This is a genomic window from Anaeroplasma sp. (assembly GCF_034179385.1).
Lineage (GTDB): Bacteria > Bacillota_I > Bacilli_A > Acholeplasmatales > Anaeroplasmataceae > Anaeroplasma.
The window spans coordinates 1-57,671 of record NZ_JAXFPY010000077.1; the positions used below are offsets into that span (position 1 = coordinate 1).

Genomic DNA, 57,671 nt, shown 5'->3' on the forward strand with positions numbered 1-57,671 from the left:
ATGGAATTATTTCACTGTAGTGAGGCTGAGCTTAAGCAAATTAAAAAGGGTACACTAAAGCCTAATGCCGAGGGTGTATATGCCATTTGTAAAAGATTTGGTGTATCTATGGATTATGTCATGACAGGTAAGCCTACTATGATTGCAGATAGAAGATTAGAATTCCTATACGAAAAGAAAAAGGCTAAGGACAATCAAGAGATTGCCCTAATCGAATATGAAGAATATCTACTTGAAAATGATATCAGGCCATCAAAGGCAATGATATCTGCCTTTGATAAGGGCAAAAAAATATTAAATACGTATCAGGTATTAGCTATTAATAATTATAAATATATTGAGGTATTATCCAAATCCAGCTATACACCACTAGGTGGATATAAGGAATCTCCATTTAAGGAAGCAAATGAGAATTTAATTACCACATGGGATAATTTAAAGAAGGCTGCAGGAAAGCTTTATGTATCGGATGTTTTAACAGATGATGGCTTTGCAGAATATGCTCTACTAGAGGATGCGCCTGTGAACGCAAGAAAGATCTTGCTTGAGATTTCGAATGGTACTAGAAAATGGAATCCAGAACTAATCTTAAAATTAATTCAAAAGGGTGCTTGTGTACAAAAGGCATATAAGATTGATAATCAAGGTAAATTAGTTTTCCAGGATGATTTTGTGGCAACAAAATTGTTAGAAAAGCTATGTAAGGAAGAAATAAAGAAGTAAAAGAAGGGGCTGTTAGATTTTTAGTTTCTTAACAGCCCCTTTTAATATCTTTATGGCGTTCCCTATCGTTTCGAACGAATGACACTCGCTTAGGATGCAAGAAAAAATGATAAAATAGCTTTTATAGTGCCAAATGTCTTCCACAAATTATATAGCTTTTTGTATAACGTCCATATCTTTTATTTCATTTTGGTGGAAAATTAGTGGAAAATTTGTTTGAAAATGGGTGTAGTAAGTGGAACTCCAACTTTATGGAAAAAATATATCAATTAAATTGTTTTCGCAAATGTGATAAAATGAGTTTGAAAAAAGTTCGCAAATGTGATAAAATAAGTTTGAAAAAAGTTCGCAAATGTGGAGGAGTTGTTATGGATGAGCAATTAGATATTGAATTTAAAAGAAAAGCATATGATAAAATACTAGAATGGAAAGAAAAAAGAGCACCTGATTATGCTTTATTTTTGAAGGGAGCAAGACGTGTTGGTAAATCAACACTCGCAGAAAAGATAGGAAAAGAAAAATACAAATCATATATATTAATAAGATTTGATAAGGCTCCAGATGAAATAAAAAATCTTTTTGTCAATTCGTTGGAAGATTTAGATAATCTATTTAATACCTTACAAGTTTTTTATAAGAAAAAATTATACGAGAGAGAATCGTTAATAATTTTAGATGAAATCCAATTATTTCCTTTAGCTAGACAAGCCTTAAAAACTCTTTTAGAAGATAAGAGATATGATTACATTGAAACCGGGTCTCTTGCAACAATAAAGAAAAAATCTAAGAAAATACTAATTCCCTCAGAGGAATATGCATTAAACATATATCCTATGGATTTTGAAGAATTTTTATGGGCAAAAGGTGATTCGTTTTCTTATGAATTAATAAAAGACCATTATAATAAATTAAAACCTATAGGAACTGCTCATAGATCATTAATGAGAGCATATAGAGAATATATGCTAGTGGGTGGTATGCCTCAGGCTGTCTATAAGTATATAAAAACTTCTGATTATGGTGAGGTTGATTTCGTTAAACAAGGAATATTAAATCTATATGAATCAGATATAGATGAACAAGAAGAAGAAAACCCAGAATATGTCAAAAATGTTTTTTGGCATATTCCATCTGAATTATCAAAGCATGATAAGAGATATAATTTGTCGCATGTTGATACGAATGCCAGACTAAGAGAATATAAAGGTCCTATCAACTGGTTAATTGAGTCAATGACAGTTAATGTTGCTGAAAATGTTAGTGATCCAAGTGCTGCATTCAATCTTTCAACTATTGATCCAGCATTTAAATGTTATATGGGTGATACTGGCCTATTAATATCATTAGCATATAAGAATCAAGATTATTTAAACAATGAATTGTACAAGGCAATATTATTAGATAGATTACATGTTAACGAGGGAATGATAATAGAAAATATTACTGCCCAAGAATTAAGAAAAAATGGGGACAACATATATTATTATAAAAAAACAGATAAAGAAAAGAAACAAACTATTATGGAAATAGATTTTTTAATTAGGCGCGATAATAAATTAATACCTATTGAAGTAAAATCATCTAAGGCGTATTCTTTGTCTTCGCTAAAGCAATTTAAAAAATGTTTTAGTAGCAAAGTTGGGTTACAATATGTTTTATATGATGGAGATATAAAAAGAGAAGAAGAAATTATCTATTTGCCATACTATATGGCTTCAGTTCTTTGATCTTATAATATTAAAAAAACGGCTATAGAAGGATGTAAAATATATGCTGTAGCCTCTTGTTCAAGGCATTCAAATGAAGAAAATGAAATTACTTTGATTTAAAACTTTAAAAGAATATTTTGAAGTTTTAAATTATATGAAATCAAAAGGCCATAAATACTAAAAAGGGGCTGTTAAGAAACTAACAATTTCTTAATAACCCTTTTTCTATATATTTTGTGAAATAACAACTATGTTGTTAAGAAACTTAGTGAAAAATGGCTCTAAATTTGTATATTTTTATTAGTAAAAAAGCTTAACAATCACATTGTTAAGAAACTCCGCTTGGTTTTATTGAGAGGAAGACTTTAAAATAGTTAGTAAAAGCCAAGATTAAACACATTTTTCTATTGTAACAATGATTTTATGCAAAAGAAAAGCTCCTAGAAACTTTTTGGTTTCTTAACAGCCCATTTTAATATCTTTATGGCGTTCCCTATCGATTCGAACGCAAGACACTAGCTTAGGATTCAAATGAATCCTGAAAAATATCGTTTTGTTTGTCTATGGCGTTACATATTATCCGGTTTGTCGCGATATTTTGTACAAAACGTCAATTTCGTCCGGTTTTTACAATTCTTCGATATCATTTTGGTGGATACACCTTTATACACTAAAAATCATTTGGTGGTGGATAAAAAATGGATTCAGTTTTAGTCCACTCGACATTGTATGACACCATATATAAATTATGTAAGTGGTATACTATTGTACTTTTTAGTGATCGCAAATATATTAAATGCTGTGTTTATAATCATTGCTTTATCACCCATGGTATTGTGTAATATATTCGTAATATGGTGGGTGATAAAAATGAATGATATAAATAAGATTTTAAATGAATGCTTAAGTTACGATGATGAACTTGAATGGGTAGAATATGAAGAAAATATGTTTGTTATTGATGATGTGGGTCAATATATTTCTGCCCTTTCAAATAGTGCTGCTATATTAGGTAAGCCTAATGCCTATATGATTTGGGGAATTGACAACAGATCGCATAATATTACAGGTACTGTTATTAATTATAATGCTGATAATAATGGAGAACCTATTCAACATTATTTAGCTAGGAAAATATCACCCAGTATTCCTTTTTATTTTGATGAAGCTATAGTAGGTGGAAAAAGAATTGTAGTTCTTACTATACCAGCAGCTAAGATAGTCCCAACTGATTTTGATGGTATTAGATATATAAGAATAGGTTCTAGCAAAGAAGATCTAAAAAAATATCCGCAAAGAGAAGCTTTCCTATTTTTTGTTCTAACATTTGGCCTTCCAACAATTACCAATAAGGAATCTGAATATCAAGATCTAACATTTAATCAGTTATTTAACTATTACTCATCTAAAGGAATAACTTTAAATAGGAATAATTTTAAAGCTAATCTTCATCTATTAACTAAGGATGGTAAATATAATATCATGGCTCAATTGCTATCTGATAATTCATATGTGCCAATTAGAGTTCCTATATTTGATGGTAAAACAAAAGCAAGTAAAATGTATTCTGTAAAAGAATTTGGTTATAAATGCTTATTGTATTCTTTATATGAAGTATTAAATTATGGAGAAATATTGAATGTTCCACAGACCAAAGAAGATAATAGAATAATGGAACGTGAAGAAGTCATGCTATTTGATTATGATGTCTATAGAGAAGCAGTAATAAATGCATTCCTACATAATAGATGGGTTGATTTAAATGAACCTATGATTACTATTTATAATGATAGAATAGAAATATTATTTAGAGGGGAATTAGCCCCACTTCAGACAATTAATGGTTTTTATAAAGGACATTCAATTCCTGTAAATGAAAAATTATCAGAAATATTTTTGCAATTACACATAAGTGAAAAAACAGGTTAGGGATACCTAAAATAATTGAAGTGTATGGAAAAGACGCTATTGATATATCCGATGATACTATATTAGTCACAATCCCATTTAATAGAATCAATAAAGTGGGTGATAAAGTGGGTGATAAAATGGGTGATAAAGTGGGTGATATGAATCTTAACATCTCTCAAATAAAAGTGTTAGCTGAGATAAGAAATAACCCAAATATCACTAAACCAGAATTGATGGTAAAATGTGATTTAGGAAAAACTTCAATAGATAATATTATAGCTTTCCTAAGAAAAAATAGTATTATTGAGAGAGTTGGTTCTAACAAAACCGGTTATTGGAAGGTAATAAAGTAAGATATGAGTAATATAAAAGATATAACATTTAAGATAGAAAGTGTCCATAAAAGATTCCCAGGTGATTACAAAGTGAAAGAATCTCCCATTTAATGCGAGAATTAGTAACTTCCAATAATACAAAAACAGAGACAAACCCACATTTAATACGAGTTTGTCTCTGCTTTATTATTTCAAATTCAATTTTAGTTCTTTAGGAAGCTTTTCACTCCATGGTAAAATATCATCAATTTTAATTTTATCGATGCTATTTAAAATATATTTTAGGTATATTCTATGCGTAATCCATTTGCTTTGGCTGTTTGGATTATTGAAAATAATACGCCTGATGCTTGTGCTCCATTTTATGGATACTTATCTATTTGCCATATTATATGGCTTCAGTTCTTTGATCTTATCTTATAATATTAAAAAAACAGTTCTAGAAAGATGTAAAATATATGCTTTAGCCTCTTGTTCAAGACATTCAAACGATGAAAATGAAATTGCTGACTAATAAGTTAAGATATGTAAACCAACTTGGAAAAAGTGGTCTAAAAAGTGGCCCATTTTATAAATATTACTTTTTTCCATGAAATTATTCGTAAGCATATAGTCTTCATAATATTGCAAAAGTGAAATATAGAGGCTAGTTTCAAAAAAGCCTCTATTCATATAGATTTTTATTTTTATCCTTTGTAACGAAAATATAGAAGATTACAGCAAGCCCCATCGATAAGCCCCAACCAATAGGCCAAGAAAGCCATATTCCATTTGAACCTAAATGGAATACATAAGGGAAGAGGAAGGCAAGGCCTACTCTTAAAAACAAATCTAAGAAGGTATCTGTCATGAATAGTCCCATTTTGGCATATCCTCGAATTACACCATCCGCAATTAGTTTTGTTGCAACTAAAATATAAAATGGTGCGATAATTCTTAAGAAATTATTCGCAACCTCTATGGCCTCACTGGATGTCCCCTCCTTTAAAAAGATTTGTACAATATATTTTCCAAAGAAAAAATAGATAATGGAAAATGGAATAATTAAAATTAGAGTAAGCTTTAGCCCAGATATAAACCCAGGCCTGATACGCTCTATTTTGCCTCCACCTAGGTTTTGTGCAGTGTAATTTGAAATGCCATTACTTAGGGTAGTAAGCCCAGTAACGACCAAATTTTGTAGCTTAATTACGGCACTATACCCAGCCATAGTTGATTCCCCAAAGGAATTAATTACGGATTGAATTAGAATATTCCCTATAGAGACAAAGGATTGCTGCAAAATCGATGGAATAGCTATTATAAGCATGGTTTTAAGTAGCCTAAAATCGAATGGCTTTACCGTATCTATTTCATTTTCAAATGGCTTTAATTTTTTTATTCTATATAAAACAATAACAAAGGATAGAATGCTAGATATTCCCTGGCAAATGAAGGTTGCCCAGGCAACACCTGCAATACCCATTTGAAATACCACAACAAATACTATATCCATAAATACATTCGCTATAGAAGAAATAGCTAAGAATATGAATGGCGTTTTGGAATCGCCAAAGGCACTAAATATTCCTGTACATAAATTATATATAAATACAAATAATAAGCCGTAGGTATAAATATCTAAATATAGCTTAGAATCAGCTAGTAGGTTTTCTGGAGTTTTAATTAATCTTAATATCGTCTCTCCTAGGGTTAATCCTAAAACCATTAGGATTAGGCAGGTAATGGTCGTTGTAATTAAGGCAGTGTAAATAGAGGCTTTAGCTTTGTTGATTGCCTTTTGCCCAAAGAATCTAGAAACAATGACGGAGCACCCCATATTACAGCCAAAGGCAAACGCTAAATAAACTAAAGTAATCTCATAGGAATTGCCAATCGCGGCTATGGCAGATTCTCCATTTTCGATAAAATTTCCGGCAACCAAGGAATCTGCAATATTATATAATTGTTGAAAAATTACGGATGCGAAAAGTGGAAGACAAAACGTGAAAATCACTTTGCTTGGCTTACCGCATGTTAAATCCTTTGTCATAGTATCACCATAACGAGTATAGCACATTTTAGGCTGTAAGCCTGTAACAAAACGTTTTCCTGTTATAGAATATATTATTAAAATAATTTCACTTCTCTAGAATTCATTAATGAATTCTATTATAATGAATATAATAAAAAATAAAACTTTTTTTCTTTTAGACATGAATAATGTCAAAATAAGCTATATTATTCTCTTGCGAAAGGGATATATTTCGATATATAGATAGTGATTTCGAATAAGGAGGTTATTCTATGCAATATACAAAAAAATTCATTGAAGATAGTACTGTTGAATTCGATACATCCGTTGACCTACCACTGGATTGGGATCTTCTCGAGGTAGATAATGAGGATAAAATAGAAGAGGTTCATGCAGAATCTGCAGGCGATGGTCTTTTATATTCCTTAAAGAATTTAGGTAAGGTAGATATTGAATACATATCTAAAATTACAGGAATTTCCTTAGAGGATTGCATTAAAAGATTAAGAGGGGCTATATTTCAAGACCCTACCTTATTTAAGGGTGTATATTATAAGGGCTTCTTAACGAGTGAGGAATACCTATCGGGTAATCTTTTAACAAAATTAAGAAGTGCTCAAGAAGCCAATAAAATTTATAATGGTGCATTTCAGGATAATATTGATGCTATTTTAAAAATATTACCTAAGGGTGTAGATATCGATCAAATCTATTATAAACTATCCTCCCCTTGGATTCCTCATGATATCATTAGAAGCTTTATTTGTTCTATTTTAGGTAAAACAGATTCCGCAAAGGAAATGATTTTACATGATACCATTACAGGTATTTGGGAGATTCCTGATTATTTAGCGAGCTATCGCTATAATTTAAGCTATGGAACCTCTAGAGTTACTGTTACTCAAATTTTAGAGCGACTATTAAATAGTAAAAAGCTAACGGTATATGATATTAAAAGAAATTATGATAATAATGGTAAATTAAAAACTGTAAACATCCTAAATAAGGAAGAAACTCTTCTTTTACAGGAAAAGGCTCGTGCAATGGAAGAAAAATTCCATCAGTGGATTGATGAAAGGTATGAATATAAGGATAAGCTAGTAGAGGCCTATAATACATTATTTGGCTACAATGTATCTAGAATCTTTAATGGCAATTTTATTGATTTTAAGGGTATTAACCCTAAGGTTACTCTATTTGATTACCAAAAGAATGCCGTCGCAAGAATTCTTTTAACCAAAAATACCTATCTTGCACATAATGTAGGTGCGGGTAAAACCTACGAAATGATTGCGGGTGGTGAGGAATTACTTAGAACCTCTAAATCGAAAAAGAATTTATTTGTTGTTCCGAATACCATTACAGGTGAATGGGCAGAGGCCTATTCCTATTTATATCCTACTGCGAAATTCTTAAGCCTAAAGTCAACAGATTTTTCAACACAGAATAGAAGAAAAACATTAGAGCTTATAAGAGATTCCGAATATAAATCTATTATTATTCCTCATTCTTCCTTTGATTCTATACCCCTATCCTTTAAGGAAAAGAAATTGAATTTGGAAAAGCAAATTCAAGAGGTTTTAAATCTAGAAGCAAAGGATCCTAAATATCAAACAAAAACCTTAGACCGTTATTTAAAATCTTTAGAGGAAAAGCTTAGCGATTTAATTAAGGAAGGAGAGAATAGTGATGAGGATATTTCCTTCGATAAATTAGGTATTACAAGATTATTTGTCGATGAGGCACATAATTATAAGAATATCCCATTAGTATCTCATATGGGTGAAATTGCAGGCTTAAATACCCAAGGGTCTAAGAAATGTATGCATATGCTTGAGGTTATCGATTATTTAAACAAAAATGATGGTGGCGTAATTTTAGCATCCGGTACTCCAATAACGAATTCCGTTACGGATTGCTATGCGATACAGCGCTATTTGCAAAATTCTGAATTAAAGCTATTAGATATTGATACCTTTGATAACTGGAGTAGCCAATTTGCAGAGGCTCACGAGGAGCTTGAGATCGATTTAGATACCCAAGGCTATAGAGTAAATACTCGATTCTCAAGATTTCATAATTTACCTGAATTGACACAGATATTATCTGAGGTTTGTGATTTCTATTACACTAAGAATAGCGATGAGCTACCTAAATTTGATGCATATACAGATACATTAATTAAGAAAACGCAAGGCTTTAAGGATTATTTAGCTAATATTTCTATAAGAGTTGAGGATATAAGAAACCATAGAATATCTAGGAAGGATGATAATCTACTTAAGGTTACAACCGACGGTAGAAAGGCAGCCTTAGATATGCGTTTAATTGATGAGGTTGCCTATAAGAATGAAACTAAAGGTAAAATATATGCATGCTGTCAAAACATATTAAAGGATTATTTAACTACAAATTCCTTTAAAGGTACTCAATTAGTTTTCTCAGACATTGGTACTCCTAAGGATGGCTTTAATGTATATGATGAGGTAAAAAGATTGCTTGTTCAATTTGGTATTAAGGATAGCGAAATTGAATATATACATAATGCTACAACAGAGGCAAAAAGAACGAAGCTATTTAAAAGGGTAAGAGATGGAGAGATAAGAGTATTAATCGGTTCAACGGAAAAGCTTGGTACTGGTGTAAATGTACAGGATAGGCTATATTCGATTCATCATCTATCGATTCCTTGGAGACCATCGGATATGCAGCAAAGAGAAGGAAGAATTATAAGACAAAAGAATCAAAATAAAGAGGTCTTTATTCATAGATATATCTTAGAAGGCTCCTTTGATGCATATTCTTGGCAGCTACTTGAAACTAAGCAAAGATTTATTAATGATTTATTATCGAATGCATTAACAGATAGATCTAAGGATGATATTGCAGATACTGTATTAAGCTATGGTGAGGTTAAGGCATTAGCTATAGGCTCTCCTAGACTTAAAGATTATGCGGATAAAACAAATCAATTAAATAAGCTTAAGCTATTACAAAAGAGAACAGAGGCAAGATTTACTCTACTTGAAAGAGAATTAATGCAATTACCTACAAAAATTGAAGAACAAGAAAGTTGTGTTTCTAATTTACAAGAGGATGTTATCCTCTATGAGGAAAACAAACAGGAGTATACTACTGAAAAAAGAACAGAAATTCGCAAAATTTTATGGACTGGTTTAATGGAGCATTTAAATATGGAAGAAGAGGAATATATCATGGATTACCAAGGCTTTAAGGTATATTATCCAGACAATATGCTTGCCAATTATCTATTCCTAAGATTAAAGGGTAAGGGTACCTATATGGTAACTATGGGTAATTCAGAAATGGGTATATTACCAAGAATCGATAATTATTTAAATTCTATGAAGGAAAGATTAGATACATCAGATAGTAATTTATTAGATTTAAAGAATAGAAAGATTGCGATTGAGGAAGAGGTATTAAAGAAACCAGATTATTCCTCTGCAATAGAGTCCTTAGCAAGAGAAATAAAAACTATAGAAAAGGAGTTAAACATCAATGGATAAAACAACAATTGGAAATGTTCCTGTATTAACCCCAGGGGATGTAAGAAAAATATTATATAAAATGTATGCATCAGCAATAGAAAAGAATGTACCCCTAAAGGCATTACCTTCCGTAATGCTTTGGGGTCAGCCAGGTATTGGTAAATCCCAAGCCATTCATGATTTAGCTTGTGATTTAGAATTAGGATTAAAGAAAAGATGTAATGTAATTGATGTAAGATTAATTCTATTTAACCCAATCGATTTAAGAGGTATTCCAACCGCAAACGAGGATAAAACCCTAGCGGTTTGGTTAAAGCCTAAAATATTCCAAATGGATGAAAGTGAGGATACAATCAACATTTTATTCCTAGATGAGATTAGTGCGGCCCCACAATCCGTACAAGCTGCAGCATACCAAATTACCCTAGACCGTATGGTTGGTGAGCATAAACTCCCAGAAAACTGTATTGTTCTTGCGGCAGGAAATAGAGTAACCGATAAATCGGTTGCCTACCAAATGCCAAAGGCACTTGCCAATCGTTTATTACATTTAGAGGTAGCTGTAGATCCAGATTCATGGCATAACTGGGCAATCTCTAAAGGAATTCATGAATATATCTTGGGATTTTTACGCTTTAAGCCCGATTGCTTAAATACCTTTAATCCACAGGATAATGGTATTGTTTTTGCAACACCAAGATCTTGGGAATTAGCATCGAATATCTTAAATACGGTATCCGATGATTTTAAGGATGTATTCGATTTACTTGCAGGTATTTTAGGTAAAGGTCTTGCAACTGAGCTTAGAACCTATACAAAGGTCTATTCGAAATTGCCGAATATTGAAAAAATATTCAAAGGTGAAGAAACTAAGGTACCCAAGGAACCAGACGTATTATACGCACTAGAATCTTCTATGGTAGCCTATGCATATCATCATAGAGATGATTTAGATTTAATCAGAAATAGTATAGTATATGCAAATATGCTACCACCGGATTATTCAATTGTATTACTTAAGGATTATTTATATTTAGAAAAGGATTATAAGCAAAAGCTATTAAAAATCCCTGAATTTATGAAGTGGCTAAGAGAGAAGGGAAGATTCCTAGATGCAATCTAGTATGAAAGAATATCAAAGAAGATTATTACTTGCTAGAATAAGAATCCTTACCAATTATGGATTTTATGGTATTATGCTAGAAAACATGGCCTTTGGCTTAGATCCTGGCTGTGATACAGCCTATACCGATGGAGAAAAAATTTGCTTTAGCCCAAAATTTATGGAATCTTTATCCGATAATGAGCTTGATTTCGTTTTAATGCATGAGGTTATGCATGTAGCCCTAAAGCATTGCAACAGAGGCTTAAAATATAATCAGGAGCTATTTAATATTGCTTGTGATATTGTAGTAAATTCCAATATTCTAAAGTCTAAGGGAATGAATTTAGATGCTATCAAGGTAAACGGGAATATCTCTATGCATCAAATTGAAGGTAAAGAAGGATATCTATTTACTGCAGAAGAGGTTTATGAAAAGCTTTTGAAAAACGGAAACATAATTCCCTCCTTAGGGTTTGATGATCATTCAAAATGGGAAATGGATAAGGAAAGAGAAGATGATGTCAATGCGAAAATCATTGCCATTAAGGATATGGAGGATAGAGCACACCAAAATGGTAAGCCCGGGGTTGGCTCTATTCCAGTTGGTGTAGAAAGATTAGTCAAGGAACTAAAGGAATCTAGAGTAAACTGGAGAGAGCTTTTAAATGAATTTATTGAATTTGAAATCAATGATTATACTCTTCTACCACCAGATAGAAGATATGACGCAGAATTCTTTATGCCAAGCTTTAGTGAAATGGATGAAAATTTAGAGGATGTATTATTCATGGTAGATACCTCAGGCTCTATGTCGATAGAGGATATTACCTTAGTTTATAGCGAAATCAATGGTGCGATTCAAGCATTTGACGGCAGGCTTAAGGGCCTTATAGGATTTTTTGACGCAAAGGTTTATGAGCCCATTTCATTTGATAGCTCCATAGATTTAACTAAAATAATACCAAAGGGTGGTGGAGGCACTTCCTTCCATAATGTATTTCGATATGTAATGCAAATGGAAAATAAACCAAAATATTTAATTATATTAACGGATGGCTATGCCTCATTCCCTAAGGAAGAGGAAAAGGGGAATATACCTCTTCTTTGGCTTTTAACAAATGATGAGGTAAAACCACCTTATGGGAAAGTAGCAATCATGAAAAAGTAGGAGTTTTATATGATAAGTGGAAGATATATATGGCATCTATCAGCAAGTGAAATTATGAAGCAAAATCGAAATATTTCAGGTCTAAAGGATCCAAGCAAAGAATCTATTTCTCATAGATCCATATTTTCTGATTCTATGGAATCTAGAAGGCTATTATATGAAATTAATCAAGATAAGGATAAAGAAAATACAAATCTAGACTCCATAACGGAGCTTGTCCAGGTATCATTTTCTAATAGTTCTAAGAAAAATTATAGAGATATCCTTTACGAAATGGGCTTTTATATTCGTAAAATCCATTATGTCAGATATAAAAGAACCGCCTCCTCTGCAAGAGAAGGTAACTGCTATTTCATTCAAGAAAAATACAAGGAAAAAATGGAGGCTTGGGCATTAGCTGGATTAAGCTATGATAATAAAAAGGTTATGGAAAACCCCGTTTCCTTTGAATCCTATCAAGCATTAACCCTATCGAATATTTGTGCATCCGTAAAAATTCCAAAGAAAGCTATTTTAATTATTCCTGATGCAAAATCCAACTTTAAGGAGGATTGCTATGCCGTTTTTGGTGAAGGTGATTTAACTGTAGAAGAAAAAGTAGTTGAAATTGAAAATATCATTTGGGATGGAGAAGGATTATTAGATGAGTCCTGCTTCAAAGAGTTCGATGAGCCTCATTCTATGATGCTTCTTAGAAATAAATTCTTTAAATGCTGTGCCTTTAACACAAAGCTTCAAAAGTGGCTAAAAAAATATGCAACTTTAGGTGGATTAAAAAAGAAAAAGGGCTTCTTTACTCTAGCCCAAAGAATAGAAGACATTAAGCTTGTTTGTACCTATTCCTCACTAAAATATTTAAAATTTGCAGAAGAGGATAATCTAGAAGCACAATTTAACAAATGGATTTCTGATCCAACCTTCGAAGAGGAATTCGGTATTTGTAAATTTGATAAGAAATCAAAATATTTTGATGGAGATATGGTAAAAAGCTCCTATACTCTATTAAATACTCTAGCACTTACGAAGGAAGATATTGCATCCTTATTTGAGCCTACAATAAAGTATAGAGAATACTTTAAAAATGATGTTCATGTATTCTCATATGATTTAAACCAAAATCATAAGAAGAATCCTATAGATGATGCAAAAATTCAAAATTATAAATATCAAATTGTAAAGGATTTATTAAACCGTAAGGAAGACCTTTACTATACTCCATTAATTAAGGATTTTAGAAGATATCAAACGGATAATTTATTAAAGGAATACAAAAAGGGAAGAATTCTAATTGAAGGTAGATATGCAACCGTATTATCTAACCCTTATGAATTTTTAATTGCTCTTGCAGATACAGATAAATTAATAAAAGATAAGATAACTCCATTTAATTATAATAATCCTGAATCCCTATTATTAGATAAAGAAATCTATTCTAAAGGCTTTAGTGATGAGGAGGCATTAACTATAATAAGATATCCTCATATTACTATGGGTAATTTATGGGTTACAAAGAATAAGAAGCTTGACATCATAGATGACTATTTCAATTTATCTAAGGAAATTGTAGTTGTAAATTCTATTAACCATAATATATTACAAAGATTAAATGGAATGGATTTTGATTCTGATTCCGTCATGATGACCAATAATCCTATTCTTTATAAAAGAGCAAAGGAAAATGAAAATCGCTTTAAGGTACCAGTAAATTTAGTTGAGCCTATAAAGGAATCGGATATCCAAAACTTTAGGGTTGATCTATCAAAACCCGACAGCAAGATTAGTAATAATAAGGTAGGAACAGTAGTAAATTATGCAACCTGCTTGAATTGTCTATATTGGGATACATTTCATAAGAATAAAAATGATCCTAAATTAGAGGATATCTATAAGGATATTTGCATTTTAGCCGTATTATCCAATATGGAAATTGATTCAGCCAAAAGGCCATATCCATTAGAGACCTCTTTGATTATTTCTAAATTAAATGAGAAATATTGCTACGAATATAAGGATAAGAATGGAGAAATAAAGAAATCCAATTGGCCAAAAATGCCATTATGCTTTGAAAAAAGCGAAAAGAAGAATTCTCTTAAGATGAAAAATGGTATGGAGGTTGGCCTAGACTATATGGTGAAATATCTTTTGGATCATCCTCTAACGAATAGTGAGGAAAAGGAAGTAACCTTCGAGAGTCTCATTTCCTTTCCATATCCAAAAAAATATAATGGACATGATAAAAAGGCTATAGATAAATTAGATGAATTGGTGGAAGAAATTGATTCAAAATTCAAAGAAGAGAAGAAGGGCTTAAAAATGAGGGAGGATGTATTCATGAATATGAATGCTGGCTTCCAAAGAATTTTAGACGAACATGAGAAAGAAGTCATAAAGTGTATCAATAATAAGAATAGAGCGAGAATGGCTATAAGAAAGCTAGATGATTATTCTAAGAATAATATATCCTATGCTTGGATTCTTTTATATTATTTTATGTGTAGGGAAGGCTCTAAATTTAAAGATCTATTAGGTAGGGATTATAAAAAACCAGGCCTAAGGATGAAAACGGATAAGGATAAGGAATATATAACATTATTTGGCCATAAAATGGCCCTATTCGATCAAGATTTAGAAGCAAGCGATGCTATAGATTCTATTGATGATGATGAATTCTATCTGGATGATAATCCATATGAAGATTATCTAGATGAATATGAGGATTTGTACTAAACAAATCCTTTTTCTTTTGGTTGCAAAAGGGGTAACTGAATATATATAGATAATGTAAAACTACTACAAAGGAGAATATATGGAAGAATTAATAAAAGAATTCAATAATAAAAAAAGCTTAATCGTTGGTGATGTATTCTTAATTCATCAAATCTTTGAATCTATTGAAAAAAATAAATTTGAACCTCTTAAAGAAAATAAAAATGGTATTTTTATTAACATCAGTAAAGGACTTGATGATGAGGAGGAATTAGAAGAAGATGACGAGGATGATAATGAGCATATGAGGAATACATTCTATGTTTTTTATAATAAGCTCGATGAAATTAAAGGAGTAGTAAATCATATCGTTGCATCCTTTGGTGAAAAGAAGGATATTCATATCTTTATTAATAATATGAATGATTTTAGAGACATTAAGGATGAGCTACTTGAATATATTAATTCCTTAAACCCTACTATGGTATTAATATCCTCAGGAAGAGATATGAAATTAGATGGTATAAATAGTAAATATTATATAAAGGATGAATTTGATAATTTTACTATTCAAGAAGAAAATGGTAAATTTAAGGAATCCTATACCTTCCAATCGAAAAGACTTGAGCATATACCATACCAAGAGCCTGTAACATTTTCTGATATTGCAGGCTACGATTTAGTGAAAAAGGAATTATTATTAGTGAAATCCTGGTGGGATGATAAGGAAGCCCTAGAGGCTAAGGGCATCTCACTGCCTCATTCCTTCTTGCTTCACGGCCCAATGGGTACAGGTAAATCCTTATTCGCAAAGGCATTCACCTCCTTTTTCCCTGATGCAACCATCATCAAGATTGATGGTACACACTCTAGTGAACAGGATGAAATCACAGAGAAGTTTAATTTTGCAAGGCGTCAAAAGGGTATGGCTATTATCTTAATTGATGAGATTGATTTAATCTCTAGAGGTGAAACAAGAAATCTATTAACGGAGCTCGATGGACTTGGTGGAGATAATAAGAATATCTTTGTCATTGCAACTTGTAATAATATGGAGGATTTATATCCACCTCTATTAAGAAGAGGAAGATTAGATTATTTAATTGGAATTGGAAACCCAAATGAGAAGGAGCGCAAGAGCCTACTTAAGTATTATTTTGCTAAATCGGGTATTAATGTAAATCAGGATTATGATTATTTAGCATTTATTACTAAGGGTGAAAATGCAGTCAATATTAAGGCTATCGCAAATGAGGTTCGCTTAAGATATGGAGAAAATCCTACAGTTGAGGAAATTGAAGATATCATCGATAGAATTAACAAAAGAGAAATGGAATATTATGGGGATAGCGAAGAGCCAAGTGAATCTGACCGCTATTTAACTGCCGTACACGAGGTAGGGCACGCAGTAGTGGTAATGGAAAGAAGCAAATACTTTAGCTTCTATAAGGCCTCTATCGAAACGAATTCAATTATAGGTGGTAGAGTGAAGGTTCTACCTACAAAGGAAGACATAGGAGATTTAAATCGAGCTTTAGCCGATTTAGATGTATCTATTGGTGGCTATTTGGCCGAAAAAATCTTATTTAAGAGACTCGATAGAGGTGCACAAAGTGATTTAGAAAAGGCCCGTCATACCTCTGCAGCCTTAGTGAATACCTTAGGGTATAAGGGATTAAATCCACTTTTATGTCATTATGCGAATTCTATTCCAACATCTCCATTTAAGAAGTATCATAATGAGAAATTAAGTGAAAGGATTTTGGATAAGGCAGTAAGAAGAGTTACTAAGATTATTAAGAAAAGAAAGAAGGAAATCCTAATCCTTGCAGATATGCTTGCAAAAAAGGGCGTACTTACGAAGAAGGATATGATGGATGTAATGGGAGCGTGATATTATCGAATGGAATAGGGATATGAATCAAGAAGAATTTAACCCTGCCTTAGTCGAAGAGGAAAAGCTAATAGATTTAGAGGAGGCTAAGGTAGGGGCCTCTGATTCTATAAAAATGTATTTAATAGAAATAGGTAGAATTCCTTTATTAGATTCTGATGCAGAAATCGAGCTTTCTAAGGCTATAGCTATAGGGAATAGTGCTAAGGAAGAAAAGGAGGAAATCGATAAAACAAGCAAGGATAATATTTCCTTAGAATATTATAAGGAATTAGAAGAAAAAATAAGTAAAAGGGATATGGCTATCGATAAGATCGTATCTAGTAATTTAAGATTAGTTGTATCTATTGCAAAGCATTATTATTTAGATAATATAGATTTTATGGATTTAGTCCAAGAGGGCTCCATGGGCCTAATGCATGCAGCCATGAAATATGATTACACCAAGGGGTATCGCTTTTCTACTTACGCAACCTGGTGGATAAGACAATCTATTTCAAGAGCGATAGCAGATCAAGCAAGAACAATCAGGCTTCCTGTTCATATAGGTGAAGATATAAGAAGGCTTAGAAAAGCTAGAAACCAATATTTTAAGGATAACGGTATGGAAGCAACTATAGAGGAACTTTCAAATCAAACAGGCTTTAGTAAAGAAAAAATATTAAAATTGGATTCTTACAAAAATGATACAGTATCTATGGATACTATCGTTGGTGATGAGGAGGATTCAACCTTAGGAGATTTTATACCGGATAACAATATAAAATCTCCACTGGAATATTCTATAGAAAATGCACTAAAAAAGGATATGAATGATATATTAGATCAAATATTAACAGAAAGAGAAAAGCTTGTGATTATTCATAGATTTGGTCTTAATGGAAATACTCAAAAAACATTAGAAGAGATTGCCTCCTTAGGCAGTGTTAAGGTGACTAGAGAAAGAGTAAGGCAAATTGAAGCTAAGGCACTTGTAAAGCTAAAAAGGAATAAAGATCTTGTAAAAATGCTTCTTGCATACAATAGGTAAATTCAAAAATGGGAATTCGTGTGAGGAATTCCTTTTTTTCTTTTTTTCTTTTTCTAAGGTCCATTTTGTTCTATAATATGTAAGGGAATGATACCTCATGAATAGAAAATAAATTCTATAATGAATTTAATCCTACATTCCTAATGTTTATGATTATTGGAATGTATCGTTTTGGCTCTATTAGGAATCATCCTTTCTGGATTAATTAAAAGAACACATTTACTAGAGGCTAGTAAGATGTTTCTACTTACTAGTATTTTCTTTATACGAGGGGGTTAGATTATGAAGGATCTAAAGGAAAGAGAAAAGAAAATTACCCAAACGGGTATTATTGGCATTTTAGCAAATATAGGCCTTGCAACAGGCAAGGCTATTGTTGGCTTAATTGCTGGAGCAGTGTCTGTAGTATTAGATGCTATTAATAATTTAAGTGATGCAATCTCTAGCGTTATTACAATTATTGGAATTAAATTATCTAAGAAAAAGCCAACGGAAAAGCATCCTTATGGCTTTGGAAGAATTGAATATTTTTCCACTATAATTATTGCAGCCATTATTTTGGCAACAGGTGTAGCCTCATGTTATGAGGCAGTAGAAAAGATTATTCACCCCATAGACATTGAGTTTTCTTGGGTAACTGCAGTTGTTGTAGGCTCTGCAATCGTTGTAAAAATTGCCTTAGGACTATTTACAAGAAGAAGAGGTAAGAAATATAATTCTGAATCCTTAGTTGCATCTGGTACAGACGCTCTAATGGATTCATTCATTTCTATCGCCACATTAATTTCTATTGGAGTGTCTTTGATTTGGCAAGTGAATATTGATGGATGGATTGGTGCACTCATATCCTTATTCATCATTAAGGCAGGTATTGAAATGCTTCTTGAGGCAGTATCGCACGTCATGGGGGCAAGACCTGATGCAGCCATTACTAAGGCGATCAAAAGGGATGTAAACTCCATTAAGGGTGTAAGAGGTGCATACGATTTAGTGTTACATAATTATGGGCCAGATCAAGCAATGGGCTCGATTCATGTAGAAATTGATTCATCGATGAATGCTGAAGAAATCCATATTTTATCTATGCAAATACAAAGCCTAATTATCGAAAGATATCATGTTTTATTAACTGTAGGTATATATGCAATCGACGATAATGAGACGGATAAATATGAGCAAATTCAAGGTGTTGTTAAATCCTTTGAAGGGGCATTAGGATGCCATGGATTTTTTATCGATCATGAAAAGAAATTTATTTCCTTTGACGTTTTAGTTGATTTTACCGTAACGGATAAAGGAAAATTTATAACAAATATAGAAAATAAAACAAAAGAAATATTTGAAGGCTATAATGTCAGTATTCATTTAGATTTGAATTATAGTGATTAATTCGATTACCATAAGGACTATGGTATTTAAAAAAGGGAAGTGATTTTATGCTTAAGCTATTAAGATATATGAAGAAATATTGGTATATTGCAATATTAGCGCCATTATTTATGATTATCGAGGTAGGAATGGATATGGTCTTAACCATGTACATGCAGAAAATGGTAGACTATGGTATTTCTATAGGCTCTATGGAAAATGTAATCAAATATGGCTTAATCATGATTGGTGTATTAATTCTTGGTGTAGCCGGTGGTATGCTTTCGAATGTATTTACGAATGTAAGCTGCTATAAATTTGGGAATGATTTAAGAAAGGCAGTATTTTCTAAGATTATGGAATTATCCTTAAATCAATCGGATAAATTTAAAACAGGTTCTCTAGTCACAAGAATTACAAATGATATTACTCAAATACAAAATATGATTGCTACGTGCTTAAGAGGATTAATAAGAGCAGGATCCTTCTTTGTTCTAGGTATTATATTTACTCTTTCAATCTCATTAAGATTTGGTATAGTACTTGCTATAGTATTACCTATAGAGATTATATTAATGCTCATCTTCATGCGCTTTGTTTTCCCTGTATTTAAGCAAATTCAGGAAAGATTAGACAAGGTAAATGGTGTCGTACTTGAAAATGTAACTGGCTCTAGAGTGGTTAAGGCATTTTCTAAGGAAGAATATGAATATAATCGTTTCTATAACGTAAATAATGATTATACAGATAAATTATTATTTGTATCTAAGGTCACTGCATTTATATCTCCATTATTAAATCTGATCGTTTATGTTGGACAAATTATTATTTATTATTTGGGTGGTACAGCAATTATTGATGCTTTTAAAAAGGATATCGTACCTGAACTCATGGTTGGTCAAATCACCCAGGCGGTAACCTATATTTCTATGATTTGTTCGTCCCTAATCTTCTTAGGTATGACATTTACGGTTATCGCAAGAGCCTATGCATCTGCATCTCGTATTAATGAGGTATTAGATGCAAAGGTTGAGATTCTTGATGGAAAATTAACGATATCTGACGTTAAAGATAGTGATAGAGGAACTATAGTATTTGATCATGTTTCCTTTGGATATCCTTTGGCTGAAACGAACGTATTAAATGATTTAAGTTTTAAAATTAATAAGGGTGAAACAATCGCTATTGTAGGATCTACAGGATGCGGTAAATCCTCCTTAGTGAATTTGATTGTAAGGTTTTATGATACAACCGAGGGTGCCATTATGGTTTCTGGCCATAATGTTAAGGAATATAAAAAGGAAGAATTACATAAAATGGTTGCCATATGCTTGCAAAAGGCAGAACTATTTGCAGGAACAATAGAAGAAAATATTCTCTTTGGTAATATGAATGCAACGAAAGAACAAGTAAAATGGGCTGCACGAATTGCCCAAGCCGAGGAATTCATTTTATCAAAGGACTTAGGATATGATGAGCCTGTTGCGGAAAAGGGTACATCCTTATCCGGTGGACAAAAGCAAAGATTATCTATAGCAAGAGCTATACTTAGAAATCCAGATATATTAATCTTTGATGATTCAACGAGTGCACTCGATTTAGTTACAGAGGCAAAGCTTTATAACGAAATGAAAAATGAGCTAAGGAGTGTAACAAAGATTGTCGTTGCCCAAAGAATTGCTACCGCAAGAAATGCAGATAAGATATTAGTTTTAGATAACGGAGAAATAGAATCTTTTGGTACACATGAGGAGCTTATGGAAAAATCTATAGTTTATAAGGATATCTATTCATCACAATTAAAGAGGGAGGTTGAATAATATGTCAGAAGCAAATAACTCCCGAGAAAATATAAAGAATTCAACGAAAAAGCCTGAGGTTGGAAAAGGCCCTGGCGCAAGATATGCAAGAATGAAGGAAAAGCCAAAGAATACTAAGGCAACGATAAAAAGATTAGTGAAATATTTAATGAATTCAAAGGCTTTAGTTATCTTATTGCTTATTGTTGTTATTGGATATACAGCTTTAAACCTTTATTCGAGTATCTTGATTAAGGATGTTGCGAATTCCTTAGGTGAATATAATAGCGAAACAGGACTATGGAATATAGAACCGAATATGGATTCCTTCTATTTATCCATCACCTTACTCTTAATTACCTATGTCGCATATTGCGTTTTATTGTATTTTTCTTCCCTATTTGGTGCATTTATTGCAACAAAAACGATAAGAAAAATGAGAAATGATCTCTTTGGTAAAATTGTATATTTGCCAATATCCTATCTAGATAGTCATTTCCATGGAGATTTATTATCTAGAATGACAAATGATATCGATAATGTATATAATGCGATATCATCCTCTATTACATCCTTAGTGAGCGGTGTATTAACCATCTTAGGATGCTTAGGCATTATGCTATGGCATTCCCCATTATTAACACTTGTATCCATTGCTGTACTCATATTAACCTTATTATTTGCAAAATTCATGTCGAAATATACAAGACCACTCTTTGTGAAGCAGCAATCCGTATTAGGTAAATTAAATACAGAAACAGAAGAAATGGTTACTGGATTTAAAACCGTAAAAACCAATAACCATGAATCCTATGCTATAGAGGAATTTGGAAAGCTAAGTGATGAATTTACACATACAGCAATTAAAGCACAAATTTTAGGCTCCTCTATGGGACCGATCATGAATTTTATTGGGAATATTGGTTATTTCTTAATTTGTATCTTTGGTTCTATATTCTTACTTAATGGAATTGGTGGAACCATTATGGGTGAGGCACTAACGATTGGTATTGTCATTATGTTTTTAACAACAAGTAAGCAATTCACAAGACCAATCAATGACATTGCCATGCTATATTCCTCCATCATTACTGCAGTAGCAGGTGCGGAAAGAGTATTTAGTGTAATGGATGAGGAAATTGAAACCTTCAAGGGTAATACTGAATTTAAGGTAGATGATGTATGTGGCGAAATTGATTTTAAGCATATTTATTTCGGGTATGATCCAGAAGAAATCGTTTTAAAGGATTTCAATATGCATGTTGAGGCTGGCCACAAGGTAGCCCTTGTAGGTGCAACAGGTTCAGGTAAAACGACGATTGTAAATTTATTACTTAGATATTATGACCCAAATAGTGGAGATATTATCATCGATGGTAAGAATTCTCTAGATATATCGAAAAAGGATTTAAGAGATGCAATCTCTATCGTATTACAGGAGCCTGTATTATTTAGTGATACTATTGAAAATAATATCAGGTATGCGAAAGAGGATGCAACAGATGAAGAGATTGATCAAGCCCTAGCCTTCGCGAATTGTGATTCCTTTATCTCAAAGCTTCCAGAGGGGAAGAAGACCATTCTTACTGAGGGTGCAACCAACATAAGCCAAGGACAGCGTCAGCTATTAACCATCGCAAGAGCGGTACTTGCCAATCCAAAAATTTTAATTTTAGATGAGGCAACCTCATCTGTAGATACAAGAACAGAAAAGAAGATTCAGGACGCTATGGTTAAGCTTATGAAAAATAGAACCTCTATTATCATTGCTCACAGATTATCTACCATTCAGGATGCAAATCGTATTGTGGTATTAGATCATGGCCATGTGGTTGAAGAGGGTACACATAACGAATTATTAAGTCATGATGGCGTTTATAAAAAGCTATATGATACGCAGTTTAAGGGTTTAAATACATAATTGGATTACAGATATGGACAAACACCATATCTGTTTTTCATGTAAATACATTTGTTTTTGTGTAAAGGATTTCATATTGAAAAGACTATAAAAAAAAGATATACTTAAAGCAAGTTAAAAAAGAGGTGTTTTGAAATGAAATTAGGTTTATTTGGATATGGTACTATAGGTAGAGGTGTATATACCCTAGTCGAAGGATTAGAAAAATCCTATGATGTTACCATTAAAAAGGTATTTGATTTACCAATAAAGAAAGAACAGCTTAAGGAAAAGCTAGTTACAAATATAGAAGATATTATCCATGATGATGAAATTCAATGTGTTATTGAGGTACTAGGAGGACATGATGTTCCATATGAAGTCATTACACGCAGTTTAAAAAAGGGTAAAAGTGTAATTACTGCAAATAAGGAGGTTGTATCCAACCACCTTGAGGAATTCATTAATTTAGCACATGAGAATCATTGCTATTTTTGTTTTGAGGCATCTGCAGGTGGAGGAATTCCAGTTCTTAGACCCTTAATCGATAATTTAAAGGTTAATGAGGTTAATGATATTTTTGCAATATTAAATGGAACAACAAATTATATTTTAACTCGTATGGATGAGGATAACCTATCCTTTGATGATGCACTATTCCTAGCAAAGAAAAATGGCTTTGCAGAGGCTAATCCTACTGCGGATTTAGAGGGCTTAGATATTGTAAGAAAGATTAATATTATTTCTTCTTTGGCATTTAAGGGTAATATTAAAAATGAGGATATTTATCATTATGGTATTACAGGAGTAAATAAGGACATCCTAGATAGTATCAAAAAGGAAGGCTATGCATTAAAATTTGTTGCATCCTCATCGAAAAATGAGGAGAATGAGGCATTCATTCGAGTAGAACCTACTATGGTTTCACTAAACCACCCATTTGCGGCTGTTAAAAATGAATTTAATGCCGTATTATTCACAGGCTCTACGAATGGTGATTTAATGTTTTATGGTAAGGGCGCAGGATCTATTCCTACCGCCACAGCAATCGTAGCTGATTTAGTATCTATTTTAGAGAATAGAGCTTATATCGACTATAAAAATCAAAATGATTTAAAGGTAAATCAAAGCAAGAGAAATCCATTCAAATATTTCATTTTTGCCAGTGACGGATCTTATGTAATTAAAGAAGAAGTAAGCGATGAAGAATTATTATCTGCAAGCTTCTATGCAAGAGTAATTTCATAGGCAAAATTATACTTTTTTCAAAAAACGATACTATTTTTTAGATATCGTTTTTTTCTCTTTATTTAGCTATAAAATGTATGTTATAATTTAAATATGCAAAAACGCTTGCACAAATCGGAAAAACCGATACATAAAAAGGAGGACATATGAAAAAATTATTTTCTATTTTTTTCTTGTCTGTCTTAGCATTTTTGGCTTTCCTAGGAATTGGACTTAGTGGAGAAAGCTTCATGAGTGTCTATGCCGAAGGAGAAGAACCTCAGGGTGTAGTCTTCCACTACACTAGAGCGGATGAGGATTATTCCGTATATAACGCTTTATGGGTTTGGCCAAAAGGTGGAGATGGAAAGGAATACGCCTTAAGTGAAACCGATAGCTACGGTAGATTCGTAAAAATCGATATGGATCTTAAGGGTGTTTCTTCAGTTGGATTTATTGTTAAGAAGCAGGGCTCTTGGGATTACAAGGACGCTGGCGGAAATGACCGTTATGCAGATTTTGCTGTTCTTAACTTAGATGCTGAAGGATATTATCATGTATATTTAGTTGGAGGAGATGTTAACATTTATACTTCAGGTGATTTAGCTATTTCAGATGGTATTTCTAATTTCTCTGTTGATTTCGTTGACGGTGTATATTACTTATCATTCTTATTGACTACTAAGTGTACAACTTGGAAAATTACAAGAAATGGTGATGCTGTTGTTGATTCAACAAGTGCACTAACTGATGAAAATTTAGTTTCATCTGTAGATAATATTTTAAAGAAGGCAACCTATAAGCTAGGTACAGCAATGCCAAGCTTTGAGGATCTTATTACTCTTACTGTTGACTTCCCTGATGAGAAGACATTAACACAGAATGCAAATATGGCATCTTTATATAATACAGATGCATTCGTTGAAAACTATACATATGATGGTGAGTTAGGTGCAATTTATTCAGAAACATCTACTACATTCCGTGTATGGACTCCATTATCTACTTCTATGAAGCTTAGAGTATATGATAATGGTACTCCTGTTGCTGTCGATCAAGAAAAGGGTAATGATGCATATACAGAATACGATATGAATCGTGGAGAAAAGGGTACTTGGGAGGCTACAGTACCTGGCGATTTAGACGGTAAGTACTATACTTATGTAGTTACAAACTATAAGTATACAGATAGAGAAATTGTTGACCCATATGCAAAGTCTACTGGCGTTAACGGTAGAAGAGGTATGGTTGTTAACTTCGATAAAGTCAACCAAGAGGTTGGCTGGGATTCATTTAAGGTTAATGAATATGAACCAACAAACCTTACTGTATATGAAACGCACATTGCTGATTTAACATCTTCATCTACATGGGGTGGAAATCCTGCCTATGCAAAGACATATAAGGGATTCTATCAAGAGGGAACAACTTACACTGCTGATGGTAAGACCGTTAAGACAGGCTTCGATCACATTAAGGAGCTTGGTGTTAATGCGGTTCAACTTATTCCTATTTTTGATTCTGATAATGATGAAGTGAATCGTACATTTAACTGGGGTTACAACCCATTAAACTACAATGCATTAGATGGTTCTTATTCTACAAATCCATATGATGGATATGAGAAGATTCGCGAATTCAAGACTTTAGTTAAGAGTTATACATCTGCAGGTATCAATATTATCATGGACGTTGTATATAACCACATGATGTCTGCAGAAGGCTCTAATTTTGATGTATTAATGCCTTACTATTATTTCAGATATAATTCTACAGGTATGCTATCTAACGGTTCTGGCTGTGGTAATGAAACTGCATCGAATATGCCAATGTTCCGTAAATTCATGATTGATTCTACTGAATTCTGGGCTAAGGAATACAAGCTTGGTGGATTCCGTTTCGACTTAATGGGCTTACATGATATCGAAACAATGAATAAGCTAAGCGAGAACCTTCATGAGAATGTAAGTGAATATGTAGTTGTATATGGCGAGCCTTGGGCTGGTGGTACACCTGCTTATGATCAAAACTTACTTGCATACCAGTCCAATATCTTAAAGTATACAGAATATGGATGCTTCAATGATAAAATTAGAGATGCCTTAATTAAGGGTGGTTTATCTAGTGATAGCGCAAAGGGCTGGGTAACTGGTGGTGTTTCTTATTCTCAGTGTACTGTAATTAAGGATCAAAAAACCTTTGAAAGAGCAGTAGATAGATTAGAAATCTATATGAAGAAGAATGGTGAATACATTAGAGTTACTAAGGAAGATGGTTATGTAGCTGGTAAGATTTATTTCCAGAAACAATCCTCTGTATTAAACGCAAGTGAGCTTAAGGAGCTTGCAAGTGGTATTGCAGGCTTCATCAAGGAGTCACCACAATGCAATAAGCCATGGCAGACATTAACCTATGTAACTTGCCATGATAATTACACTTTAGTTGACCGTATTGCTGCTGCTGGTATTACAGATAAGGAATTATCTAAGAAGATGGCAATGCTTGCAAATTCTGTAGTATTTACATCTCAGGGTATCTCCTTCATGCTAGCTGGTGAAGAATTCTTAAGAACTAAGGGTGGAGATAAGAACTCTTATCAATCATCCTATAAGGTAAATGAATTAGATTACGCTTTAAAGATTACAAACTATGATATGTTCGAAAACTATCAGAAGCTAATTGCTTTAAAGCAAAAGGAAGGCTTATTTGGTCAAACAACTGTTGAAGCTTGTAAAGATATCAAGGATAAGCTATTCATTTCTGAAGATACATCTATGATTACTTATAAGATTAGATGTACGGAAAATGGCAAGCTTATGGAATACTATGTAATCCATGTAAATGGCTTAGGTGATGCTAAGGATCATGTTGCTGATTTAAGCGGTTATTCCTTATATCTTGATACTTTAAATACTGGCGTTGAATTATCGGATAACTATCAGTTACAGAATTATCAAACTATTGTTGCATACCGCGAAGCTGATTTATCACAGGCAGATATTTCAACGGAAGGGGCTAAGGCTGGTGCAGTAGTTACAGATACATTCAATAAGGCTAATGAAAAGAATTCATCTGCAACATTCTTTGTTGGTCAGGTTAAGATTGAATTCAGCGACAAAGCAGTAGCAGAGATTGCTGGTAAGGATGTTAAGCTTTATGTAAATAAGACTACTCCAAAGGTTGATGGTGCATCCTACGTTATAGATTTAGAGCTTGATGGTGCTACATTCTCTACAGGTGAGGCAAAGGTATCCTTCAGATACGATGTACCAGAAGGACAGAATGTTAAGGTATACTACATTAATGAAAATGGTGCAAAGGTAGATGTAAATGCTACATATGAAAATGGCAAGATTACATTCACTACAAACCACTTCAGTACTTATGCGTTATTCCTTGAGGCAGCCCCTCAGGGCGGTTTACCTGCAGGCGCAATCGTTGCAATCGTTATTGGTTCTATTACATTATTAGCTGTTGCAGGCTTCTGTGTATACTATTTCTTACTACGTAAGAGAGGCGCATAAAATTTAATGAACTCGATTAGGCTCTATCGCAAGATAGAGCTTTTTCATTTTTCGTCCTTAACCTTGCAATCAAATAATTTATGGATACCAAATCGTACTGTTTTCTTTCAATTTAAAAACTTTTATTGTATAATAAAACCTGATATGGAGTGATATTATGAATCTTAAGAATTTTATTACCTTTGAGGGTGGAGAATGTAGTGGAAAGACTACAGTAATTCATTCTATAAAGGCTTTATTTGATGAATTAGGAATTGAGTATATTTCAACAAGAGAGCCCGGCGGAATTAAAATTGCAGAGCAAATTAGAAATATTATTTTAGATATTAACAATAAGGAAATGACATCGGAAACAGAAACCTTACTTTATGCTGCCGCAAGAATGCAGCATTTATCTGAAAGAGTAATACCAGCCCTAAATGAAGGAAAGATTGTTTTATGTGATAGATTTTTAGATTCTAGTCTTGCTTATCAGGGCTATGCTAGAGGTATTGGAATGGATAATGTATTAAAGGCCAATAGCTTTGCTTTAGAGAAATTACCGGATTTAACTATCTTTATTGATGTAACACCAGATGTTGCACTTAAAAGATTATCGGGAAGAGATAAGCAGGACCGATTAGATTTAGAGGAGATGGATTTCCATAAAAGAGTATATGATGGCTATCATAAGGTAATGGAAATGTATCCAGATAGAGTTGTAAGAATTGATGGAAATCAGTCCTTAGAGGAAGTTACAAAGGATTGTATAAATAAAGTTTTAGAATATCTAAAATTAAAGGTGTAATATGAACGTTAAAAGAGCAGTAGAAAATCAAATGGGTATCTTTAATATGTTAAAAATGGCCAAAAGCCAAAACCGTATGTCCCATGCGTATTTATTTTATGGTGAGGAAGGTACGGGCAAAAAGGAAATGGCATATGCCTTAGCCTGTCTTTTGTACTGCCCTAATGGAGGAGATTTAACCTGCCCTGTATGTAAAACTATATTAGATAATAATCATATGAATGTGGATTATATTGGTATAGAACAAAACAAAAGTAAAATCTCAAAGGAGCAAATTACAAATTTGCAGGATGAATTTGCTAAAACAAGCCTAGTTGAGGGCACAAGAATCTATATTATTGATGGTATAGATACCGCAACAAGCTCAGCCCAAAATAGCTTACTTAAGTTTATTGAGGAGCCTATCAATCAAACACCTACCGTAGGTATCTTTTTAGCGAAGGAATTACCGAATGTAGTGAATACGATTCAATCGAGATGTATCTTAGAGCATTTCCCATCCATTCCAAAGGAAAAGGAAATTAAAATATTAGAAGATGAGGGGCTATCTAGTATAGATGCAAGACTTGCATCCATACTTACCAATGATATTGATGAGGCCTTAGGTTTTGTACTTAATATCGATAAGGATTTAAATGAAGAACTAATGAAGGATAATTCCTATAGTTCTTTAAATGAACCCAATCATGATAAGAGAGAGGCAAATTTAAAACTAGAGGTTGAAAAGCTTCTAAAACAATCTAAGGATTATCATGCAGTAAAGGAAATCTTCTTAGAAATGCTTAAGCTTAAAAATGAAAAAATGGCAGTTATGTTTTTCACAAAATATGTCAATGTATTCCAAGATGTAGCAAGAATGAATATATTGCTAAACTTTACGATTACATTTTTAGAGGATGTCCTATTCCATTATGAGAATCCTATTTTATCTCCTCTTAAGGAAGAGATTATAGAATATTCTAAGAAGCACGGAAAAAAGGTAGAGGACACTTTAGAGGAATGCTTGCTTCTATCTAAAAATTTAAGCTACAATGTTTTACCAAAAAATATATTTCATTCTCTATTATTAAAATTCATTTAATTTGAAATATTTTAGTAAAATAATATATAATTATATTAAAGGTTTATGGTGATTATATGAAAGTAACCAAGGTACAATTTAAGCCTCTTGGTAAAAGATATTTCTTTGGCGTTTCCAATTTAGATTTAAAGGATAAAACTCCAGTAGTTGTTAATACCATACGTGGTATTGAAATGGGCTACTGTGTAGGAGAACCCTTTGAGCTAGATCCAAATGAGGAAATCCCAGAGCTAAAGGATGTTGTAAGAATTGCAACAGAAGAGGATTTAAAAAATTATAAAAGAAATAAAGAACTAGAGCCAGATGTCGTTTTAAGAACTAAGGAATTTTCTAAAAAGGAAAATCTTGAAATGAAGGTTCTAGAAGCAGAATATACGCTAGATCAAGCGAAGCTTATTATCTATTTTGAAAGCGAAGGAAGAGTGGATTTCCGTGAATTAGTTAAGGACTTAGCTGAAATCTACCATACGAGAATTGAGCTTCGTCAGGTAGGAAGCAGAGATGGCGCTAAGGTTTTTGGTGGAATTGGTCCATGTGGATTAATTGTTTGCTGCCAAACCTTCATTACCCAGTTTGATAATGTTTCTGTAAAAATGGCTAAGAACCAAAATTTATCCTTAAACCCAGTAAAGATTAGTGGTAATTGTGGAAAGCTATTATGCTGTATCAATTACGAAAATGAGCTTTATACAGAATTAAGAAAGGATGCTCCTGATATTGGAGATATCGTCATTACTCCTGAGGGTGAGGCTAAGGTATTAACCTGCGATGTATTAAATAAGAATCTAAAGGTAAAATACATTGGAGAGGATAATAAATTCGGCTATTTTAAGCTTGATGAGGTAAAGTTTACTCCATCTAAGGATAAGAAGAAAAAGAAAGAAATAGAGGAAGATTTTGATGCCAGTGGTCTTGAATGAGTTACTCGGTAGAGAGCTTATAAAAATATATCAAGATACCGATTCCTTCAATTTTTCTATAGATTCTATGCTTTTATCCGATTTTGTATCGATTACAGCTAGATGCAAAAGAATATGTGATCTATGTACAGGTAATGCACCCATTCCCCTATATTTATCCTTAAGAACGAAGGCTAGTATTATAGGTGTTGAGGTACAAGAAAATTCCTATAAGCTTGCCATAGATTCTGTTAAAATAAATCATCTAGAGAATCAAATAGAAATTATACAGGATAATTTAATTGGGATTTCAGATAAAATAGGAAAATCGAAATTTGATTGTGTAACCGTAAATCCACCCTTCTTTAAGGTTGGAAATCATCAAATCAATCCAAGCGATAGTAAGGCTATTGCACGTCATGAAATATTAGCTACCCTAGAGGATATCATAAGGGAAGCATCAAACCTATTAAATACAAGAGGTAGGCTTGCGCTAGTACATAGACCAGAAAGACTACCTGAAATCTTTGCATTATTTCATAAATATCATATAGAGCCTAAAAGGCTTAGGCTCGTATATCCTAAAATGGGTATGGAGGTCAATCATATATTGATTGAGGGAATCAAGGATGGAAGTCCTGATGGCTTAAGGATAGAAGCACCTCTATACGTATATAAAAGTGATAATATTTGGACCGATGAGGTTCTAAAAATATATAATTTTACAAAGGAGTGAGTATTATGTTTTTAAGTTTATTAAACAAGAAGGAAATGCTAAAATTCTTAGATTTAGCAATCTACATGGTAGATATCGATGGAGAGCCTACAGATGTAGAAAAAAGAGTATTAACAAAAATGATTGCAGAGCTTGATGCTGTAAAGGATGAATTCTCCTTCCGTTTAGCTGATACAGTTGAAAATACAATTAATTTCTTCCAATCTGCAAATCAAGTTGTTAGAAATGTTGTATATTTAAATTTAGTAACCATTTCTATGGAAGATGATTTATATAATACAAGTGAATTATTATTCCTAGAAAAGATTCAAAAGGTATTCGAAATTAGTGCAGAAAAGAGAAGAGAATTAATCTCTATTGTTTACGCAGAGCGTGATTTAAGAGAAAAGGCAATTCGTATTATTAAAAACTAATGAGAACGAGAAGCTTTGAACATAAGAAAGGCATTCTATATCTTGTCGCAACACCTATAGGAAATCTATCAGATTTTTCCTTTCGTGCTGTAGAAACACTAAAATCTGTAGACAAAATATATGCAGAGGACACAAGAAATTCTATAGTTCTTTTAAAGCATTATAATATAGAAACTAAGCTTGAAAGCTATCATGAATTTAATCAAGACGAAAAGACTTTATCTATTGTTAAGGAAGTAGAGGATGGCATGAATATTGCACTCATTTCTGATGCAGGCTTACCTGTCATTTCTGATCCTGGCTATAAGGTTGTTTCAGAAGCGAGAAAAAGAGGACTTCCCATCTCAACCATTCCCGGTGCTTCTGCTGGAATTAGTGCTTTAATTGCCTCAGGTCTTGCTCCTATGCCATATACCTTCTATGGCTTTTTAGATTCGAAAAAAACAAAGAGAGTGTCTGAATTAAATGAATTAAAATATATCCCACATACGATTATTTTCTATGAGGCTCCTCATAGGATAAAGGATACATTAGAGGATATGCTAGAGGTTTTTGGTAATAGAAATATTTGTCTTGCAAGAGAATTGACCAAAACCTTTGAGGAATATATTAATGGCACAATAGAGGATGTATTAGAAATCGAGGGATTAAAAGGAGAAATGGTTCTTATTGTAGAAGGCTATAAGGAATCCAATTCTATGGATGGTAATCCATTTGAAAAGATTGATGAATTGATTCATTTAGGCTATAAGCCAAATGAAGCTATTAAAGAAGCATCAAAGCTTTTTAATATGGATAGAAGAGCTCTATATAAGGACTATTTAGAATATAAGAATCGGAAGTAAAATATATGGTTTACAGTGAAGAATATACAAATTTAGATGTCGATAACGTCTTTAAAGAAATAACATATGATGAATTTATGAATATGTTTGAGCACCTTGAAACAGGTATTGTATTACTTGGTGGTGCTTGGTGTAAAAATGCTCAAATTATAGTTCCTTACGCAAATACTCTAGCAAAGAAAAAAGGACTAGATGTAATCTATAATTTTGATTTAAAATATGAAAATGAGCTAGGACGCCAGGGGGATTTAAGAACAGGTACAAGCCTAGATCACAGAATGGAATATTTTAATATCGCAGAAAAAACTGGAATTCAAAGTGATACTGTTGTAGAAAATACAATGATGCCAAGAATTCCATCGCCAACATTTATTGCTATTAAAAATGGAACAACCGTTGGTTATTTTACAGCAAAATATATTCATGATGAAATGACCGAGAAGCTAGAATTATCTAGTGAGGATATGCTTGATTTTGCAGTTAAATTTACAGAGCTTGTAGATTTAATTAAAGGTGATAATAGATTTGATATATAATTTTTGAAGTATTTGGGATGATTTCGTCATCCCTTTATTTCTTTTAGTTTTCTTTCTAAATATTCCGGCAATTCCTCTATTAGCTTATATTTAGATATACCTAGTGATAAATGATTCTTCTTTAATGTAGTTTCAGCAACATATTTATCTGCATCCTTACATAGTAGTAATCCTATAGTATCATTATCACCATCGATTTTTTCAAGATCATCTATTGCATTAACATAAAACACCAATTGTCCTATATCTTTAGGATCAAATTCACTATCTTGACTTCAATTACTACATAAGCATGTATCGTTGTATGATACATCAATAAATCAATATAGAAATCTTTACCTGCAGGAGTTGTTCATTTATATTCCTTACCTGCTAAGGTGAAACCAGGACCTAATTCTTGTAAAAACTTAATAATATTATCTATCATTTGATTTTTTAGATCTTTCTCTGCTTTTATTTTTTCTTTATCTAAAAAATCAAATACATAGGTATCCTTAAATAATTCATTAGTTAAATCCTTAGAAGGAATTACTTCAGTAGTTGTAGGATTTATTAAGCTTATTCATAGGCCTTCATAGCTATTTGATTTAACACCATGCTTCTACTCCAACCATTTTTATGAGTCTCTTTAATATACCACAACATTTCTTCATTGGATTTTGATTTAATAATTATTTCACAAAGTGTATACCAAGGAATTTGTGTAGCAGGTTGCTGACTAAATTCAAAAGGATTAAATTCACTTGCTAAACGAGACATATACTTCAAATTTGTTATTGAATATCCCTTGCCATAATCTTTTAAATCATTGGATAATCTTTCAATATATTTGTTTCCCCAAACCTTTCTTTGATTAATAATAGTGCCTATTTCATAGTAAGTCATTATCATGGCACTATTAACAACAACTATTGCTTTATTTTGGTTAGTTCTAATAGCATCTTTAATTCTTTGTAAATCATCAAAATATTCTTTTTCAATTATTGTAATTTCTTTTGTTTTAGTCATTAATTTTTTCCTTCCTTTTCTCAAAAATAAAAGCCTTACCGCATTTTAGCGATAAGGCCTAATGTTCATATTAAGTTGGAATATTTTTACATTCATATTCATCAACTCCTAGATGATGATATTATAGCATATTTATACTCTAAATTCTATATGTTAAGCTTGTGTTTACATGATTATTATATTAGGTTAAAGGAAATAATTATGGTATAATTATACCATAAAAAATATACTAACTTACGGAGGAAATTTTATGCAAATTTTAACTAAAATATTACCTATTAATGAATTGAAAAATATAGCTAATATTTCTAAAATTTGTAAGGAAAGTGATACACCTATCGTCATTACAAAAAACGGATATAGTGACATGGTCCTTATGAGTGTTGAATTATATGAAAAAACAATTGCAAAAATTCAAACTGCAATTTTACTTAATGAAGCTCTTAATGATCCTAAAAGAAGTGAAGGAGCAGTAGAGTTAAATTCTTTTATTAAAGGATTAATTGATAATGAATAATAAGTATAAAATTATCGGAAAAATACGCTCAAGAGGATTTAGAAAATTTTTATAATTATATTATAGATGATTTAGTGAATAAGGATGCCGCAGTAAAATTATTAAATAAGTTTAGTGATAAATTTGAAACCATTTCAATGTTTCCGGATAGTTCGCCACTATTAGACAACGAGTATATTAGTAATAAGAATATTAGGAAGATTTTAGTGGATAAATTTATTGCTTTTTTTATATTGTTTGAAAAAAAAGACATTATGCCTTAAAATTATATTAAGGAATACTGTTTTAAAAGAGGATGTTATGATTACAAAGGATTATTTACCAAATCATCCAGAAATTGAACTATATCAGGATGATACAATGCTAAGAATTAATACAGATACTTATGTTTTAGGTGAATTCTTAAACATTTATAGAAATGATACTGTATTAGATATGGGAACAAATCAGGGTGCACTATTACTCTATGCTAATTTATTTCACCCAAAGAAATTAATTGGTCTTGAAATAAACCCTGAGGGTGTTGCCTTAGCTAAAAGAAATATGGAATTAAATCATATTGAGAATGCAGAAATCATTTGTGGAGATATTATTACTTATAAAAATGATCCAGTCGATGTAATTATATGTAACCCTCCTTATTTCAAAACAAAAGAGGATAATAAGGGCTTAAATAATTTTAAAGCAATCGCTAAGCATGAAGGAGAATTAACTCTAAAGCTATTAGTGGATTCTATTGAAAGAAATTTAAAGGATAATGGTACACTTTATTTCTTGTTTTTATCCCAAAGATTAGATGAGGTCTTAATGGAATTAAGACGTAAGCACTTGATTCCTAAGATTATTAAATTTGTTTTTGATAAGGAAAAAAAGTATTCAAATGTATTTTTAGTTAAGGCAATTAAAAATGGTAAGCCAGGCTTAGTTGTTGAAAAACCAATTCAAATGGAAAGGTGATGCCAATGGAATTTTATAGCTGTTTGTTTCCTTCTATAGAATTAGAGGAAAAGGTAAATGAAATAGCCCCTAAAAGCTTAAAGGATCTACATTTAGATCAGCTTTTTGGCTATATATTTCAAGAAAAATATGAATATGATTTAAAAGGCTTTTTCTATACTCCTTTAAAGAATTTAGAGGTTATTTCTTATAGACAATCCATTTTAAAGGATTTACTTAAGGAGGATGTTCGTTCTTTATTTACCACTTTTTCTTTAAAAACAGGATATTTAAAAAGAAAGATGGATAATATTAGAGGAGGCCTTCCAAAAAGACTGGAAAAGGAAAAGAATTATTTGGTTCGAGGAGAGCTATTAGAATCAGCCTATGTATATGTATGTGCTATAGATGATTTAATTTTAAAGCTTGATTCTATGCAAATTGAATCAAAGGGATTAGTTTCATTTAAGAAATATATAAGTGAATATGCAAAAGATCCATTCTTTATAAGGTTAAAGAATGAGGTTACAAGAGTTAAGGAAATATTTAATAAAATTCAATATAATTTATATATTAAGGGAACCTCGATTAGCCTTTTTAAATACAACGATGAAAAATGCTTAACGGATGAGATTACAGCTTTATTTGATAAATTTCATCAGGAAGGAAAGGGCAAACCATTACCAAAGCTAAAGCCTGAGCCATATAATGTCAATATGGAAAATAATATTATGGCTATGATGGCTAAGGTTTATCATGAGGAATTTAAAGAGCTTGAAAAATTTTGTACAGAATTTAAGGATTTTGATAATAAGGTATTATTAAGATTTTCTAAGGAAATTCAGTTCTATTTATCCTGGTATGAAATCACAGAAATGATAAGAAATAATGGAATGAGCTTTACAATTCCTAAGGTTACCTTAGATAAAGGTCATATGTATATCAATGATTTTTATGATTGTATGCTGGCATTTAATTTATCTGGTCATGTTGTACCTAATAGTATAAGATTAGATTCTCCTGAGCATATTTTGGTTATTACAGGTCCAAACCAAGGTGGTAAAACCACCTTCGCTAGAGCCTTTGGGCAGGCTCATTATTTAGCCTCCGTAGGCTTAGATATTCCTGGAAGTGATGCATGTATCTATTTAATTGATCAGGTATTGACGCATTTTGAGGTTGAAGAATCCATTGAAACCTTAAATGGTAAGCTTGAGGATGAGCTTGAAAGATTATATGAGCTAAAAAGCTCTGCAACAAAGGATAGTGTTATTTTAATTAACGAAATCTTTGCCTCAACTACAGTAGAGGATGCAGTAAAGCTAGGGGTTCACATGATGAAGTATTTAGAGGATTTAGGTGCAATCGCGATTGTAGTTACCTTCTTAGATGAGCTTGCAACCCTAAGTAGCCACGAGGTAAGTCTAATGACTGAGGTTATGGGAGAAGAGGATCACACAAGAACCTTTAAAATTGTAAGGAAAGCCCCAGATGGTAGAGCCTTTGCGATGGATATCGCGAAGAAGTATGGACTATCTAAGGAAGACTTAGAGAGGAGGCTTGCCAAATGAAAGCATATTTAATGTTTAAGGATAAGAATTTTGTTTTAGATGATAATGGAATGTATAATTCTATAGTTACATTAGATGATTTAGAAATAGAATCTGTTTTAAAATATGCATCGGATTCGGATGCGTTAATTCATAACGTTTTAAAGAAATCTCTTGCAAGTCCATTACTTGATTTAGAGGAAATCAAGTATCGCCAGGAGGTTTTAAAGGATTCCTTAGATAACCCTGAAATTGTTAGAAATTTATATCAAATTTGTGTAGATACATTAAATAAAATAAAAAAATATTGGTTTGGTTCAGGCTCTGGCTCCTTATCAAATACCTATGTATCCGCACTGGATCACCTATCCTATTTTATTGAAGGATTAAAGGGCTTAAGAGAAATTGCAGATAAGCATAGTGATAAATTTAAATCGATGGGATTTATCAATTTATTTAAGGATTTAAAGGAAGAATTATCTAATGAATATTTAGCTAAGGTAGATGCCCTAGTTAAGGAATTGAATAACCGAGATGATTATTTGATTTCTGCAACCCTAGGTGCACATTTAAATGGTATCAATTATACCCTAAGGCATGTAGAAAATGAAAAGAAATATAAATCCACTTTATTTAGTAGAGCTCCAATCTATAAGGTTAAAGAGGATGATAGCGTTGCAAAAAAGGATTTGGAAAATAGAAAGAATCTAGCGCTTGTTCATGCAGCCAATGCCTTAGCTATTGCAGATAACCATCTCGATGGCTATTTCAATATGCTTATGAGTGAGCTTGCCTTTTATGTTGGCAATCTAAATTTAGCTTATGAATTAAACTTAGCTCATATGCCATATTCTATTCCAAATGTATTAGAAATGAATTCCTATGATAGAGAATGGAATGAATTATATGATTTAGCTTTAGTATCGAAAAAGAAAAGAGAGGTAACCTCAAATTCCAATTTAGCCCAAGATATTCATCTACATATTATTACTGGTGCGAATAGTGGAGGTAAGACAACCTTCCTAAGAAGCTTCGGCCAGGCAACCTTGATGGGCCAAGCTGGAATGCTCGTTCCAGCTAAGGAATTTAAATTCCCAATAAGAAGTGGTATTTACACACACTTTAAAAAGGAAGAGGATAAGAAGATTAAAAGTGGTAAACTAGATGAGGAGCTAAAGAGAATTAGTGAAATCATAGATCATATAGATAAATATTCTCTAATTCTATTTAATGAATCCTTCTCATCGACAAATGAGCGTGAGGGCTCTGAGATTAATAACCAAATTGTAGATGCATTAATTTCTCACTCCCACGAGGTTTTCTCTGTATCTCATTTATATACCTTTGCATCTAAATATTTTCTGGATAAGAAGGTTGAATTCTTAGTTGCAGAAAGAAAAGAGGATGGATCTAGATCCTATAGAATTTTAAAGGGAATGCCTGAAAAAACAGCATATGGATTAGATTTATATAATAAAGTTTTTGGTTAATTTGAATTTTTTTTGTAATAGATAATAAGCTATATGAAGGAAAAATAGCGGTAAAAATAAGTAAAAGGCGGTGCTTTTAAAGCTCCGCCTTTTCATCATCCTTAATTCTTTCTTTTGCAATCTCAAGCATTAGCTTAATACGATTTTCTTGGTTGACCTTTGTAGCACTAGGGTCATAGTCAATAGCAACAATATTTGCATCTGGATGTAAGGATTTAATTTTTTTCATTACACCCTTACCACAAATGTGGTTCGGAAGACAGCCAAAGGGCTGTGCACAAATGATATTTTCATAGCCAATTTCTTGAAGCTCCATCATTTCTGCAGTGAGTAGCCATCCTTCACCCATCTTAGTGCCATGGTGAATGACCCCCTCACTCATTTCCTTTGTTTCTCTAAATAGCTTCATTGGAGTGAATTTGGTTTTTTCCATGGATTTAATCATAATCTTTTCTCTTCTTTGCATAAACCAAAGCAGGAATTTTGTGATTAAAGCTTTCTTTTTCCATCTGCCATAGATTTCTGTATCATAAATATTATTCCAAAAGCAGTATAGCATAAATCCATATAAACCAGGAACCATTGCCTCTGCATCCTGGCTTACTAAGAAGTCCTCTAAATGATTATTACCTAAGGCCGCATATTTGATGTAGATTTCGCCTACAATTCCTACCTTTGGCTTTTTATGAGATAAATCTAAATCAAGTTGATCATAGGATTTAGCGATGGCATAACAATTCTTTTTTTGAGCATTATAGCTTGTACCCTTACCGTTTGCGAATTGATTCGATAATTCCTTAACCCAGTGTTTTGTTAGCCTTTCTGTTTCACCCTTTTTTATTTCATAGGTTCTACATTTATTATTTAAATACATAATTAAATCGCCATAGGTTAAGGCTGCAGCTAATTTGAAAATTAGCTTTGGTGTATATTTAAATCCTGAATCCTTTTCTAGATTACTCATATTTAAAGAAACTACAGGAATATAGCCATAGCCTGCCTTAATTAAGGCTTTTCTTAATAAATGTAGATAATTGGATGCTCTACATCCACCACCGGTTTGTGTGATTAGGCATACAACCTTATCTAAATCATTCCTATGATTTAAATTATCAATAAATTGACCAATAACGAGTAAGGCAGGGTAGCAGGTATCATTATGAACGTATTTTAATCCCTCACTAACAACCTCAGGTCCTTCATTTCTCATAATTTCAACCTTGTAGCCAGATTGAAGAAGTACCTGTTCAAACAAAGACATATGGATGGGAAGCATATTCGGAATTAAAATCGTATGGGTTTTAACCATAGATTCCTTGAATTTAGGATATTCAATTTCTTTTTCTTCCATAGATTCCATTATCTTTTCTTCCTTTCTTGCTTCAAAGCCTCAAATAAGCTTCTTAGTCTAATTTTTACTGCACCTAAATTTGTGATCTCATCAATCTTGATTTGCGTATAAATCTTACCCTTTGCCTCAAGTATTGCCTTACATTCATCTGTAGTAACTGCATCAACACCGCATCCGAAGGATACAAGCTGAACTAAATTCATATCATCCTCGTGAGTGCAATATTTTGCAGCAGAATATAATCTTGAATGGTAGGTCCATTGATTTAATACACCAACCTTAAATTTTTTTGTCAAATGAGATATAGATTCCTCAGATACAACATAAGCACCCATTCCAGCAATAAGCTTATCAATTCCATGGTTTACCTGTGGGTCTTGGTGATATGGTCTTCCGGCTAAAACAATGATTTCTGCACCTATAGATCTTGCTTCTGTAATATATTCAACAGCAGTAGATCTTATTTTAGTTAAATAATCATTATAAGCCTTATAGGCCTTATCTGTTGCGATAGAAATTTCTTTTTTCGTAATCTTTAGCTTTTTGAAATGCTTATCTAAAATTTCTTTCATTTTAACCTTAAACATTTCCTTATCATCTAATGCAATAAAATCATCGATGAAATGAATATCTTTAATCTTTCCAACATTATTTTCAATGTTTTGTGGATAATAGGCAACAATTGGACAATTGTAATGATTATCACCTAAGCCTTCATCAATATTATAGGATTGACAAGGATAGAAGATGGTATCATTTCCTTCATCAATAAGCTTTTCAATATGACCATGAACCAACTTTGCAGGATAACATACCGTATCCGATGGAATGGTATGCTGCCCCTTAGAATATAGCTTTTCACTAGAGAATCCTGAATGTATTACTTTAAAATCTAATTCTGTAAAGAAGGTATGGAAGAATGGTAATAATTCATACATATTTAACACTAAAGGGATTGCAATTGTACCACGTCTTGCGTTTTCCTTTGGCTTTAGGCTAGATAGAATTTCTCTATTTAGCTCATAGATATTTTTACCCTTTCTTGAAGCCTTTATTCCTAAAGGCTTTTCACATTTATTACCAGAAATAAATTTATTTGGGTTATTTGCAAAAGCATTAATCGTAAGAAGACAGTGATTATTACAGCCTTGGCATTGAACGTTTCTAACCTCATGCTTAAAGGCAAATAATTCTTCCTTGGTAATGGTAGAAGTATTTAAAACGTTTAATCCTTTCGCATATAATGCTGCACCATAAGCCCCCATTAAGCCAGCTATATTTGGGCATACAACCTCTAAATCTAGTTCTCTTTCAAAGGCTCTAAGTACAGCTTTATTTAAGAATGTACCACCCTGTACAACAATATGCTCACCTAAAGATTCCTTACTGGTTGCACGAATAACCTTATATAAGGCATTCTTTACAACAGAAATAGATAAGCCTGCTGAAATATTATCGATGGAGGCACCATCCTTTTGTGCTTGCTTGACAGAGGAATTCATAAAAACAGTACATCTAGACCCTAAGTCTACAGGCTTTTTTGCCATAAGGCCTAATTTTGCAAAATCTGCAATATTATAGCCTAATGCATTTGCGAATGTTTGAAGGAAGGATCCACATCCTGAGGAGCAAGCCTCATTTAAGAATATATTTGAAATCGTATTATGCTCAATTTTAAAGCATTTAATATCCTGTCCTCCAATATCGATAATAAAATCGACATTGGGCATGAATTTTTTAGCAGCCATATAGTGGGCCATAGTTTCTACTAGACCACCATCAAGCTTAAATGCATTCTTAGCTAAATCCTCTCCATATCCGGTAGAAGCACTTGCTTTAATATGTATATTTGGATATTTTTCATATAGATTTGTAAATATATCTTTGATTACGGATACAGGATTCCCCTTATTTGGTTGATAGGATTCAAATCTTATATTTCCATCCTCATCGACCAATACAAATTTTAAAGTGGTAGAACCAGAATCGATACCTAAATATAGGTTTCCAGTATAATTATCTAAAGGAAGAGTCTCCACTCTTGCTTTATTATGTCTTTCTAAGAATTTATTATATTCCTCTTCATTTTCAAAAAGAGGAGAATTATAAGCATAGGTTGCTTTATTTGAGAATTCAACTAATCTCTTTAACGCATCATTTATATGGATAGGTTCTTTAGCACAAAATGCTGCACCCATAGATACATAATATAAGGAATTTTCAGGACAAATACCTTTGGTATTCAACGTTTTATCAAAAGCTTCCTTAAGCTCAGATAAAAAGGTTAATGGTCCGCCTAAATAGGCAACCTTCCCCTCAATTTCTCTACCCTGTGCCAACCCACCAATGGTTTGGTTCACTACAGCATAGAAAATGGAGGCTGCAATATCCGATTTTGATGCACCCTGATTTAATAGGGGCTGAATATCCGATTTTGCAAAAACACCACATCTTGATGCGATAGAATATAGCTTTTGATGATTCATAGCAAGCCCATTAATTTCTGTGATATCGACATTTAATAGTGTAGCCATTTGGTCAATGAATGCACCAGTACCACCAGCACAGGAGCCATTCATTCTAACCTCCATACCATCCGTTAGGAAAAGAATTTTTGCATCCTCCCCACCAAGCTCGATGATACAATCGGTACCAGGAATAAGCTTATTTGCTGCAATTCTAGTTGCGTAAACCTCTTGGACAAAGGGGATATTTGCACCCTCTGCCATACCCATTCCTGCAGAACCGGATATAGCAAGCATTACCTCATCGCCAATGATTTTATTTTGTTTTAATTCTGTAAGCTTTTCAATGATATTATCCTTAATATGGGAATAATGTCTTTTGTAATCTTTATAAAGGATATTGTCCTTTTCATCTAAAACAACACATTTAATTGTAGTAGAACCTACATCTAAGCCTAGCCTTAACATGGATTTTACCCCCTTAAAACATAATAATATAATTATATTATTCAGACATGTAAAAGTCAATTTGAAACCAAAATATAGTACAATACCTCTATTTTGTACATCAATTTCCTGTTGATTTTTCGTTGTATATTGTACCCTTTTAGGGTATAATATGATAGTATATACAAGTATCTATACTTGAAATTTGATAGTTGAGGTAATAAATAATGAAAAAATTAACTGGATTCATAACAATAGCTTTCGCATTTATCCTAGCGTTTGTACTTGCATCCTGCGGTAATGCATCTGCAGGGGTTGAGGTAGATAAGAGTGTAACCGCGACGGCTACATCAATTACTTTTAATTTAACTTTTGCTGATAATAATGGCAATTTAGAGTCTAAAAAGGCAGTTCCTCATATTAAGCTTTATGGCTATAGTGAGGAAGCAGAAGATCATGTAGGTGATTATTTATCTCAGGACAAGACATGTTCCTTCACAAATAATATTTATACATCATCTACAGTAACCTTCACATCCTTAACAAAGGATACAAAATATTCCTTCCGCTTCTATGTTACATTCAATGAAGCAGAAGAATTACTAGATACATGGGTTTTTGCTACATCTAACGATAACGCAAAGGAAATCAAGACAAAGGATGATTTCTTGGGAATGGTAGATGATCCTGATGGAGATTATACATTGATGAATAATATCGATTTTGAAGGCGATGAGATTTCTGGTATGTTCACATCAGAGTCTAAGGCCTTCACTGGTACATTTGATGGTCAGGGTTATACAATTTCTAATTTTAAGTTTTCCACATCTAACTTTGGCTTATTTAGCTATACCAATGGTGCAACTATTAAGAATTTAGTTGTTGTTGGTAGCGATGAAAAATACCTTGAAAACATGAGAGATCCAGAGGGTAACGGAATTGAAATCATCAATGGTGATTATTCTACAGGCCGTAGTAGTGCAAATATTGGTATTTTAGTTGGTACTGCAACAAACACTGAATTTGCTAATATTACCATTGATAATGTAAATATTTCTGTAAAGGGTAATTCAAGTGCAGTCTTAAATGTTGGTGGAGTTGTAGGTAAGGCAATAGATTCATGCTTTACAAATGTTCATGCAACAAATGTTTCCTTGGATTTCCCATATGTAAGATTAAATGTATGTGCTGGTTTATTTGCTGGTTCTATTTCTGGAGAGGGTAAGGCTGTTGAGGATTTAACCTATACCGCAAAGGACACTAGTGCAGAAGGTACAATCACTGGTACATTATTCTATACATCTAGCGAAGGATATGCATATGTTGGTGGTTATGCTGGAGATTTAGGTTCTTCAGGATTAGTATCGGATTCTTATGTAGTTGCAGATATTACACTATATAGAGATACAACAACTACAAACTTAAATAAGTTCGCATTGACTGTTGGTGGATTTGTAGGTGCAAATTTAAATGGCTCTATGAATGTTTTAAAATGTGCTGCAATTGCTGATGTGTCTGTTAAGGCAGGAAATAGCCAAACTACAGATACAGATGCTACTTCTTCTAAGCTTTCTACAAAGATTGCTTATGTTGCAGGATTCGTTGGCTGTGTAAATAAGCATATCAACATTATCAAGGATTCTTGTTATGTTAAGAAGACAAATGGTATAAATGTATATGCACTTGAAAAAGAGACAGATGATGAGGGCAATGAAAAGATTTTCTATGTTGCATCTAATGTTTGTGCAAATGTATATAGTGCAACGAAGCTATCGAATGTATTATGTGCAAACGATGATACCTTTGATACAACAGTATTTAGTGAGAAGATTGCAAAATTAGTTAATCAATATTTAGCATAGGAATAGAGGGTAACCTCTTTTTCCGCTATATTAAGGAGTTAAGATTATGGCGTTAGTTCTTTATAATTCTCTTACGAATAAAGTGGAAGAGTTTAAACCAATAAATGGAAATAAGGTAAATATGTATGTTTGTGGTCCTACCGTATATGGGTATATTCATATCGGTAACGCAAGACCTGTAATATTTTATGATATGCTAAGAAGATATTTAGCTTTTAGTGGATATGATGTAACCTATGCATCAAACATTACCGATGTAGATGATAAAATCATTAATAAGGCTATTTCTGAGAATACTACAGAAAAGGTTGTGGCTAAAATGTTTGAGGATGCCTACTGGGATTCTGTAGAAAGAGTGGGCTCTAGCAAGCCTGATTTAATCCCTCATGCGACCGATTACATCAATGAAATGATTGAGCTAATTGAGGATTTAATTCAAAAGGGCTATGCCTATGTTTCTTCTGGAGATGTATTCTTTAGAGTATCTAAGATTAAAGATTATGGATGCTTATCGAATCAGCAAATCGAGGAATTAAATAGTGGTGCTAGAATTTCTGTGGATGATAAAAAGGAAAACCCACTAGATTTCGCATTGTGGAAAAAGACTGAGGTTGGTATTAAGTGGGATTCTCCATTTGGTAGTGGTAGACCTGGTTGGCATACAGAATGTGTTGTCATGAACCACAAGCTATTTGGTGATGTTATCGATATTCATGGTGGAGGAATGGATTTAAAATTCCCACACCACGAAAATGAAATTGCCCAGGCAGAGGCTGCCTATGGCACGCATTTAGCAAAATATTGGATTCATGTAGGAAGATTAGATTTAAATGGTGTTAAGATGTCTAAATCCTTAGGCAATGTTATTTATGTTAAAGACATAGATAATACCCATGATGGAATGGTGTTAAGATGCTTAATTTTATTCTCACCATATAGACAAATGATTCCATATTCTATGGATTTATTCAATCAATATGCTAAGGAATATGATAAATGGGTTAGAGCCTATAAGCAGTGCTTGTTTGAATTACAATATAAGGGTTTATTAAAGGATGAGGTTGATCCTTCTCTCATTGATGAATTTAAGAAATACATGGATGATGATTTCAATGTTCAAAATGTATTAACACTAATCAACAATATCGTTAAGGTTATGAATACATCCTTAAGAGCAAAGGATTATGACACATTAGCTTTAAAGCTTCATACACTTGAAGTTATCTTAGATGTATTACATATTAATCTATTTGTAGATAAAATGACAGAAGAACAGCTTGCTGTTTATAAGGAATGGCAGGAAGCTAGATTAAATAAAGACTTTGAAAAGGCAGATACTGCAAGAGCAAAGCTTGTTGAATGGAAGTTAGTTTAAGATGGACTATAAGCAGCTAAATGGGCTTTCCCTAGCCTATATGGGAGATGCAGTTTATGAAATATATATTCGCGAATATGTAATTTCCTTAGGCTATAGTAAGGTAAATGACCTTCACAAAAGAGTAATTAAATTTACAAGTGGTAATGCCCAAGCATGCTTAATGCATTACCTCTTAGAAATAGAATTTCTAACCGAAGAGGAAATAAATATATTTAAAAGGGGAAGAAATTCCCATGTGCATACCTCAAGAAAAAATATGAATATTCAGGATTATTTAGATGCTACAGGCTTTGAGGCATTAATTGGATATTTATATTTGCAAGAAAACAACGAAAGAATCAAAGAAATTGTAGATTTAGCAGTAAAGAAGGGAGGCGCTTCATTTGAAAAATCCAAATTTAGATGAATTAAGTGAAGAAGAGCTTAAGGAATATTTAGCAAAGCATTCCGATGAGGATCTTCGTGCCGATATGGATGGTGGTGTAGCAAGCGATGATACAGATGTTGTAGCGGTTGCAGAAGAAATACAAATGCCAGCTCCAAAGAAAGCAAGAAAGGTTGCTACTAAAGAAGAAAAGGAAAGAAAAAAAGCTGAAAAGCTAAGAGAAAAGCAAATCGCAAAAAGAAGAAGACAATTAAGAAAGAATACTTCTACTTTGGTAAGATATAAAATTGACCCAGAGATTGGTTTAACAGATGAAATAGCAGAACAGCGTATGATTGATGAGCTTACGAATAGAACAAAAACAAAGTCGAATCGTAGCGTATTTAGAATCATTATGCATAATCTATTCACCTTCTTTAATATTTTAATCTTTGTTATTGCTGGAATCTTAATTTGGCAAAATGCCCCTATTACAGACTTTGTATTCTTGCTTATGGTTTCATGTAACATCATCATTGGTATTATCCAAGAAATTAATGCTAAGAATATGATTGATAAGCTATCCTTAATGAATGCACCTACAGCCTTCGTTAAAAGAAGTGGTGTAGTACATGAAATTCCTATTGAGGATGTTGTATTAGATGATTGTTTATTACTAGAAAATGGTAGACAAATTTGTGCAGACTCTATTGTACTTGAAGGTGCAATTGAGGTTAATGAATCCTTACTTACGGGTGAATCGGATGCCATTTTAAAGAAGCCTGGAGATCAATTATTTTCAGGTTCTTATGTAGTATCTGGTAAATGTAGTGCAAGAGTAGATAAGATTGGTAAGGATAATTATATTGAAAAGCTTGCAAGCCAAGCGAAGCAATATAAGGCTCCAAAATCCGATTTATATGGTTCTTTAAATAAGATTATTAAATTCATGGCTTTCCCTGTAGTCATTTGTGGTGCTTTACTATTCTGGAGAATGTATTCAAGCCTTCACCCAGCAATTTATAGCACAGAGATGCAAGAAATTGTAAGAAAAACAGCGGGTGCTATGATTGGTATGATTCCATCCGGATTATTCCTAATGTCAACGATTGCCCTATATATTGGTGTAATAAAATTAGGCCAAAGAAATGTATTAGTACAAGACGTTTATTGTGTAGAAATGCTTGCACGTGTAAACTGTATTTGCTTGGATAAAACAGGTACGATTACCGATGGTACAATGGTTGTAAAGAATGTTATTGATTATAATAATGTTCATGGTCTTGCAACCAGAAATATTGTTTCTGCAATGCTTAACGCATTACAGGATAGAAATATGACAAGCCAAGCCCTAAAGGAAAAATTTGGTCTTGGAAAGAGAATTAGACATACAGCAACAATTCCATTTTCTTCCTCAAGAAAATTCCAGGCAGTTACCTTCGATAAATATGGTACATTCGCACTTGGTGCACCTGAATTTGTTTTAAAGGAAGATTATAAAAGAGTAGAAAAGGATGTTAATAAATATGCAGCCTTAGGATACCGTGTATTATGTTTAGCACATAAGGAAGGCACAATTACAGGTACAGAGATGCCTGAGGGTCCAATTGAAATCCTATCTATGATTTTAATTGAGGATAATATTCGTCCAGATGCAATTAATACTATTAAGTATTTTAAGGATTCTGGAGTTGAGGTAAGAGTTATTTCTGGTGATAACCCAATTACCGTATCTAAGATTGCCGCAAGAGCAGGTGTTGATGGTGCTGAAAGATTTGTTTCCTTAGATGGAAAGAGCGATTCTGATGTCATCAATGAGGTAAGAAAGGGTACTACCGTATTTGGTAGAGTATCTCCAGAACAAAAGAAATTAATCATTAAAACTTTAAAGGACTTGGGTAAGACCGTTGCCATGACGGGTGATGGTGTTAACGATATTTTAGCCCTAAAGGAAGCAGACTGCTCCATTGCCGTTGCATCAGGCTCTCAAGCAGTAAGAAGCTGCTCTCACTTAGTTTTACTGGATTCGAATTTTGATTCTATGCCTAGCGTTGTTGCTGAGGGTAGAAGAGTTATTAATAATGTTGCAAAGGTTGCTGCATTATTCCTAACTAAAACGATATTCTCTTTATTCTTAGCTATTGAAGCTTTGATTACTGGAGATTATCCAATTTCTACATCACAATTAATTATTATTGAAGCCTTCGCTATTGGTATTCCATCCTTAATCTTAGTTAATGAGCCTAATAATAGACCAGTTAAGGGTAGATTCCTTGCAAATGTCATTAGAGAATCACTTCCTGGTGCATTAGTAATCTTAATTATTTCTGCTATTGTATTCTTATTAGCAAACGAATTAAATTTGAATTCTATTTCCTTAAGAACAATTATTGTAATTGCTGCAACACATACCTGTATGATGGTATTATTCAAGGTTTGTAGACCATTTAATACGATTCATAAATTACTTTGTGGCTTCTGTTACTCTATGTTTATTATCATAATATTATTTGTTCCAAGACTCTTAGAATTAAGACCAATTGTTAGCTTTGCAGAATATGAATCAAACAAGCAAGATATAAAATATCTATCAAAATACCCATCCATTTCCATGTCTAGTAAGGACTCTTATGTCGTTGATGGAAAGGTTGTAAATTTAACCTCTAGTGGTAAGGGTTGGACCGTTTCTGCAGCTGAAGTTGATGGATTATATTATTATAAAATTTCAGATATAGGACTTGCTGCAGGTACGGGCATAATCTTAGATACTAGGGTATATATGCCAGATGTAAGCTATTCAAATAAGGGCGATATTTACGTAGGTGGATATTCAGTATATGGTAATATTGAATATTCTGATGAATTAAATCTAACCGTTGATAATCTAGGTAATTTAAAAGCGAATGGCAAGTATGTAAAAATAACATTACCAAAGTCAAATGAAAAATATAATTTTGAAGTAAAATATGGTAATTATAATGAAGCTGAAGCTGTCGTTACATATAATATTTTACCGACGATAACTGTTTCATCAGATGAATATATCATCAACGGTATAACAAATAAAGATTTGAAATATCATGTTCCATCCTCTTTCTCAAAAAGGGATGGCATAAAAGTTACGGTTGACCCTGATACCTTGGTTGTTTCTGTAAATGGAACAGAATTAGTTGGTACAACAGATTCTGGGGATGAAATAGTATATCGTGCATCTATGCCAACCATTACAACGGATGGCAAGAGGAAAAAAATGTATTTAGATTCTGTAGCTACAGGTCAATCCATTTGGACAATCTTTGGTGATACATCCTATGTAGTTCCAGAAGCCACAGGTACTCTTTATACAATTTATGATGCGGATAATAATGCTTATACATTATCTCCACAAACATCAACAAAGCCTAAGGAATTTTATAAGAATGGTGAATTCATTAGTGATTTTACATTCGCTGACATAGGCAATTTAGGATTCTCAAATTATTTAACGAAGAATGAGGATTCCACATTCTCAAACATTCGTATTTCAAATTTAACCTTAATGGTTGGTGAATCTTCAACAAAATATATATTAAATCGTAAAATAGATGAAACATTAAATATGTTTTATACTTGTAGTGGTGCTGATTTATCCAATGCAGTATATGGCCCAGATATTTCTGTTGCTCAAGAGGGTAATTACATTATTGATGGATATTATACAGAATATGGGTATAATGCATCCTCTAATTTAGACCCACATATCAATGAAGAAAACTATTTAGTATTAGGTGGCGTTGTTACGGATTACAAGGTAAGCTCAAACGATATTAAAACTGCTGGAGGAACAATTACAAGACTTCCTGTTTCTCATTTAGTGTTCTTAATTATGCTATGTGCAGTTGCTGGTCCATTGATGCGATTACTTCAAAATACAATACCTTGGATTTTAAAGCAGGGTAAAGCATTAAAGAAGTTCTTAACAAAATTACAATAGAGGGGATGGCTTTTGCCATCCTTTTTTCTTGATTTTTCATACAATTCGGTTATAATAGTAGCGTATATAGAAAAACTAAGAAAAGAAGAGTAGTAAATGAATTCTTTAAAGAGAGTATCTGTTGGTGGAAAGATATAAGATGAAATTTATGAACATGGTCTTGGAGTTGTGCTAGTGAATCATTAGCTAGCAACAGGATTCGCCTGTTACAGCGATAGAAAGTGATAGCTTTTGAAAATAGGCTGAAATTTCAGCGAAGCAAGGTTGGTACCACGGATATAATTCCGTCCTTAAGATTTTTTAAGGACGGTTTTTTTTAAATTTAGGAGGAAAAAAAACATGAGTGAAAACAAAAAATTTTATTTAACAACAGCAATTGCATATACATCCTCAAAGCCACATATTGGTAATGTATATGAAGCTATTTTAGCAGATGCCATCGTAAGATATAAAAAGAAGGATGGCTATGATACTTGGTTTCAAACAGGAACGGACGAGCATGGTCAAAAGATTGAACAAAAGGCATTAAGCCTAGGAGTTTCGCCAAAGAGCCATGTCGATAAGGTTTCTAAGGAATTGAAAGACACCTATGATTTAATGAATGTAAAATATGATCATTTCATTCGTACAACAGATGAATACCATGAAAAGCAGGTTGCTTTAGCCTTTGATAAGCTATTAAAGCAAGGTGATATTTATAAGGGTACCTATGAAGGATATTATTGCGTAAACTGTGAATCCTATTTCACAGAAAAGGACCTAAAGGATGGATGCTGCCCAGATTGTGGTGCAAAGGTAGCTAAGAATCAAGAGGAATGCTATTTCCTAAAGCTTGAGCCATATAGAGAAAGATTATTAAATTATATCAATGAAAATCCAAAATTTATTGAGCCAGAGGCAAGAAAGAATGAGATGATTAAGAATTTCTTAAGCAACCCTATTCCTGATTTATGTGTTTCAAGAACATCCTATAAGTGGGGTATCCCTGTAATCTCTGACCCTAAGCATGTTATTTATGTATGGATTGATGCATTAATCAACTATATTACAGGCTTAGGCTATGATGTTTTAGGTAATCATCAAGAATTATATAAGAAATACTGGCCTGCAGATATTCATTTAATTGGCAAGGATATTCTAAGATTCCATACGATTTATTGGCCAATTATGCTAATGGCATTAGATGTACCACTACCTAAACAGGTATTTGGTCATCCATGGGTATTGATGAATCATCAAAAGATGAGCAAGCATACAGGTAATGTAATCTATGCGGATGAGCTTGTAGATACCTTTGGTGTAGATGCAGTAAGATATTATGTATTACATGAAATTCCATTTGCACAGGATGGTAATTTAACCTTTGAACTCGTTTGTGAAAGAAGCAATTCCGATTTAGCAAATACCTATGGTAATTTAGTTTCTAGAACTATTGCGATGGTTAAAAAATATTTTGGTGATGAGGCAATTGTAAAGGGAGATGCTACAGAATTTGATTCTCTACTAGAGGATTCCTTCAAGGAAGCATACTCTAAATACCATGAATTAATGGATCAATTTAAGGTAGCTGATGCACTAGAAGAGGCAATGAAGGCATTAAGAAGTGCCAATAAATATATTGATGAGACACAGCCTTGGGTATTGGCTAAGGATGAGACGAAGAAGAATGTATTAAAGAATGTATTATATAATCTACTTGAAGCCATCCGTTTAGGCACTATCATTTTAGAGCCTGCAATCCCTGAAACTGCAGCTAAGGTATATAATGCCTTAGGGACAAACAAAACGAATTTATCCGATTTGACCTTTGGCTTAGTAGATTCCTACAATGTTTCTAAATGTGATATCCTATTCCAAAGATTAGATGTCAAAGAGGTAATGGATAAGGTATTAGCTCGTGATGAGGCAAAGAAAAAGGAAAGAGAAGCAAAAGCTTTAGAAGAGATCAAGAAAGAAAAGGAAGAAATCACCATTGATGATTTTGAAAAGCTTGATTTAGTTGTTGGTGAAATCCTAGAGGCTAAGAAGCATCCAAAGGCGGATAAGCTATTAGTATTTAAGGTTAATATCGGCACTGAGGTTAGACAAATTGTATCTGGTATTGCTAAATTCTATAAGCCTGAGGAATTAGTTGGCAAAAAGGTAATTGTAGTAAAGAACCTTAAGGCAATTAAGCTTAGAGGAGAAGAATCTCATGGTATGCTGCTATGTGGATCGGATTCTTTAGATACATACCTAGAATTAGTAAATATTGCATCCTGTAAGCCAGGAGATATTGTAAGATAAGCAAGAAAAAGGAAATCTCGTTGCGAAGATTTCCTTTTTCTAACTATTATTTAAGTAATAATATTTATTTATTTCAATTTCGATGGTATCATTAAATAAATAATACTATAGAAAGAAGTGAATATTATGTCTGTAACTATAAATCAAGGATTAAAGAATTACCAAGAGGCAATTACCCATAACATAGGTTCATTAAAAACTATAGTAAGGCTTATACATAATAGATTGTTTTTATGATGAGAATAATCAGTTGTATGGATATAAAGAGAATAATACTATATTCTTCTATATAAGAGATGTATTAGGTAATATCATAGGTATCTTAAATAATAGTGGTGTAATAGTATCTAAATTTGATTATGACGCCTTTGGTAACATTATAAATCAAACAGGATCTGTAATATCTAATTTTAGATACAAAGGATATTATTATGATACGGATATAGAATTATATTATCTAAAGAGTAGATTTTATAATCCTGTATTATTGAGATTTATTACACCAGGCTCTATAGAATACCTAGATTCATCGAGTATTATTGGATTAAATTTATATGCGTACTGGAGAAATGATTCAGTGAATTACAAACAAAGACCCGTTTCTTCTGGCGGTTCAATTACTATTTCATCGATTTCTTTAGGTGGGTCAGCTGGAAACAGAATAAGGGGTAATGCAGTCAAACCAATTTCAAAAACATTATCATCAAAATTCAGTGGACTTAATTTGTTTGGATATGAATTAAGAACATCTGCGGGCTGGGGTACTTCGTCGGATGTCGCTACTAGTTTTTTGGGGAAGAATTGGATTTTCTTCTTATGTTACATATACACAAGGACAATCTGGAATGTTATATGCCTTTGCAGGAATATCGATTTAGGAAATGGTATGACTAGAACAGATGGCTTTACTGTAGCGTAAATACTGGCTGTCTAGTTGCAGCAATTTGCTGGATTTATAAGTTTGTAACAACAGGTGATTCTAGTCCCGTTTCTGAGTTACAACCAGTTTATTAGAAAGGGAAAAGCATATGAACAAAAAAAGAATTTTAGGTAATATATTATTCTGGACAACTTTGATTTCTCCAATAGTTTCTTTTTCGATCGCAAGTATGATTGGTGAGGCAAATATATTTGGCGTTGCGGGGATAATAAGATATTCTTGGGTGATGCTGTTATTTATTCCAATAGGAATTTTATCAATTTTAATTGGATTCAAACTTAAAAATAGCACGCAAAAATACAAAAAGAATTTTATTGTTTCATTTATTTGTTTACCATTACTAATAATTTTTGGTTCATATAGATTTATTTTTAATAGTGTCGTTTCATATGATGTTAATGAGGTGTCAATTATTGAAGAAAAAATCAATTTCGAAATTCCTCGCGATATTAAAGTGGCAACAAATAAATTAGATTTATACGATATAAGTTACTTAAAAATTCTTAATAGTGAAAGTAAAGATATGTTCGAGCAAGAAGTTGAAAACAATCAATTGTGGCAAAAAGAATTACAACCTGAAATTAAAAGTTTGTTACCATTGAATATTCAATATGAATCTGAAATTTTTGAATACTTCGTATTCTTTAATATTACAAGTAATGAATATAACATTCCCCCATTAAGTGGACAATATGAATGTATATTTATCGCATATGATTGTGATTTGCAAAGATTAATCATTTTGAATGATTATAAAATTGATATAAAATAAAATCTTAAGGAATGCTAGAAATAGCATTTCCTAAGTATTTGAATTATCTATATAAGCTTGCTATGATAGTCCTTTAGCGGCTCTTTCTAAACTGAGGTAGTTTGGTAGGTGGCCACCTTATAATTTAAAGAAATTGAAAAAGATGTTATGTTGTACCTTACGAGGAGGTAGTTGCATAACATCTTTTTTTCCTAGAAACCATTACTCATTTACTTTATAATTTTTTTCTTTTCCTTCTAAGCCATTTAGTACCAACCCTGTGCAAATTAGGAATTATAAATAATTATACATCTTTTAATTTTAAAGCTAGTATATTACTCAACTATTTTTAAATAATCAGAATCCTTTTGGATTCCCTTTTTTAAAATAAAAGAGAAGCTAACGCCTTCTCTTTTTCATATAAACCTCATACGCAAGTATACTTGCGGCAACACCCACATTCAATGAATTTTGGCATCCATCCATCGGTATATAAACCTTTTTATTTTTATGATTATACCAATCTGGGTTAATTCCAAATCTTTCATTACCAACAACGATGGCTACCTTTTCATCATAATCATATTCTTGATAATTTAAGCCAAGCTTAGGTTCGCCTAAATAGGCATTGAATTTATATTCCTTAATAAATTCTTGTGCTTCATTGTAAGACATAGATAATGTTGGAATGATTAAATTGCATCCTCTAGAAGAGGATGTTATTTTTTCATTGTTTATTTTGGATATAGGATCAACTAGGAGAACTCCATCACATTTGGCTGAATCTAATGTCCTATAAATGGTTCCAATATTTCCTGGAATTTCAAGCCTATCTAATACCATGATAAAATCAAAATCCTTAAAATTTTCTTTTTGATATTCCTTAAGCTTTATTAAAGCAATAATTCCTGCATGATTTTCCTTTAATGCTAGACTCAAATAAGATGCATGAGAGATTTCATAGACTTGATTCGCTTTATTTATTAGCTTATTTAATAAATCTTTTGTATCTTCCTTATATTCTGTTTCATAATCATATAACAATAAATCAATTTCTAGATTATATTCTACTGCAATAGATAATACCTGCAGATCATCCGATATTGTAATACCTAAAGGGCATTTTTTAATATAATCCTTCATCAATTTAAATTTCTCATGATTTTTTCCTATTTTTTCCATAATGAATCACCAAGGGTATTATAGCATGTGCATCATTTTTTTTAAATAAAGTATTATAATACTTTTACGCGGAATTATGTTAAACGACGAATAAAAAATTGTTTTCGTGCTAATCTAGTAAAAAAAACTATGTGCTTATTGTAAAAAAGTAGAAAAGTGTGTTATAATACTAGAAAATAAGTAGTGTTGCTATTACATAGTACTTGGAGGGTTACAAAATGAGAAAGAATTATGTAACATTGGTTTATTTACCTCAGGATGAAGAAAACGCAAATTATTTATCCGAAATCCTAGAGGAAAAGCATGTTGAAGTACATGCATTTGAAAAAACTGAAGAAAGAGACCCATTCTTAATGAAGGATATTAAGGATTCCTGCGGTTTAATCATTCTTCATATCTCTGATGATTTTGATTATGATTATTACACGCGCGAATTCAATACTGCTGGTAACAGATGTCAAATTATTTGTGTTTATGCAACAAAATCTGTTTACCAGAATAAGTATAGATTAAATGAAATCCAAATTGTAGAAGGATACCAGATTGAAGCTTTAGCTAACGATATTTGTGCAATCATTGTTGGTGGATATAATAAGGTTCATGTCAATAGATTTAATCGTAAGAGAATTCGTCAGCAATCCTTCGTATTATTCTCTCAGGAGCACTATGTATGGTCATTATGCTTATTGCTAAAGGTATTTAGGATTCATGACCTTGAGGTTAAGGAAAGAATTGCAGATGCTTATGCATCTATTTTGGATTCCGATAAGGCAATCAATTATTATTCTATTTGTTTACCGCTAGAAGGTAATAATGTAGCAGGTGCTACAGATGAAGACTCTCAGGGTATCATTTGTAATAATTTAGGTTACTTATATACACAGACTAAGAATCTTGAATTCGCAGAAAAGTACTTAAAGATGGCAATTAATTTCAAAAACCCAGATGCATTATATAACCTAGGTTATCTATATGAATCCTCTTGGGCATTTGATTCTAAGCTAAGAAGAACAAAGGAAGGCTATGACTTATACTGTAAGGTATTAAGTGAATCCTATACATCTGAGGCTTCTAAGGAAAGAGCTAGACAGAAGCTTAAGACTGCTGCAGATAGATTATTAAAGAGAAAGAACTATGCTGCTGCATTACAATATTATAAGGCAATCGGTGAAGGTGCTAAGGCTGCTGAATGTATTCGTAATATTAAGAGAATTCGTCAGCTTTATGAAGAAAGAAAGAAAAGACAATCGAAAGCTGCTTAAAATGGAAGGGGATCCAAAGGATTCCCTTATTTATTGTTTTAACAATAAAAAAAGAGTATAATATCAAAATGTAGAAAAGAGGTAATGAAAATGTTAAAGATTGACATTGTATCAGGCTTTTTAGGCGCTGGTAAAACAACTTTTATTGAAAGATTATTAAAGACTAAGCTTAAGGATGAAAAGGTCGTTTTAATCGAAAATGAATATGGCGAGGTATCTGTAGATACAGATATCCTAAAGGATACTAAGATTGAGATTCGTGAATTATCTCAAGGCTGTATTTGTTGTTCTTTAGTTGGAGATTTCTCTAAAAGTTTAAAGACTATTGTTGATACATATAATCCAGATCGTATTTTGATTGAACCATCTGGTGTTGGTAAATTATCCGACATTATTAAGGCTGTTGCTGAAACAGGATTACAGGAGAATGTAAATTCTTTGGTTTGCTTAGTTGACGCTAAAAAGGCTAAGATGTATGAAAGAAACTTTGGTGAATTCTTTGTTGACCAAATTGAATCTGCACATACAGTAATTTTATCTCGTACAGATATCGCTAAGGAAGAGGTTATTGAAACTGCAGTTCAAATTGTACGTAAGCACAACGATAAGGCTGTTGTTGTTACAACCCCAATCAACAGTTTATCTGATGAGGATTTAATTAAGGCTTATGAAGGTGTTCATGAGGAT

At 32.5% G+C, this 57,671-nt stretch carries 40 protein-coding genes, 2 pseudogenes and 1 other annotated feature (1 of these 43 running past the window's edge); of the genes and pseudogenes, 36 read left to right on the forward strand and 6 right to left on the reverse strand.

The features are described from left to right. From SPJ17_RS04965 to SPJ17_RS04985, 5 genes are all read left to right on the forward strand, one after another. Positions 1 to 723 (forward strand): hypothetical protein (locus tag SPJ17_RS04965; protein ID WP_321093225.1); only part of this gene is annotated, 723 nt, incomplete at its 5' end. A gap of 203 nt (positions 724 to 926) precedes the next feature. Then, a complete protein-coding gene (locus SPJ17_RS04970; protein WP_321093226.1) occupies positions 927 to 2,450 on the forward strand; it encodes an AAA family ATPase in 1,524 nt (507 codons plus the stop codon). A gap of 852 nt (positions 2,451 to 3,302) precedes the next feature. Beyond that, a complete protein-coding gene (locus tag SPJ17_RS04975; RefSeq protein ID WP_321093228.1) occupies positions 3,303 to 4,361 on the forward strand; it encodes an RNA-binding domain-containing protein in 1,059 nt (352 codons plus the stop codon). 119 nt (positions 4,362 to 4,480) lie between these two features. Beyond that, positions 4,481 to 4,696 carry a hypothetical protein gene (locus tag SPJ17_RS04980; RefSeq protein ID WP_321093229.1) on the forward strand — a complete coding sequence of 72 codons (216 nt, stop codon included), beginning with the start codon at positions 4,481 to 4,483 and terminating at the stop codon, positions 4,694 to 4,696. 276 nt (positions 4,697 to 4,972) lie between these two features. Then, complete coding sequence (locus SPJ17_RS04985; protein WP_321093230.1) at positions 4,973 to 5,101, forward strand: hypothetical protein; 129 nt, start codon at positions 4,973 to 4,975, stop codon at positions 5,099 to 5,101. A gap of 241 nt (positions 5,102 to 5,342) precedes the next feature. Here the strand turns inward: SPJ17_RS04985 and SPJ17_RS04990 are convergent, their stop codons facing one another. Further along, a complete protein-coding gene (locus SPJ17_RS04990; protein ID WP_321093232.1) occupies positions 5,343 to 6,710 on the reverse strand; it encodes an MATE family efflux transporter in 1,368 nt (455 codons plus the stop codon). Between the two features lie 254 nt (positions 6,711 to 6,964). On the opposite strand from SPJ17_RS04990, the gene SPJ17_RS04995 reads away from it, so the two are divergent. From SPJ17_RS04995 to SPJ17_RS05080, 18 genes are all read left to right on the forward strand, one after another. Next, the gene (locus SPJ17_RS04995; RefSeq protein ID WP_321093233.1) at positions 6,965 to 10,222 is read left to right on the forward strand and encodes a helicase-related protein; all 3,258 of its coding nucleotides are present in this window, start codon (positions 6,965 to 6,967) and stop codon (positions 10,220 to 10,222) included. Further along, a complete protein-coding gene (locus SPJ17_RS05000; protein WP_321093234.1) occupies positions 10,215 to 11,327 on the forward strand; it encodes an AAA family ATPase in 1,113 nt (370 codons plus the stop codon). The genes SPJ17_RS04995 and SPJ17_RS05000 overlap by 8 nt, the downstream gene beginning before the upstream one ends. Beyond that, positions 11,317 to 12,477: a VWA-like domain-containing protein gene (locus SPJ17_RS05005; protein WP_321093235.1), complete on the forward strand. Its 1,161-nt coding sequence runs from the start codon at positions 11,317 to 11,319 to the stop codon at positions 12,475 to 12,477. The genes SPJ17_RS05000 and SPJ17_RS05005 overlap by 11 nt, the downstream gene beginning before the upstream one ends. Before the next feature lie 9 nt (positions 12,478 to 12,486). Continuing rightward, positions 12,487 to 15,204 carry a hypothetical protein gene (locus SPJ17_RS05010; RefSeq protein ID WP_321093236.1) on the forward strand — a complete coding sequence of 906 codons (2,718 nt, stop codon included), beginning with the start codon at positions 12,487 to 12,489 and terminating at the stop codon, positions 15,202 to 15,204. A gap of 79 nt (positions 15,205 to 15,283) precedes the next feature. Continuing rightward, positions 15,284 to 17,077 (forward strand): AAA family ATPase, encoded by a 1,794-nt coding sequence (locus SPJ17_RS05015; protein WP_321093237.1) that lies wholly within the window; start codon positions 15,284 to 15,286, stop codon positions 17,075 to 17,077. 22 nt (positions 17,078 to 17,099) lie between these two features. Then, entirely contained in the window at positions 17,100 to 18,107 is a 1,008-nt protein-coding gene (locus tag SPJ17_RS05020; protein WP_321093238.1) for a sigma-70 family RNA polymerase sigma factor, read from the forward strand. Between the two features lie 282 nt (positions 18,108 to 18,389). Further along, a complete protein-coding gene (locus tag SPJ17_RS05025; RefSeq protein ID WP_321093240.1) occupies positions 18,390 to 19,496 on the forward strand; it encodes a cation diffusion facilitator family transporter in 1,107 nt (368 codons plus the stop codon). Positions 19,497 to 19,543: 47 nt separating this feature from the next. After that, a complete protein-coding gene (locus tag SPJ17_RS05030) occupies positions 19,544 to 21,295 on the forward strand; it encodes an ABC transporter ATP-binding protein (protein ID WP_321093242.1) in 1,752 nt (583 codons plus the stop codon). A gap of 1 nt (position 21,296) precedes the next feature. Continuing rightward, entirely contained in the window at positions 21,297 to 23,195 is a 1,899-nt protein-coding gene (locus SPJ17_RS05035; RefSeq protein ID WP_321093243.1) for an ABC transporter ATP-binding protein, read from the forward strand. 135 nt (positions 23,196 to 23,330) lie between these two features. Further along, complete coding sequence (locus SPJ17_RS05040; RefSeq protein ID WP_321093245.1) at positions 23,331 to 24,422, forward strand: homoserine dehydrogenase; 1,092 nt, start codon at positions 23,331 to 23,333, stop codon at positions 24,420 to 24,422. 146 nt (positions 24,423 to 24,568) lie between these two features. Next, entirely contained in the window at positions 24,569 to 27,925 is a 3,357-nt protein-coding gene (locus tag SPJ17_RS05045) for an alpha-amylase family glycosyl hydrolase (RefSeq protein WP_321093247.1), read from the forward strand. 157 nt (positions 27,926 to 28,082) lie between these two features. Continuing rightward, a complete protein-coding gene (gene tmk, locus SPJ17_RS05050; protein ID WP_321093249.1) occupies positions 28,083 to 28,712 on the forward strand; it encodes a dTMP kinase in 630 nt (209 codons plus the stop codon). A gap of 1 nt (position 28,713) precedes the next feature. After that, positions 28,714 to 29,793 carry a hypothetical protein gene (locus tag SPJ17_RS05055; protein WP_321093251.1) on the forward strand — a complete coding sequence of 360 codons (1,080 nt, stop codon included), beginning with the start codon at positions 28,714 to 28,716 and terminating at the stop codon, positions 29,791 to 29,793. Positions 29,794 to 29,849: 56 nt separating this feature from the next. Next, positions 29,850 to 30,713 (forward strand): regulatory iron-sulfur-containing complex subunit RicT, encoded by an 864-nt coding sequence (gene ricT, locus SPJ17_RS05060; protein ID WP_321093252.1) that lies wholly within the window; start codon positions 29,850 to 29,852, stop codon positions 30,711 to 30,713. After that, positions 30,694 to 31,428 (forward strand): tRNA1(Val) (adenine(37)-N6)-methyltransferase, encoded by a 735-nt coding sequence (locus SPJ17_RS05065; protein WP_321093254.1) that lies wholly within the window; start codon positions 30,694 to 30,696, stop codon positions 31,426 to 31,428. The genes ricT and SPJ17_RS05065 overlap by 20 nt, the downstream gene beginning before the upstream one ends. 5 nt (positions 31,429 to 31,433) lie before the next feature. Next, positions 31,434 to 31,841, forward strand: a complete 408-nt coding sequence (locus SPJ17_RS05070) for a hypothetical protein (protein WP_321093256.1) — start codon at positions 31,434 to 31,436, stop codon at positions 31,839 to 31,841. Beyond that, complete coding sequence (gene rsmI, locus SPJ17_RS05075; RefSeq protein WP_321093257.1) at positions 31,841 to 32,686, forward strand: 16S rRNA (cytidine(1402)-2'-O)-methyltransferase; 846 nt, start codon at positions 31,841 to 31,843, stop codon at positions 32,684 to 32,686. Before SPJ17_RS05070 ends, rsmI begins: the two co-directional genes overlap by 1 nt. Before the next feature lie 5 nt (positions 32,687 to 32,691). Next, a complete protein-coding gene (locus SPJ17_RS05080) occupies positions 32,692 to 33,222 on the forward strand; it encodes a hypothetical protein (RefSeq protein WP_321093258.1) in 531 nt (176 codons plus the stop codon). Positions 33,223 to 33,248: 26 nt separating this feature from the next. Here SPJ17_RS05080 and SPJ17_RS05085 read toward each other — a convergent pair. Together SPJ17_RS05085 and SPJ17_RS05090 are read right to left on the reverse strand one after the other, a co-directional pair. After that, a pseudogene (locus tag SPJ17_RS05085) lies at positions 33,249 to 33,476 on the reverse strand (PDDEXK nuclease domain-containing protein); the annotation flags it as partial. A 304-nt stretch (positions 33,477 to 33,780) separates the two neighbouring features. Next, on the reverse strand, positions 33,781 to 34,230 hold the full coding sequence (locus tag SPJ17_RS05090) for a DUF1016 N-terminal domain-containing protein (protein ID WP_321093259.1): 450 nt from the start codon (positions 34,228 to 34,230) through the stop codon (positions 33,781 to 33,783). A gap of 250 nt (positions 34,231 to 34,480) precedes the next feature. On the opposite strand from SPJ17_RS05090, the gene SPJ17_RS05095 reads away from it, so the two are divergent. From SPJ17_RS05095 to SPJ17_RS05110, 4 genes are all read left to right on the forward strand, one after another. Then, on the forward strand, positions 34,481 to 34,747 hold the full coding sequence (locus SPJ17_RS05095) for a type II toxin-antitoxin system Phd/YefM family antitoxin (protein WP_321093260.1): 267 nt from the start codon (positions 34,481 to 34,483) through the stop codon (positions 34,745 to 34,747). 300 nt (positions 34,748 to 35,047) lie between these two features. Continuing rightward, positions 35,048 to 35,704, forward strand: a complete 657-nt coding sequence (locus SPJ17_RS05100) for a methyltransferase (protein WP_321093261.1) — start codon at positions 35,048 to 35,050, stop codon at positions 35,702 to 35,704. A gap of 5 nt (positions 35,705 to 35,709) precedes the next feature. Further along, positions 35,710 to 37,254 carry a hypothetical protein gene (locus SPJ17_RS05105; RefSeq protein WP_321093263.1) on the forward strand — a complete coding sequence of 515 codons (1,545 nt, stop codon included), beginning with the start codon at positions 35,710 to 35,712 and terminating at the stop codon, positions 37,252 to 37,254. Next, entirely contained in the window at positions 37,251 to 38,723 is a 1,473-nt protein-coding gene (locus SPJ17_RS05110) for a hypothetical protein (RefSeq protein ID WP_321093265.1), read from the forward strand. Before SPJ17_RS05105 ends, SPJ17_RS05110 begins: the two co-directional genes overlap by 4 nt. A gap of 76 nt (positions 38,724 to 38,799) precedes the next feature. Here the strand turns inward: SPJ17_RS05110 and SPJ17_RS05115 are convergent, their stop codons facing one another. Together SPJ17_RS05115 and SPJ17_RS05120 are read right to left on the reverse strand one after the other, a co-directional pair. Then, positions 38,800 to 40,083, reverse strand: a complete 1,284-nt coding sequence (locus tag SPJ17_RS05115; RefSeq protein ID WP_321093267.1) for a 2-hydroxyacyl-CoA dehydratase — start codon at positions 40,081 to 40,083, stop codon at positions 38,800 to 38,802. After that, the gene (locus SPJ17_RS05120) at positions 40,083 to 43,007 is read right to left on the reverse strand and encodes an acyl-CoA dehydratase activase-related protein (protein ID WP_321093268.1); all 2,925 of its coding nucleotides are present in this window, start codon (positions 43,005 to 43,007) and stop codon (positions 40,083 to 40,085) included. Before SPJ17_RS05120 ends, SPJ17_RS05115 begins: the two co-directional genes overlap by 1 nt. Positions 43,008 to 43,213: 206 nt before the next feature. Between SPJ17_RS05120 and SPJ17_RS05125 the strand changes: the two genes are divergently transcribed. The 7 genes and pseudogenes from SPJ17_RS05125 to SPJ17_RS05155 all read left to right on the forward strand — a co-directional run bounded on the left by SPJ17_RS05125 (position 43,214) and on the right by SPJ17_RS05155 (position 54,561). Continuing rightward, on the forward strand, positions 43,214 to 44,848 hold the full coding sequence (locus SPJ17_RS05125; RefSeq protein WP_321093269.1) for a hypothetical protein: 1,635 nt from the start codon (positions 43,214 to 43,216) through the stop codon (positions 44,846 to 44,848). Positions 44,849 to 44,894: 46 nt separating this feature from the next. Continuing rightward, positions 44,895 to 46,223, forward strand: a complete 1,329-nt coding sequence (gene cysS / locus SPJ17_RS05130) for a cysteine--tRNA ligase (protein WP_321093271.1) — start codon at positions 44,895 to 44,897, stop codon at positions 46,221 to 46,223. A 1-nt stretch (position 46,224) separates the two neighbouring features. Further along, positions 46,225 to 46,632 (forward strand): ribonuclease III domain-containing protein, encoded by a 408-nt coding sequence (locus tag SPJ17_RS05135; RefSeq protein WP_321093272.1) that lies wholly within the window; start codon positions 46,225 to 46,227, stop codon positions 46,630 to 46,632. Further along, entirely contained in the window at positions 46,610 to 50,563 is a 3,954-nt protein-coding gene (locus SPJ17_RS05140) for an HAD-IC family P-type ATPase (RefSeq protein ID WP_321093273.1), read from the forward strand. The genes SPJ17_RS05135 and SPJ17_RS05140 overlap by 23 nt, the downstream gene beginning before the upstream one ends. Before the next feature lie 68 nt (positions 50,564 to 50,631). Continuing rightward, positions 50,632 to 50,858, forward strand: a binding site (T-box leader). Between the two features lie 32 nt (positions 50,859 to 50,890). Continuing rightward, positions 50,891 to 52,849 (forward strand): annotated as a pseudogene (gene metG, locus SPJ17_RS05145) (methionine--tRNA ligase); the annotation flags it as partial. Positions 52,850 to 53,099: 250 nt separating this feature from the next. Then, positions 53,100 to 53,768 carry an RHS repeat-associated core domain-containing protein gene (locus SPJ17_RS05150; protein WP_321093275.1) on the forward strand — a complete coding sequence of 223 codons (669 nt, stop codon included), beginning with the start codon at positions 53,100 to 53,102 and terminating at the stop codon, positions 53,766 to 53,768. A gap of 109 nt (positions 53,769 to 53,877) precedes the next feature. Further along, positions 53,878 to 54,561, forward strand: coding sequence for a hypothetical protein (locus SPJ17_RS05155; RefSeq protein WP_321093277.1), 684 nt, complete (start codon positions 53,878 to 53,880; stop codon positions 54,559 to 54,561). Between the two features lie 378 nt (positions 54,562 to 54,939). Here the strand turns inward: SPJ17_RS05155 and SPJ17_RS05160 are convergent, their stop codons facing one another. Next, entirely contained in the window at positions 54,940 to 55,722 is a 783-nt protein-coding gene (locus SPJ17_RS05160; RefSeq protein WP_321093279.1) for a TrmH family RNA methyltransferase, read from the reverse strand. Between the two features lie 218 nt (positions 55,723 to 55,940). On the opposite strand from SPJ17_RS05160, the gene SPJ17_RS05165 reads away from it, so the two are divergent. Next, a complete protein-coding gene (locus tag SPJ17_RS05165; protein WP_321093280.1) occupies positions 55,941 to 56,984 on the forward strand; it encodes a hypothetical protein in 1,044 nt (347 codons plus the stop codon). 90 nt (positions 56,985 to 57,074) lie between these two features. Further along, positions 57,075 to 57,671, forward strand: the 5' portion of a protein-coding gene (locus SPJ17_RS05170; protein ID WP_321093281.1) for a GTP-binding protein. Its footprint extends 450 nt past the window's final position; only the first 597 of its 1,047 coding nucleotides appear in the window; it begins with the start codon at positions 57,075 to 57,077; the stop codon falls past the right edge of the window.

Excerpts from the sequence above, each read along its gene's own strand:
- SPJ17_RS05135 (WP_321093272.1), top strand. The coding sequence starts at position 46,225 with ATGGACTATAAGCAGCTAAATGGGCTTTCCCTAGCCTATATGGGAGAT.
- SPJ17_RS05110 (WP_321093265.1), top strand. The coding sequence starts at position 37,251 with ATGAAAGCATATTTAATGTTTAAGGATAAGAATTTTGTTTTAGATGAT.
- SPJ17_RS05010 (WP_321093236.1), top strand. The coding sequence starts at position 12,487 with ATGATAAGTGGAAGATATATATGGCATCTATCAGCAAGTGAAATTATG.
- SPJ17_RS05015 (WP_321093237.1), top strand. The coding sequence starts at position 15,284 with ATGGAAGAATTAATAAAAGAATTCAATAATAAAAAAAGCTTAATCGTT.
- SPJ17_RS04990 (WP_321093232.1), bottom strand. The coding sequence starts at position 6,710 with ATGACAAAGGATTTAACATGCGGTAAGCCAAGCAAAGTGATTTTCACG.
- SPJ17_RS05005 (WP_321093235.1), top strand. The coding sequence starts at position 11,317 with ATGCAATCTAGTATGAAAGAATATCAAAGAAGATTATTACTTGCTAGA.
- SPJ17_RS05020 (WP_321093238.1), top strand. The coding sequence starts at position 17,100 with ATGAATCAAGAAGAATTTAACCCTGCCTTAGTCGAAGAGGAAAAGCTA.
- SPJ17_RS05025 (WP_321093240.1), top strand. The coding sequence starts at position 18,390 with ATGAAGGATCTAAAGGAAAGAGAAAAGAAAATTACCCAAACGGGTATT.
- SPJ17_RS04995 (WP_321093233.1), top strand. The coding sequence starts at position 6,965 with ATGCAATATACAAAAAAATTCATTGAAGATAGTACTGTTGAATTCGAT.
- SPJ17_RS05120 (WP_321093268.1), bottom strand. The coding sequence starts at position 43,007 with ATGTTAAGGCTAGGCTTAGATGTAGGTTCTACTACAATTAAATGTGTT.
- SPJ17_RS04985 (WP_321093230.1), top strand. The coding sequence starts at position 4,973 with ATGCGTAATCCATTTGCTTTGGCTGTTTGGATTATTGAAAATAATACG.
- SPJ17_RS05070 (WP_321093256.1), top strand. The coding sequence starts at position 31,434 with ATGTTTTTAAGTTTATTAAACAAGAAGGAAATGCTAAAATTCTTAGAT.
- SPJ17_RS04975 (WP_321093228.1), top strand. The coding sequence starts at position 3,303 with ATGAATGATATAAATAAGATTTTAAATGAATGCTTAAGTTACGATGAT.
- SPJ17_RS05100 (WP_321093261.1), top strand. The coding sequence starts at position 35,048 with ATGATTACAAAGGATTATTTACCAAATCATCCAGAAATTGAACTATAT.
- SPJ17_RS05160 (WP_321093279.1), bottom strand. The coding sequence starts at position 55,722 with ATGGAAAAAATAGGAAAAAATCATGAGAAATTTAAATTGATGAAGGAT.
- SPJ17_RS05045 (WP_321093247.1), top strand. The coding sequence starts at position 24,569 with ATGAAAAAATTATTTTCTATTTTTTTCTTGTCTGTCTTAGCATTTTTG.
- cysS (WP_321093271.1), top strand. The coding sequence starts at position 44,895 with ATGGCGTTAGTTCTTTATAATTCTCTTACGAATAAAGTGGAAGAGTTT.
- SPJ17_RS05030 (WP_321093242.1), top strand. The coding sequence starts at position 19,544 with ATGCTTAAGCTATTAAGATATATGAAGAAATATTGGTATATTGCAATA.
- tmk (WP_321093249.1), top strand. The coding sequence starts at position 28,083 with ATGAATCTTAAGAATTTTATTACCTTTGAGGGTGGAGAATGTAGTGGA.
- SPJ17_RS05115 (WP_321093267.1), bottom strand. The coding sequence starts at position 40,083 with ATGGAATCTATGGAAGAAAAAGAAATTGAATATCCTAAATTCAAGGAA.
- SPJ17_RS04980 (WP_321093229.1), top strand. The coding sequence starts at position 4,481 with ATGGGTGATAAAGTGGGTGATATGAATCTTAACATCTCTCAAATAAAA.
- SPJ17_RS05035 (WP_321093243.1), top strand. The coding sequence starts at position 21,297 with ATGTCAGAAGCAAATAACTCCCGAGAAAATATAAAGAATTCAACGAAA.
- SPJ17_RS05080 (WP_321093258.1), top strand. The coding sequence starts at position 32,692 with ATGGTTTACAGTGAAGAATATACAAATTTAGATGTCGATAACGTCTTT.
- SPJ17_RS05105 (WP_321093263.1), top strand. The coding sequence starts at position 35,710 with ATGGAATTTTATAGCTGTTTGTTTCCTTCTATAGAATTAGAGGAAAAG.
- SPJ17_RS05165 (WP_321093280.1), top strand. The coding sequence starts at position 55,941 with ATGAGAAAGAATTATGTAACATTGGTTTATTTACCTCAGGATGAAGAA.
- SPJ17_RS05065 (WP_321093254.1), top strand. The coding sequence starts at position 30,694 with ATGCCAGTGGTCTTGAATGAGTTACTCGGTAGAGAGCTTATAAAAATA.
- ricT (WP_321093252.1), top strand. The coding sequence starts at position 29,850 with ATGAAAGTAACCAAGGTACAATTTAAGCCTCTTGGTAAAAGATATTTC.
- rsmI (WP_321093257.1), top strand. The coding sequence starts at position 31,841 with ATGAGAACGAGAAGCTTTGAACATAAGAAAGGCATTCTATATCTTGTC.
- SPJ17_RS05125 (WP_321093269.1), top strand. The coding sequence starts at position 43,214 with ATGAAAAAATTAACTGGATTCATAACAATAGCTTTCGCATTTATCCTA.
- SPJ17_RS05090 (WP_321093259.1), bottom strand. The coding sequence starts at position 34,230 with ATGACTAAAACAAAAGAAATTACAATAATTGAAAAAGAATATTTTGAT.
- SPJ17_RS05055 (WP_321093251.1), top strand. The coding sequence starts at position 28,714 with ATGAACGTTAAAAGAGCAGTAGAAAATCAAATGGGTATCTTTAATATG.
- SPJ17_RS05155 (WP_321093277.1), top strand. The coding sequence starts at position 53,878 with ATGAACAAAAAAAGAATTTTAGGTAATATATTATTCTGGACAACTTTG.
- SPJ17_RS05040 (WP_321093245.1), top strand. The coding sequence starts at position 23,331 with ATGAAATTAGGTTTATTTGGATATGGTACTATAGGTAGAGGTGTATAT.
- SPJ17_RS05095 (WP_321093260.1), top strand. The coding sequence starts at position 34,481 with ATGCAAATTTTAACTAAAATATTACCTATTAATGAATTGAAAAATATA.
- SPJ17_RS05000 (WP_321093234.1), top strand. The coding sequence starts at position 10,215 with ATGGATAAAACAACAATTGGAAATGTTCCTGTATTAACCCCAGGGGAT.